The organism is Rhizobium sp. PP-F2F-G48 (genome assembly GCF_004342335.1).
GTDB lineage: Bacteria > Pseudomonadota > Alphaproteobacteria > Rhizobiales > Rhizobiaceae > Ferranicluibacter.
Genome location: NZ_SLVH01000011.1, coordinates 57,157 through 114,004, shown reverse-complemented (window position 1 = coordinate 114,004; position 56,848 = coordinate 57,157). Strand labels below are relative to the sequence as shown.

Genomic DNA, 56,848 nt, shown 5'->3' with positions numbered 1-56,848 from the left:
CCTCCCGCTCGATGACCAGTGCCTCTTCGATCAGCTCGGCGACCACGAAGGTCACCGCGGCAGCGCTGAGGCCCGTGAGCGAGGCCAGTTCCGCCCGGGAGACGGGACCTTGCTGGCGCAGGAGACGGAGGATCAGTCTCCGGTTGATGGCTCGAGATGTCGTGGGGCCGCCGCGCATGTCTTCCCTTTAATTAATTTCGTAAATTAAGTCTTGTCTGACATGGGAAGATAGGCTAGCTTTTCCGCATTGGCAATCGAGGGAGCAGGCTGCAACGACGCGTCGTCGGCCTCGGGGCGGTTGCCGATCTCGAACAAAAGAGACCCGATCGTGATCGCGACCAGCGATCGCGCGGATGGACCTGTCGTGGGAGGAGCCACTATGCGTTTGACCGATATTCAGCCTGATTTTGCACCATCGCGACGGACCTTCATGATCGGCGCGGGCGGCCTGATGGCGTCCGCGGCTATTCTTGGCCGTCCGGCGCTCGCACAATCCAAAGAACTGACGATCATTTCCAACATCGCCAACGCCCCGCAGCGCGAGGTGCTTCAGCGCCTTGCCAGCGAATTCGAAAAGGCGAGCGGGACCAAGGTCGTCATCAACAATATGGACCACGAGGCGCACAAGACCGCCATCCGCAGCTATCTCGTCGTCGGTGCGCCCGACATCTGCTTCTGGTTTTCCGGCAACCGCATGAAAGCCTTCGTCAAGCGGGATCTGTTCGACGACATCTCCGACCTCTTTGCGCGCGAAAAATATCAGGACGTCCTCGGCACCTCGACCAGTGCGGTGACGGTGGACGGCAAGCAATACGGCCTGCCGCTCGGCGGCCTGCTGTGGGGGCTGTTCTATCGCAAGGACGTGTTTGCCGAGAAGGGCTGGACGGCGCCTGCGACCTACGACGACCTGCTGTCGCTCGGTGACAAGGCGAAGTCCGCCGGCATGGTGCCGGTCAGCATGGGCACGAAGGAGATGTGGCCCGCCGCCGGCTGGTTCGATCACATGAACCTGCGCATCAACGGGCTTGAAAAGCACATGGCCCTGATGGACGGCACCATGGCCTATACCGACCCCGCCTTGACGCCCGTCTTCGACAAGTGGGAGGCGCTGATCAAGGCCGGCCTGTTCACGCCGAACCACACCTCTTCCGGCTGGGAGCAGGCCGCCGCCGCGCTGGCGCAGAAGAAGGCGGCGATGATGGATCTCGCAGGCTTCGTGAAATACGGCTTTCCGCCTGAGGAGCAGGGCCAGATCGCCTTCGCGCCCTTTCCGGAGATCACCCCCGGTCTTCCGCGCTATGAGGATTTCGCGCTGAATTCCGTCCACGTTCCGAAAAACGCCAAGAACAAGGAGGGCGCGCGGGCGTTCCTCGCCTACCTCTACCAGCCCGAAAACCTGGCGGCCTATCTTGCGCCGGAAGGCGCCGTGCCGCCCCGCAGCGATTGCCCGCCAAGTGCCGATCCGCTGGTGAACGCCGCCGTGGAAAGCCTGAAGTCGGTGAAGGGAACCGCCCAGTTCTACGATCGCGACACGGATCCGGACATGGCGCAGGAAGGCCTGAAGGGCTTTCAGGAGTTCATGGTGAAGCCGGAGCGGCGCGAGCAGATCCTGACGCGCCTCGAAGCGACGCGCAAGCGCGTCTTCAAAGCATAGGCGAACCGCGGCCGCCGCTCTCCCTGGCGCCGCCGCTCGGGCGAAGGGGTCTAACCTCTTCGCCCGATCCGTCTTCCGAGCTTGAAGACGCTCAGGCCCTTATCGCTCTCACACAGAAGCAGATCGACATGTCACGACTCTGGCGGCGCCATGGCAGCTGGCTGGCACCCACGCTCTTCATTCTTCCGGGGATCCTGCTGTTCGGGGTCGTCATCATCTTCGCGTCGCTCCAGACGATCTGGGTCTCGTTCCACGAGTGGGATGGCGTCGGCGCCATGGTCTGGGTCGGTCTCGACAACTACCGGCAGCTGATCGACGATCCGCAATTCTTCGTGTCGCTGAAGAACAATGTCATCTGGCTCGTGATGTTCATGGCCGCGCCGCCGCTGGGGCTTGCGCTGGCGCTGATGCTCAACCAGCCGATTGCCGGCATGCGGATCGTGAAGTCGCTGTTCTTCATCCCGCTCGTGCTCGCCTCGGTCACGGTCGGCGTCGTCTTCACCTGGGTCTACGATCCCACCTTCGGCCTGCTGGCGCTGATCTTCAACGCGTTCGGCGCGACCGCGCCGGCCCTGCTGTCGGACGAGACCTTCGTCACCGTGGCGGTGGTCATGGCCGCGCTCTGGCCGCAGGTCGCCTTCTGCCTCGTGCTGTTTCTGGCCGGTCTCAACAATCTCAACGAGGAGCTGATCGGGGCAGGGCGGGTGGATGGGGCGCGCGGCTTTGCCATGCTCTGGAACGTCATCCTGCCGCAGCTGCGGGAGGTGAGCTTCATCGCGCTCGCCGTCACCGTCATCGGGGCGCTGCGCTCGTTCGACATGGTCGCGGTCATGACGTCCGGCGGCCCGTTCGGTTCCTCCACCGTGCTCGCCTACCAGATGTACGAGCAGTCGATCTTCTCCTACCGCTTCGGCTATGGCGCGGCGATCGCAACCGTCCTGTTCGTGATCATGGCCGGTTTCATCGTCTGGTATCTCCGCACGCTCCTCAAGGTGGAAGAAGGAAACGCCTGATGTATCCTCGCCCCATTCCGCCCACAGCCCCCCTGCGTCGCGGCGTCTATATCGGCCTCGTCTCGCTCGTTCTTCTCCTCTGGCTGCTGCCGCTCTTCACCGTCATGGTGACGTCGCTGCGCTCCTTCGAGGAGGTCATGGCCGGCAATTACTGGGGCTGGCCGAAGAGCTTCAACCTCATCGAGAACTACACGGCCGTCTTCACCCAGACTGCCATGGCCCGCTATTTCGTCAACAGCCTCGTGATCACGCTGCCCTCCGTCGTGGGCGTGCTCGTGCTGTCCACGCTCACCGGCTACGTGCTGTCGCGCCACCGGTTCCCTGGCGCGAACCTCGTCTTCGCGCTTTTCGTCGGCGGCAATTTCCTTCCGGCGCAGATCATGATGATCCCGGTGCGCGATCTCATGGTGGCGCTCGGCCTCTACGATACCTATGCCGCGCTGATCGTCTTCCATGTGGCCTTCCAGACGGGGTTTGCGACATTGTTCATGCGCAACTTCATCGCCGCGCTGCCGGACGAGCTTTTCCAGGCGGCCCGTTCCGAAGGGGCCTCGCCCGGCCAGACGCTTGTCCACGTCGTGCTTCCCCTGGTGCGCCCGGCGCTTGCTGCGCTTGCGATCCTCACCTTCACCTTCGTCTGGAACGATTATTTCTGGGCGATCGTGCTGACCCAGAGCGATGCCGTGAAGCCGGTCACGGCGGGCCTGAGCAACCTGCGGGGCGAATATGTCTCGGCCTGGAACCTCGTCTCCGCCGCGACCGTCATCGTCGCCGTGCCCCCGGTCCTCATGTTTTTCCTCATGCAACGCCACTTCATCGCCGGACTGACCGTCGGCGCGGTGAAGGGGTGAGCAGACACCGCAAAGGATGGCTCCGCGATGGCGAGCGTTGAACTCCAGAACATCGAAAAACATTATGCCGGCTATCATGCCTTGCGCGATATCAACCTGACGATCGAGGACGGCGAGTTCGCCGTCATGGTCGGCCCCTCCGGCTGCGGAAAATCGACGCTGCTGAAGACGATCGCCGGACTGGAGAGTATCTCCTCCGGGCGCCTGCTCATCAAGAACCGCGACGTCACGAAGGAGGAGCCCGGCGACCGGGGCATTGCCATGGTCTTCCAGTCCTACGCGCTCTATCCGCATATGACGGTGGCCGAGAACATGGGCTTCGGGCTGCGCATGGCCAAGCGTCCGAAAGCGGAGATCGAGACCGCCGTCGCGCGCGCGGCGGCCATCCTGCGCTTGGAGGAGCAGCTCGACAAGCGGCCGCGACAGCTCTCCGGCGGCCAGCGCCAGCGCGTGGCGATCGGCCGCGCCATCACACGCTCGCCCGACGTGTTCCTGTTCGACGAGCCGCTCTCCAATCTCGATGCGGCGCTGCGCACGCAGATGCGCGTCGAACTCTCGACGCTGCATGCCCGGCTCGGTTCCACGATGATCTATGTGACGCACGACCAGGTCGAGGCGATGACCATGGCGAGCCGCATCGTGGTGTTGAACAAGGGTCGGATCGAGCAGGTCGGCGCGCCGCTGGAACTCTACAACAATCCGGTCAACCTGTTCGTCGCCGGCTTCCTCGGCGCGCCGCGGATGAACTTCGTGGACGGGACCGTTCGGACGGCCGACGGTCGCGGGGCCGTCGTCGAATGCGAGGGCGGCATGTCGATCCCCTTCGGCCAGCTCGAGGGCCGGGTCCAGGTCGGCGAGCATGTCACGGTCGGCATCCGGCCCGAGAAGTTGACGCTCGAGGACATCCGGTCGAGCGTGACGTTTCCCGCGGAGGTTCGGCTTGTCGAGCATCTCGGCCGCGAGACCATCCTGTACGCCGACGCGGGAAGCCTGACCACCAGCAATTCGGACAGCGGCACCGGCGCCTTCACCGTCCAGATCGGCGATGTCACGCCGTTCCGGCCCGGGGCCCCGGTGGTGATCGGCTTCGAGCCGCGCGACACCTACCTCTTTGGCGCCGACGGACGAACGGTCTCCGCACCGAAGCCCGTCGCCCGCCTCTGATACGTCTATTTCCTGCATCGACGAGGACAGATCCCATGAAGCGCACTCCCCCGGCCCCCCTCTCGGTCTGGCGCCCGCTCAATCTCGACCAGTTCCTGCTGGGCGTTCCCCATTATCCCGAGCACATCGAGGAGGCGCTCTGGCAGAGCGATGCCGAGCGCATGGCGGCGGCCGGTTTCAACGTCGTCCGACTGGGCGAATTCGCCTGGCACCTGTTCGAGCCCAGCGAGGGCGTGTTCGACTTTGCTCTGTTCGACCGCGCGATCGACGTCCTGGGCGCGGCCGGGATCAAGACGATCTTCTGCACCCCGACCGCCACGCCGCCTCGCTGGCTGACGGCGCGATATCCGGACGTGCTGCGCGTCGACGAGCGCGACAGGGTCGCGACCCATGGGTCCCGCCAGCACGCGGACACCAACAGCGCGGTCTACCGTGTCCATAGCCGGCGCATTACCCGGGCGCTGGCCGATCATTACCGCGACAACCCGCACATCATCGGCTGGCAGACCGACAACGAGCTGAACACGACGGTCTCGACCTCCTACTCGCAGGAGACGCAGGTGGCGTTCCGCGCCTATCTGGAACGCCGCTACGACAGCATCGACGCCCTGAACGTCGCCTGGGGCGGGAATTTCTGGGCAACGGCCTATGACGGCTTCGACCAGATCACCGCGCCCCACGCCGCCAATCCCGGATTCCCGAGCCCCGGCCATGTCCAGGACTACCACCGGTTTCTGGCCGACGCGACCGCCGCGTTCCAGCACGATCAGGTCGAGATCCTGCGCGCGGTCAATCCGGACTGGTTCGTCTTTCACAATCTCGGCCGGCTGGAGGATATCGACTTCCGCGGCCCGTTCGGCGAGGATCTCGACTTCATCGGCTTCGATATCTACCCGATGCTCTACGACGAGATGCGCCGCACCGGCGGCCACGCGGCAACGCAGGCCCTGCATCTCGATGTCTGCCGCGCCTATAGCGGCAACTTCATCGTGCCGGAACAGGCGTCTGGCTTCGGCAGCCAGCCCGGCTTCTCCACCATGACCCCGGAGCCGGGGGAAATGCGGCGGATGGCGCTGAGTTCCGTGGCGCGCGGCGCCGACGGCCTTCTGTTCTTCCGCTGGAGGCCGGCGCATTTCGGCGCCGAAATCTACTGGATGGGCATCATCGACCATGACGACGTTCCCCGCCGGCGCTATCGCGAGGCGATGCAATTTGCCGGCGATATCGCCCGCATCAGGCAGGATCTGCTGGGCACGACCGTGCGCATGGATATCGCCATCGCCGGTGCCGATTTCGACAATCAGGAGGCTTACAAGACCTATCCCATGGGCCTGCCGAGCCCGCTCGAGGACGGAACCCGGCTGCACCGCTATTGCTACGAGACCGGCATCGCCTGCGGGTTCATTCACCCGGCCGACGATCTCTCGCGCGTCAAGCTGCTCTACATCCCACATTGGGTGATGTGGAAGAGCGAATGGGACGCGAATGTCGAAGCCTTCGTGCGCAATGGCGGCACGCTGGTGGTCGGCGCGATGACCGGAACGCGGGACGAGAACAATCATATTCCACGCACCCTTGCGCCGGGACCTGGCCTCTCGGCCCTCTGCGGCGTGCGCGTGGAGGAATTCGGACGTGTGGCGGAACCCGGCGCCGACGGTCTCTTCGGCATGCCGGGCCCGGAATTCGGGCTCCACGTTCCGGCCCGGCGTCTGCCTGCAAGCTCGGCCCGGCGCGGCTATCGTCTGACCATCGGCAATGCGGAATATGACGCGGCGCATCTCTACGAGGTCTTCGAAACGGATCCGGACGTCGAAACGATCGGCCAGTGGAGCAACCGGTTTCTCGGCGGCCGCACGGCCATCTCCCGGCGCCGGGTGGGGAAGGGCCAAGCGATCTATGTCGGCACCTACCTGACGGATGCGCTCGTTCAGGCCTTGGTCGGTCAGCTCTCGGCGGATGTCGGTATCGCGCCGCTCGTGCCGAACCTGCCGGCAAACGTCGAGGCCACCCTGCGCGAGGGCGACGGCCGCACGCTCCTGTTCCTTCTGAACACGGAGGCGGCGTCGACCGAACTGACGGACCTTCCGGCCGGCACCGACCTTCTGACCGGCGAAGCCATTTCCGGGCATCTATCGCTCGGACCTTACGGATGCGCCGTCGTTCGGCTCCCCGATTGAGGCGCAAGCGCTCCGCGTCACGGGCCTGGACATCCTGAAGCCCGAGGCCCGGCGTTCAGGATCTGCACGGCTTCGACTGGCCCCGACAATCAAGGCTTGCACGGCGACAGCCTGTGCCGATTGTCTCGCGCCGATCAGCGCAGGAGCCCGTCGCGTCCGAACGCGTCCCAGTCCTCCAGCGCCGCCGAGGGCTCATCCGGTCCCGGCGTCGAACGTGGCGCGGCAGTCTCGGCCTTTCTCAGGGAACGCGTCAGTTTTGCCTTGTAGGCGGCGCGGCGCCGGTTCTCGGCCGTGGCCGCCTTGTCCTCGTCTCGCCATTCGTCGACGACACCGCTGTTCAGAAGCTCTTCGACGATTTTCGCATCGAAGACATGGAAGGTGATCTTCTTCGCGCGGCCCGCCAGCCGGACCGTGCGCGTGCCCGCGCTCGGAAGCCGGCCATCTGCCAGCCAGCGATGTCGCTCGCCCGGCTTGATCGTCAGGATATCTTCGATCTCGCGCGGGATCACCGGCAGGCTCTCGATCGCCTTCATGGCGGAGGAGACGATGGCGGCTGCGGCATGGAATTCGGTCTTGGCCTTTGCCGGCATCGCAAGCACCAGCTCGCCGCCGTCGAGAACGAGCAGCTTCTTCGAGGACGCGGGCAGGCGGGCCCGCAGTTCGAGGAGAAGACCCTTTGCGCGCACCGACGAGCCGAGCGTGGCGGCGGACGGCAAGGCCCAGGTCCTCAGGAGTTCGACATCATCTTTCTCGCGCTTCGACATCCCGGTGACATGGGTCGCGGATCCGCTCAAGTCAACGCGGCCATTGCGCGCGCACATCCCGGCCGTGCCCGTCGGGGGGCTTATCGCGATCTTCCGTATCTGCGCGTTGCGCGTCAGATCCTCCGTCTCACACAGGGGTTTATCGCAACCGCGACACGCTTTGGCGCGACATGCTTCAGCCGCTGCTGACCTTTAATGCCATTGCCGCCGTCCGCGCCAGGGCATCGGCCAGTTCGTTGCCGACGATATCATCATGTCCGCGACACCATGCGATTTCAATGCGGGGATTGGCTGTGAGTTGACGGTCGAGCGCCTGCCACAACGCCACATCCTGTATGAGGCGCTTCCGCTTCTTCGGGTTCGCCTCCAGACGGCGCCAGCCATTGTTTCGCCAGATCGCCCGGGCGGCATGACAGGCCGTCACCGTCTGGCGCGAGTCCGTCCAGATCGTGGCAGAAGCGCCGGCCCAGTTTGTCCCGATCCAGAGCGCCGCTTCCAGAACAGCCCGAAGCTCGAACGTGTTGTTCGACAGCCCGCGCGCAAACCCCTGCGCCCGATGGATCTCGCGGTCGTTCTGGAACGCCACGAAGGCCCAGCCACCTGTCGCGGTCTTCGGCCGAAAGGAACCGTCTGCATAGATGTCGATCACGTCCCTCTCTCTCTCTCTCTCTCTCTCAAAGATGCCGTCGTCAGGATCGATGACGCCATCATCGGCGATCTGAACAGCCCTAATTGAGCATGCCCCTGACGAGGCCGCGCAGCCATGCGTTGAAGGTCGAGTGGTGGACCCTCTCGTGCCAGAAGAGATAGATGGCCATGACGCCGAACTCTTCCGGCGCATCGACGACGGCGATGTGAGAGCGCGCGGCGAACTGGTCCGCGAAGGGCTTGGTGGTGGTGAAGACGAGATCACTGCCGGCCAGCACCATGGGCACCAGCGCATATTCCGACAGGCTGGCGCGGATGCGCCGGGAGAGACCGAGCTCGGCAAGGCGTCCGTCGATCGGGCTGACGGCGGCGCCGGAGGGCGGGTTGGGCGACAGGTGCTCGAGATCGAGATAGTCCGCCATGGCGATGCGGGAGGCGCCGGCGAGGGGATGGCCGGGGTCGAGCATGCAGACGGTCTGGCATTCCGTCAGCGTCTCGCCGCGCAGATGGGGAGAGTTCGGCTGGCGGTGGGCCAGAACGATATCGACTTCGCCCGCGTCCAGAAGCTGCTGGAGGGCGGCGATGCTGGGCATGGGCAGCATTTCCAGCACCATGCGGGGCGCGTGCCGGCGCAGATGCTGCACGAGGCGCGGCACGAGGAACGGCGTGAAGCTCGTCGCCGCGACGATCCGCACCACCCGTTCCGAGGTCTCCGGCTCGAAATCGGCTTCACGACCGACCAGGTGATCGATATCGTCGAGGACCCGGTCGATCAGGGCGACCATGTCTTGCGCGCGCGGGGTTGGGGCAAGGCCCGTGCCGCTGCGCACGAGGAGGGGATCGCCCGTCAGCGAGCGGAAGCGGCGCAGCGTCAGGCTGACGGCCGGCTGGCTGAGGCCATGGATCGCGGCCGTCCGCGAGACGCTGACTTCCGACAGAAGGGTCTTGAGCACGCGCAACTGGCGAATGTCGAGCTCGCCGCGCCGCCGCTCGCCGCCCTCCAGGCCGTCCGTGATCGCCGGTTCGATACTGCCTGCCATCTGCGTTCTTCCCGCCCTTCCGCCGATCGCCGTCTCGCCGAGGCACGCTAGAGCGCCGCGAATGTCGACATCGCCGCGGCGACCTTCGCCTTGAAGGCATCGAGTTCGGCCACCCCGTTGCCGTTCATATTGTAAAGTGCGAGATAGCGTACAGGTTTTTTCGGGCGGAAGATCGCCCAGAGAACGCGGCGTGCGACCTTGCGTGGCGGGTCGCCGACCAGCATGGCCCGGAAGCGCGGGCCGCCATAGGTGGTGATGACCGCGACCGACTGGACATTGTGCAGAATGCGGACGAGCTTGCCCTTGTCGCCTCTCGCCAGGGTGAAGGCGACGCCCGGCACGAAGACCCGGTCGAAGAACCCCTTGAGAATGGCCGGCAGCCCGAAATTCCAGACGGGATGGACGAGCACGATCGCATCGGCGGCGCGGACGCGCGCGACATAGGGCGCGATGGCCGGGGTGATGTTGATCGCCTCGTCGTGATAGTTCAGCCGCTCCTCGCGCGACAGGACCGCATCGAATCCCTCGTCATAGAGCGAGAGCAGGTCGATCTCGTGCCCCTGCTCCTCCAGCGCCTTTCGGGCGACGTCGCGCAATTGCGCACTGTAGCTGGTCTCGACCGGGTGGGCGTGGATGAGAAGGATGCGCGCCATGGCTCACGCCGCGTCCATGCTTTGCAGGCCGGCAAACACCCAGCCGCGACGGGCGCTGAAATCATAGTCCGGGTTTTCCCAGGCAACCATCTTGCCGGGGTTGAGCAGCCCCTTCGGATCGGCCTCGCCCTTGAAGGCCAACTGGCCCGCATCGGTACGCTTCATGCCGCCCTCTTCCAGCGTGTAGCGGTGCGGATTGAAGACGAGGCAGCCGTTGGTCTCGTGGATGGCGATGATCTCCTCCAGCCGCTCCTCGGTGGTGAAACGCACGATCGGCAGGCCGGAAAAGACGATGCGGCCGTCGAAGCGGATCATCTCCAGATGCAGCGGCATCTCGTCGCCGAGCATCTCGTGGATGCGCCGGACATGGTCGAAGTCGGGATATTGCGTCTGCAGATAGGTGATCGAGGGATCGACCTTCAGGCCACGCATGGTCGTGTGGTTCCAGCAGAGCTCGTAGACGGGCGGAAACTGGCGCTTGTCCTCCGGCGCGACGGTGTCCGAGCGGAACATCAGATCGCCCTTGTGATGGGTGGCGAGAAGCGCCAGCGCGTCCATCGCGTGCGGCGCTGCGATGACGACGACGAGCGAGGTGTCGCGCGCGAAGAAGCGGCGGTAATGCGGGAAATAGTCATGCGCGACGGGCGATGCGACGACGGCGATCTCCTTGGTGAGGATGCCATCCTGGCAGGCCAGCGCCTCGGCGAAACGGGTCGCCGCCATCACGTCGGGGAAGCCGACGAGGCTGTCGATCCAGTCATAGGCGGCGGTCAGCGGCAGGGTCACGTCGGTGATGATGCCGTTGGTGCCATAGGCATGGGCGACCTTCAGGATGTCGGCACCCTCGATCTTGAGCACCCGCGGCGTCTCCTCGCAGGTGACGACGGTGAGGCCGAGAATGTTACCGAGCGCCCGCAGCCCGCCCCAGCGGATAGAGCCGACGCCGCCGGAACCGCCGGCGACGAAACCGCCGACGGTGGCCGTGCGGTAGGTCGAGGGGAAGAACCGGATCTCGCTGCCATGCGCCACCCGGGTCTGCTGGTCGATCTTCTCGAGGATGACGCCGGTCTCGGCGCGCACATGCACCGGGCTGGTCTCGATGATCCGGTTCATGTCCGCAAGGTTGAGCACGACGCCGCCCGACAGCGGCATGGCCTGCCCGTAATTGCCGGTGCCGGCCCCGCGCGGGGTGATGGCGATGTCGTGACGATAGGCGGCGGCGAGAACCTCCACCACCTCCTCTTCCGATTTCGGCGTGACGATCAGGTCCGCCGTGACATGGTCGAGCTGGCGTTTCAGCACCGGCGAGTACCAGTAGAAATCGCGGCTCTTCTTCTGGACGAGCTTCGGATTGTCCTCGACCGCAATGGAGCCGATGGCGTTGCGGAAAGCGTCGAGCGTCATGATGTCACTCCGAGAATGGGGTCGAGGTCGCGATAGTCGGGAAGCCTTGCGGAAATCACCGCGCCGGCGCGGATCACCGTGCGGTCTGCCTGCGGGCGGGAGAAGAGCTCGCCGGGCGTGCGGGCGCGCACGACCACGAGATCGGCCGGGGCGCTGGTAGCAAGCGTGCCGCCATAGGCAAAGCCGCCGGTCCGTGCCGGCACGGCGGCAATCGCGGAAAACCAGTCGGCGAGCCTGTCGGCGGGGTGATCCAGATGGCCGATGCGCACGCTTTCGCGCAGCACTTCCAGCATGTCGAGATCGCCATAGGCATAGAAGGGGTCGCGCGTATTGTCGGACGCTAGCGACACCGCGACGCCGGCCGCCTTCAGTTCGCGCAGCAGCGTGACGCCCCGCCAGCGCGGCGTGCGCCCTGGCAGGCGGTCCTGGAGATAGAGGTTGCACATGGGCAGTGACACGACCGCGATGCCGGCCTCCGCCACCCGCGCGATGGTCGCCTTCGCGTCCTCGCCCGCAAGCACCGCGAGCGAGCAGCAATGGCCGGCGAGCACACGGCCGGAAAAGCCGGTCTCAATCACCCTGTCGGCGAGCACCGAGAGGCTGCGCGAGGCGCTGTCGCCGCTTTCGTCGATGTGCAGGTCGAGATCGAGACCATGGCGGCCGGCGGCATCGATAAGATTGGCGATCGCCTCACCCGCATTGTCGAACACCGAGATCGCCCCGCCGAGCGACCCGCCATGCGCCTTCGCCGTCTGGGCGAGCGCCTCGACCAGCGCCGTGTCCAGCAGATGGTCGGGGCCGCAGAGGGCGGTTGCCTGAAGCTCGATCCGTCCGGCCCATCTCTCCCGCATTCGGGCAAAGACCGGCCAGGAGATCCCGTGCTGCGGCGGTGCGGAATCCAGATGCGTGCGGATCGCCGCCGTCCCGTGGGCGTAAGCGCAGCGCAGGGCGAACTCCATCCGCGCCTCGACATCGGCGGCCGTCCAGTTGGCGACACGATCGGCGGACACCGCCGTCAGCGCGCCCATGAAGCTGCCGTCCGGATTGGGCTGGCGCGGCGTGATGTGGCCCTTGTCGAGATGGGTGTGCAGATCCACGAAGGCCGGAAGCACGATGCCGTCGTCGGCCTCGAGCACGGTCTCGCCCGGCTCGGGCGCAAGCGTGCCCGCCGGCGCGATCGCCGCGATGCGCGCCTCCGACAGCCGCAGATCGACGGGGGAGAAACCGTCCGGCCCGGCGATGCGGCCGCGGCGGACGAGGAGGGCGGGACTGTCGGGGTTCAGGGACGTCATGAGGCTCAATTCTCCCGCGCCAGAGCGCTTTCGTGCCAGCGCCGCAGCGCCAGCCAAGCCAGGATCGAGGTCAGTGCGAAGATGGCGACGCCGGTCGCCGACAGCAGCACCAGGGCAGCAAAAAGGCGGGGAATGTTCAAGCGGTACTGCGCCTCCAGCAGCCGGAAGGCGAGGCCCGAGCCTGCGCCGGCCGAGCCCGCCGCGAATTCCGCAACGACGGCGGCGATCAGCGACAGTCCGCCGCCGATCTTCAGCCCCGTCATGAAATAGGGCAAGGCCGCCGGCAGTTTCAGCAGGCGCAGCTGCTGCCAGCGGGTCGCGCCATACAGGTCGTAGAGATTGAGCAGATTGTGATCGACGCTCTTCAGCCCCTGCACCATGTTCGACAAAATCGGGAAGAACGCGACGAGGAAGGCGCAGATCATGATCGCCACCTGCGTCGAGGAGACATAGACGAGGATCAGCGGCGCGATGGCGACGATCGGCGTGACCTGCAGGATCACGGCGTAAGGGTAGAGCGCCAGCTCTACCCAGCGCGACTGGACGAGGAGGACGGCGAGAAGCGTGCCGCCGATCAGTGCGAGGATGAGCGCGGAGAAGGTGATGCGCAGCGTGACGAGCAGCGCCGGATAGAGCGTGCCCCAGTCCTTCACCAGCGTGCGCGCGATCAGGCTCGGGGCCGGCAGGATATAGGGCGGCACGGCGTTGACGCGGACATAGACCTCCCAGGCGAGCAGCGTCAGCCCGAGCATGATGGCGGGAACGGCCAGCCGGAGAAGACGGTCGCGGCTGCGCGCGGTCTTTGCCAGCCCGGCCGGCACGGCTGCGGAAACGCCGGTCATCTCAGGCTCCCTCACCGGCGGGCGGCGCATGCATCGCGCCGGCCAGCGCCTGCGAGACCGTGCGGCAGAGATCGCCATAGGTCTCGGACAGGCGGAACGCCTCGTCCCTCTCCCGTCCCTCCGGTCGCGGCAGGACCATGTCGGAGACGACGCGGCCGGGCCGCGCGCCCATGACGGCGATGCGGCTTGAGAGATAGGCGGCCTCGAAGACGGAATGGGTGACGAACACCACGGTCAGATCCTTCTCGTTCCAGAGACGCAGCACGTCGTCGTTCAGCTTCTGGCGGGTGATCTCGTCGAGCGCGCCGAAGGGCTCGTCCATCAGCAGCAGCTTCGGATCGGTCACTAGCGCGCGGGCGATCGACACCCGCATGCGCATCCCGCCGGACAATTCGCGTGGATAGGCCTTGGCGAAATCCTTGAGGCCGACGGTTTCGAGCGCCGCCATCACCCGGTCGCGCACCTCGCCTTTCGAACCGCCCTTCAGCCGCAGCGGCAGATAGGCATTGTCAAACACCGGCTTCCACGGCATCAGCGTCGGCTCCTGGAAGACGAAGCCGACATCGGCATCCGGCCGGCCGTCGCGTTCGATCCGCGAGGCGGGCCAGTCAACCGTGCCCTGCGACGGCCTTCCGAGACCCGCGATGATCCGCAGCGCCGTCGACTTGCCGCAGCCGGAGGGGCCGAGCAGGCTGACAAACTCGCCCATGCGGATGTCCATCGTCATTCGCGAGAGGGCGAGCGTGCCGTTGGAGAAGCGCTTCGTCACGTCCCTGAGCGACACGACGCTGCGGGAGGAGGAGGCCCCGGCCACTGGACCCGTCATTGCCGGGGCAGCCTTATCCGGTGTTGTGTCGTCCGGTGTTGCTGGGGTGAGTGCCCGCCGCATCGGATCAGGACTTCTTCAGGTCCATTCCGACCTTTTTGCAGGTGAACTGCAACGTATAGGACTTCTTGAAATCGAGGTCCTTCTTGACGACGTCGATGGCGGCCATTTTATCGTAGAAGTCCTTGTAATGCGCATCCGTCATGCAGCCGATGCCGCCCGCCTTGGCGTCTCCGGATTCCAGCACGTCGAATTCCTTCATCTTGGCGAGCGAGAAGGCGAGCTGCTCGTCGCTCATGTCGGGATTGTCGGTCTTGATCAGCGCGTTGGCCGCCTTGTTGTCGGCATAGAGATAGTTGTACCAGCCGATCGCCGTCGCATCGACGAAGCGTTGCACAAGATCCGGGTTTTTCTCGACCAGCGCTGTCTGCGTCTCGATCGTCGTGGAATAGGGGTCGTAGCCGGCATCGGCGAGCAGGAAGACTTTTGGCTTGAAGCCGGCCTGGCGCTCGATCTCGAAGGGCTCCGACGTGATGTAGCCCTGCTGGGCGGAGGTCTTGTCGGCGAGGAACGGGCCGGGATTGAACTGGTAGGGCTTGAACTGCTCGTCGGAAAAGCCCTTGAAATTGGCCTTCATCCACGAGAAGTAGGTCGTATAGCCTTCCTTGCCCATGAAGATCGTCTTGGCCTTGGCCAGATCGGAAAACGTATCGATTCCCGCATCGGGATGGGCGATAATGCCCTGCGGATCCTTCTGGAAAATGGCCGCGACCGTGACGAGCGGGATGCCCTCGGCCACCGCATCGAACGAGCCGAGCGTTCCGCCCATGTAGAAATCGATCTGGCCGGCGATCAGCAGGTTGCGGTTGGCAGCCTGCGGGCCACCCTGGCGGATGCTGACGTCGAGCCCGTATTTTGCATAGGTGCCGTCAGCGATGGCCTGGTAGTAGCCGCCGTGCTCGGCCTGGGCGAGCCAGTTGGTGCCGAAGGTGACCTTGTCCGCCGCCAGGGCCGGCGCGGCCGAGAGGGCGAGGGAAAGAAGGAATGCAGAGACGGAGACGTTCGGCATGGCGACAGGGTCCTTCGGGGGCCAGGGAGCGGCGGGAATAAGTTGAGCTGATGAAATCTGTGGTATTCGGCCTTCTAATGTGTAGAGTATCAGCGGAATACGATGATACTAAAAGAGGCATGCACAATTGCAAGGCATTTTTTCGGAAATCTCGGCGGCTCCCTCTTGCGGCATCTCCGCCAGCCACCCGGTGGCGGTCCCGGATATCGCACCCCCCTTCGCCGCCTATAGTCATGGCGTCGAGGTGATGGCCGGCGCCCGGCTGGTGTTCGCCTCCGGGCAGCTCGGTCTTGCGCCCGACGGGACAGTGCCCTCCGGTTGCGAGGCGCAGGCGGACATCTGCTTTGCCAATGTGAAAGCCATCCTCGCCTGCGCCGGCATGACGCTTGCGCATGTCGTCAGGATCAACGCCTATGTGTCGGCCCGCGAGCACATGGCGGCCTATATGCGCGTGCGCGACCGGCTGTTTGCCGACCATCCGCCTGCCTCCACCCTGATGATCGTCGGCGGCTTCACGCGGGAGGAATTCCTGGTGGAGATCGAGGTGGTGGCCGCAGCGCCGCCCTGCGACACCACCCGCACGACGGCAGAGGAAGCAGCGGCATGAGCACAGCGCGCAAGGTCTGGTGGGGCGATTTCGCGACCACGGATTTCACCGGCATCGACCCGATGGAGACGATCGCGCTGCTGCCGATCGCAGCCACCGAACAGCACGGTCCGCATCTCGGCTGCGGCACGGACGCGACGATTGCGCGCGGCATGCTGAAGACGCTGATCCCGCTGCTGCCCGGGGATCTCGATGTGCGCATCCTGCCGATCCAGTCCGTCGGCAAATCGAACGAGCACCTGCATGCGCCGGGCACGCTGACCATTCCGGCAACCGTGCTGATCGAGCATTGGCTGGCGCTCGGACAGTCGGTCGCCTGCGCCGGCATCCGCAAGCTCGTCATCGTCAATGCGCATGGCGGCAACGAGGAGGTCATGGGCATCGTCGCCCGCGAACTGCGCGTGACCGCCGGCATGCTGGTCGCGAAAACCTCGTGGTCGCGTTTCGGCAAGCCGGACGGCCTGTTTTCGGATGTCGAGAACCGCTTCGGCATCCATGGCGGCGATGCCGAGACCTCGCTGATCCTCCATTTCCGCCCGCAGGCGATCGACATGGAGAAGGCCGAGAATTTCGCCTCCGTCGTCGAAAGGGACGAGGAGACGTTTGCGCTGCTGCGCGCCACCGGCAATCATGCCTATGCCTGGATCGCCAGCGACCTCAACCCCCATGGCGCCGTCGGCGAAGCCGCGAAAGCCACGCGCGACAAGGGACAGGCTTTGGCCGACCATCAGGCCCGAGGCCTGGTGACGCTGCTGCAGGACATGCGCAAAGCGCCCTTGCCGGTCTAGGCTGCAGCTGAGGTTGCAACCGGCCATTTTTTAGCCGGCGAACGACCATTGTCTCCGCGCCTGCAAAGGGTCGAGGACTTGCCGGACTGTCACGCTTTCGCACAATAGGCGCGCCATCCTCCATAGGCACTGATATCCGCAGCGTCGGCCCCGATCGCGACCTGCTCGCAGAGAAAGCCCTTGGCCGATGTGCCATCGGAAAGGGCAATGGTGCCGATGCCCAAAGGGGCCGGTATCGCGGCGACGAAGCTGCCGAAGGCTGCGGGCGTCAGCCGCCAGACCTCCACCTCGATCTCCGTGCCCTGTCTTTCAGCGACCCGCACGAGGCCCGGCTTCGGCGGCACCGTGCCGGCAAGCGCGTAGAGCCGGTAGGCTGCGGATGTCCGGGCGGTGCGGGAAAACTGCCCGTCGAGATCGACAAGCTGACGGTTGAGCGGCATGCCGGAGAGATGCGCGCCGACGACGACGAGGTCGATAAGACGGTCGTTGGACATGTTCGGTTCATAAGCGACGGGCGCAGGTTGCGGCCAGCCTGTGGCACCGAGCGTGAGGCCGCTTGCGGCGTGAAGTGTTTGCCCGAGCGTTGCGAGCAGACCGTCCTTACCGGCAGGGGCAAGCAGAGTGACGCTTGCCGGCAGGCCGTCCGGTCGAGTGGCCGTGGGCACGGCGATGCCGCACATATCGAGCAGATTGACGAAGTTCGTGTAGGTACCGAGCCGCGAATTCTCGCGGATCGGCTCGGCCTCGAGCTCGGCAACGGTATAGTGGCGCGGGGCGGTCGGCACGCAGAAGAGATCGACCGAGGCGATGACGGGCGCGAGCGTCTTCTTCAGCGCCTGAAGGGCATAGAGGCCGTTGAAGGCATCGGCTGCCGACAGCGTCTTCGCACCGCCATAGATCTTGCGGGTGACCGGGTGAAACGCGTCTTCGCGGCGGTCGAAGAAGTCCTTGACCGCGGCATAGCGTTCGGCGACCCAGGCGCCTTCGTAGAGGAGGTTCGCCACGTCGTAGAAGGGGCCGAACGGGATCTCGACCAGTCTGTGGCCGAGTCGTTCGAGGGTTTCGAGCGCCTGCCCGTAGGCCGCTTCCATCGCGGTGTCGCCGAAGAAGGCGCGGTCGGCGCTGGCGGGAATGCCGATCGTGAGGACGGGCGGGGCGATGCGGGAAGCCTCGGGCAAATCGCGGGAATAGGCGTCTGCCGGGTCGGGCCGGGCCGCGACGGAAAACACGCTCCAGGCATCCTCGACCGTCAGCGCGAAGATCGAGACGCAATCGAGCGTGCGGCAGGCGGGAATGACGCCGGTCGTCGAGAGCGCGCCGAGGCTCGGCTTGAGCCCGACGATGTTGTTGAGCCCGGCGGGAATGCGGCCCGAGCCCGCCGTGTCTGTGCCGAGCGCAAACGAGACGATGCCGTGCGCGGTGGCGACCGCCGAGCCCGAGGACGAGCCGCCGGGCACGAGCGCGGGATCGATGGCGTTTTTCGGGATCGGATAGGGCGAGCGGACGCCGACAAGGCCGGTCGCGAACTGGTCGAGATTGGTCTTGCCGATGACCAGCGCACCGGCTTCTCTCAACAGGTGCACGACCTCCGCGTCGGTTTCGGGCACGTAGGCATAATCCGGGCAGGCGGCCGTGGTCGGCAGGCCCGCGACGTCGATATTGTCCTTCACCGCGAAGGGGATGCCGAAGAGTGGTTTTTCGGGATCGTAGGCGCCGAGACGTTGCGCCTCCGCCAGCACGCCCTGCCGGTCGGCCAGGTGCAGGAAGATGCCGGGATCGTTCACTGCGGCGATGCGGGCGAAGACCTGCTCCACGATCTCGGCAACGCTGCCGCCCTTGCGATAGAAGTCGGCGAGCGAAGCGATGTCGAAAGCCGGGCGTTCGCGTGTCGATCGACCGGTCATGTCCTGTCCTCCTCGAGGATCGTCACGGGCCGGTCCCACTGGATCAGCACCACGCATCCCGCTGTGCTCCAGACGGAATGCTCGGTTCCCATCGCATTCACGATATAGCGGCCTTCGCCATAATCGCCCGTCTCGTCCGACTGCACGCCTTCGAGAACGAGGATGGTTTCGAGCCCTTCATGCCTGTGGCGCGGCACCGAGGCGCCGGACTCGTATTTCAGCAGCGCCACGCCCGGCTGGTCGCCATCGAAACGTTTGATCCAGTGGATCGTCACGCCTTGCCGGAAGGCCTCGTAGGCAAGATCCTTCCAGCCGCCCGAGGGCGAGAAATCGCGTGTGGTTTCAGGCATGGGGCAGTCCTTTCAGAATGTCGTCGAGATGCGCCGTCCAGCCGACGATGGCGCCCTGGGCGCGGATCATGGCGAGGGTCGCGGCCTTGAAGTCGGGGAAGTAGCTTTCGGTCGCCTCCTCGCAGAGCAGGCATTCATAGCCGCGATCGTTGGCCTCGCGCATGGTCGTCTGCACGCAGACCTCCGTGGTGACGCCGGCAAAAACGAGCTGGGTGATGCCCTTCTGTTTCAGGATCTCGCCGAGCGGGGTCGCGTAGAAAGCGCCTTTGCCGGGCTTCTCGATCACGATCTCGCCGTCGATGGGCGCGAGATCGGGCAGGATGGCCGTGCCGGGTTCTCCGACGATCAGCACGCGGCCCATCGGCCCCTCGTCGCCGATCCGCAGCGCCGGGCTGCCGCGGTCGCGCTTGGCGGGTGGCAGGTCGGAAAGGTCGGGCCGGTGGCACTCCATCGTGTGGATCACCGGCAGGCCGGCGGTGCGAAAGCCCTCGATCAGGCGTTTCACGTCCGGCACGATCCGGCCGATGCGGGAAACGTCGTTGCCAAGGCTCGCGCCGAAGCCGCCGGGCTCTGCGAAATCGCGCTGCATGTCGATGACGACAAGCGCCATCTCGCCAAAGCGTGCCGGGAAGGCGAAGGGTTCTGCCGTGATCTCCGCCATCAGTGATGCCCCGCCATATGTGCCCCGATGACGCCGATATCGGCGCTGCGCGCCGCCGTCTCGTAGACGAGCCTGCCTTCCGAGATGACGACGATGCGGTCGGAGAGTTCGAGAAGCTCGTCCAGATCTTCCGACAACAGCAGCACCGCCGTGCCGGAATTGCGCGCCTTCATGATGCGGGCGCGAATTTCGGCGACCGCCGAGAAATCGAGCCCGAAACAGGGGTTGGAGACGATCAGCAGATCGACATCGCCCGTGAGTTCCCGGGCGAGCACGGCACGCTGCACATTGCCGCCCGAAAGGGCGGCGATGGGCGACGAGGCGGACGCCGTCTTCACCTTGAAGTCGGAGATGAGCGTTGTCGCCCGCGCCTTCATGCCGGCCTTTGAAAGCCAGATCGCCTGCCCGCCATCGGGCTTGAGGTCGAAGGTGCGGAAGGAGAGGTTCTCGCTCACCGTCATGCGCGGCGCGCAGGCATTCTGCAGCGGCTCCTCCGGGATGAAGCGGACGTTGTTTTTGCGCGTTTCCGCACGGGTCGCGCCGTAGGCCGCACCGTTGACCTCGATGGTGCCGGTCGAGGTTGGGCGTTGGCCGGCCAGAAGCTCGGTCACCTCCTTCTGCCCGTTGCCGGAAATGCCGGCGATGCCGACGATCTCGCCCGCGCGCACCGCAAGGTCGTCAATCTCGATGGTCTTCAGCCCGGAACGATCCGGCGCCTTCACGCGGGAGAGACGCAGCACCGTGTCCGCCGTGTCAGCAACCGGTGCACGGCTGTCGAGTTCGGCAAGCTTCACATCGCCGATCATCAGGGCCGCCATGTCGGCGGTGGAAAGATCGCCGATCGCGCCCGCACCGACCAGCTTGCCGCGGCGCAGGATGGAGACGGCGTCGGCGAACTTGGTGATTTCGTGGAACTTGTGGGAGATCATCAGGACGGTCAGCCCGCCGCTGTCCGTCAGCCCCCGCACGAGCCCCAGCATCTCGTCGGCCTCCGCCGGCGTCAGGACGGACGTGGGTTCGTCGAGGATCAGGAAGGAGCGACCCAGGTAGAGTTGCTTGACGATTTCGAGCTTCTGCTTCTCACCGGCGGCAAGCTCGCGCACCGGCCGGTCGAGCGGGATCCGGAACGGCATGCGTTCCATGAAGCGCGCGAGGTCTTTGCGCTCTTGTCCCCAGTTGATCACCGCCGGCACGTCCGCGCGGCTGATGACGAGGTTTTCGGCCCCGGTCAGCGAGGGGACGAGGGTGAAATGCTGGTAGACCATGCCGAGGCCGACGGTGGCGGCATCGCGCGGCGAGGCGACGGAGACCTCGCGACCATCGACCACCAGCGAACCCGAAGTCGCGTGGTAGAAGCCCATGATGCATTTGACCAGCGTCGATTTGCCGGCGCCGTTTTCGCCGAGCAGCGCATGGAAGGAGCCGGCAGGCACGCGGATCGACACGTCGTCCAGCGCCGTGAAGCTGCCGAAGCGCATGGTCATGCCGATGGTCTCGATGCCGACGGCCGTTCCCGAGGGCGGAACCGGGGTATCGCGAATGACAGGCATGTCAGCTCTCCTTTTGTCCGATGGTCTCGCGTTCCACGATGATGGCGACGGGCCCGCCGCCCGGCGGCCCCTGATGCTCCGCACCGCCCGAGACATAAAGGTCTGTCATGCCGAAGACGCCGGCGAGCACGCCGCCGACGAAAGCGCGGGCGTGACGGGTGCCGGCGATGTCGGAATCGTCCAGCATCGTGTGACGTCGCCCGCCGACCATGCCGGAGGGGTCGGGCTCCGCCTTGGCGAGAACGGCCGTGAGCCGCGCCGCGTCGGGCAGGCGCGCCCGTGCGGCTTTCACCGGGGCCGCGTCGATGGCGTTCGCCATCACGGCGTGGTCGATGGCGAACGGACCGCGCCAGGACTTGCTCATGCCGAGCACGACGATCTCGTGATCGGTCAGCTCGACGCCGGCCGAGGTCGAGGCGCAGCGGGAAAAGAGGTCGAGGCGGGCGCCGATGGCGGCGTCGGCGATCTCGCTCGCGTCGATCTCACCCAGCGCCACGGCGACGCCGAGGGCGGAGGCGCCGCGCGACAGCCCCATGGATTTCAGTGTGTCCCGGGTCGCCACCGTCTCGCCCGCAGCATCGGCCTCACCGATGCGCGCAAGCGTCAGAAGCGGGCATTTGATCTGGACGAAATGGACGTCCGCGGGGTCGTCGATACCGGCATCCGCCATGGCGGCCGTCACGCCTTGCGCGACGAGACGCACCTGCTCCCGGCGGCCGAGATGATGGAAGGGAAGGTGGGGCGTGCGCGATGCGCCGATGGCGAGCGCCGTCCCCGTCGTCCCCTCCAAGGCGTCGGCCACGGCTTCCCGGGCGAAAACCGTCCAGTGCGGCGACAGCGCGCCCTCCGTTCCGCCGGACATGACGAGGCAGGGCGCCTCGACACCCTGCCGCGCAAACAACGCCTCGAAGCTCGCCGTGGCGTAGCCGCGGGTGAAATCGTTGACGCAGCCATTGCCCTCTGTCTTGCCGAGGATGGCGACGACCGTCTCCGGCTTCAGCCCGGCGGCGAACAGCGCCTCCACGCCGGACACGTCGGCCGGACCGCTGGCCGGCACCCGCCAGACGGAGGCTTGCAGCACCTCGGGTTTCGAAGGGGCCATCAGGGCAGGGCCTCGATCAGGCTCGCGGAATTCGAGACCGCGCCGAAGACGCCGCCCTGCATCTTGACCATCTTGATGGCGGCGAGGTGGTTGCCGTAGTCGGTCGCGCCGCAGCAGTCTTCCAGCATGACGCATTCGAAGCCCCGATCATTGGCCTCCCGCATGGTGGTGGAGACGCAGACATCGGTGGTGATGCCGGTGAGGATCAGGTTTTCGATGCGTTTCTGGTTCAGGATTAGCTCCAGATCGGTGGCGCAGAACGAGCCCTTGCCGGGCTTGTCGATGATCGTCTCTCCGTCAATCGGATAGAGGTCCGGGATGATGTCCCAGCCGGGCTCGCCGCGCGTCAGAATCCGGCCGCAGGGACCGGGATCGCCGATGCCGGCACCGATGCGCTGCGAGCGCCAGCGCTTGTTGGCCGGCAGGTCGGCGAGATCCGGTCGATGGCCCTCGCGGGTGTGGATGATGTGGTAGCCCTTGGCCCGCATGGCCGCGAGCACCGCGCCGATCGGCGCGATCGGTGCCCGGACGAGCGCGAGATCGTAGCCCATGTGATCGACATAGCCGCCCTTGCCGCAGAAGTCGGTCTGCATGTCGATGATCACGAGCGCGGTATTGTCGGGCCGCAGCTTGCCGTTATAGGGCCAGGGATAGGGGTCGGCGGTGATGTAGCGTCCAGCGGCTTCGGTGATCGCATCCATGATCTTCTCTTCTATTCCGCAGCCAGCTTGGCGCTCTCGCCGTATTTCCGGGTGGGTTTTTCAAAGCCGCAGGGGGTGCCGTCGGTGACCTTCACGTCGTCCTCCCAGGGCAGTCGATAAGTCCCGGCGACGAGGTCGTGCATGTAGCTGTAGGGCGCATCGCCCGCCCCGCCGGCGACCGCGACATAGCCGCGATGGCCGAGCTGGTAGATGTTGTTTTCCACCCCCCAGCCGCGCCTCGCCTCGCGCACCAGATCCGGCCGGACCTCCGCCGTGATGATCTCGTTGACCCGCCCCGATGTGCCATGCGCGACGATCGTACCCTCGAAATTGCAGATCATGCCTTCGCCCATGCTGTCGAACGTGCCGTCCGAGCCGCACATGCAGACGCTGGCGGTGACCATGAGGTTGCAGAAGGCATTCGACTGGTTGGTGAAGCGCCAGGACTCGCGGATCGGCGCGGTATAGCCGGCCGTGCGGATCATGATCTCGGCGCCCTTGTAGGCGCATTCGCGCGCCATCTCCGGGAACATGCCGTCATGGCAGATGATGAGCGCGAGCTTGGCACCCTTCGGCCCGTCGATGACGGGAATGCCGAGATCGCCCGGCTCCCAAGGCTCGACGGGTACCCACGGGTGCATCTTGCGGTAATAGAGCTTCAGTTCGCCCTGATCGTCGATCACGATGCCGGAATTATACGGCATACCACCCGGATTCCGCTCCATGATCGAGAAGCATCCCCAGATCGCGTTCTCTTTGCAGGCCGTCTTGAAGGCCGCGACCTCGGGTCCGTCGAGATCGCACATGATCTCGGGGTTGATGTCCATGGAGAGGCCGTGCAGGGCATATTCCGGGAAGACCACGAGATCCATGCCGGGCTGGTTACGCCGGGCCTTGGCCACGAGATCGACGACCAGCTGCGTCTGGCGGGCTAAGTCCGCCTTCGTCACGGTCAGGGGCAGTTGCAGCTGCACGAGACCGATGCCGACGCCGTGTTGCGATATGTTGAGACCACCCAGACCGTTCATGGGCAAATTCCTCTATTTCGTCAGGGAGAGCTCGCCCGGTGCGCCGGACAGGGCGCGATGGGGCGAGGATGTGGCAATGAGGATGGCAAGCGTCAGAACGTAGGGCGCCGCATAGAAGAGATAGTAGCCTTGCGTCACGCCCACCGACTGAAGCGCCGGCCCGAGCGCGCCGGTGCCGCCGAAGAGGAGAGCAGCGAGGAAACAGTTGATCGGGTTCCAGCGGGCGAAAATGACGAGCGCGACCGCCATCAGGCCCTGGCCGGACGAGATGCCTTCGTTCCAGGAGCCGGGATAATAGAGCGAGAGATAGGCCCCGCCGACAGCGGCCAGTGCGCCGCCAAGCGCTGTGGCGAGAAGACGAACGCGGTCCGGAGCGATTCCCATCGCGCGGGCGGCATCGGTGGAGTCGCCGACGACGCGCAGGATAAGGCCCGGGCGCGTGTTGCGGAATGCCCAGGTGAGAAAGAGCGCCAGCAGGAAGCCGATGAAGAACAGCACGTTGATGTTCAGCGCCGCCTGCACCTGCGGGTAGGATGACCAGTCGCCGAGCGGAATGGACGGCAGCTTCGGCGCCGACGGCTGGATGAAGGGCTTGCCGAGGAAGAAGGCGAAGCCGAGCCCGAACTGCATCATGGCGATGCCGATGGCGATGTCGTTGACCCGGGGAAAGCGGCAGATGAAGCCGTGGATGAGCCCGAAGACCGAGCCCGCAGCCATGGCCGCGAGCACGCCGAGCCACGGCGATCCCGTCAGCACCGCCACGGCATAGGCCGTCATCGCGCCAAAGACGAGCGTGCCTTCGAGCCCGAGATTGATGCGGCCCGAACGCTCGGTGATGGCCTCGCCGAGCGAGACGAAGATGAAGGGCGTGGAGACCCGGATGGCGCCCGCGATGATGGCGAGGGGCACGCCCCAGAGGCCGATATCCGTCTGGCTCATGTCCGGTTTCCTTTCCGGATGTCCGGCCAGAGATCGGGATTGAAGACCTTGAAACGGCCGTAGAAGGTTTCGCAGAAGAGGATGACGATGAAGAGCGTGCCTTGCAGCGCGACCACCGTGGCATCGGGTAGCCCCATTCGCCGCTGGATCAGGCCGCCGGACGCCTCCAGTCCGCCGAGCAGGATGGCGATGGGAATGATGGCCAGCGGATTGTGCCGGGCGAGGAAGGCGACGAGGATGCCCGTATAGCCATAGCCGGCGGCGAGCGACGCATTGGCGCTGCCCTGCACGGCGGCGACCTCCAGCATGCCGGCGAGGCCAGCGAAACTGCCGGCGATGGCCGTGAAGCCGACGATGAGCCGGCCGACCGGCAGGCCCTGGATCTGCGCGGCCCGCACATTGCCGCCCGCCATGCGTGCGGCAAAGCCGAAGCGCGTTGCCTCGATCAGGACATAGGAGAGGATGCAGGCGACCACCGCGATGATCAGGCCCCAATGGACGTCCATCCCCGGAATAGCGCCGATCCTGTAGTCTGCCGGCAGGGGAAAGGTGGACGGCTTGTTGAGGCTGGCGGGATCGCGCAGCGGCCCTTCCACCAGCTGGTTCATCAGCGCAATGGCGATATAGGAGAGCAGCAGCGACGAGATCGTCTCGTTGACACCGCGATAATGGCGCAGGAACCCCACCGCGCCGATCCAGATGCCGCCGCCGAGCATCGCGGCGAGCGCCATGCCGACGAGCGCCGGATAGGGCGGGAGGATGCCGGTGAGCGGCGTGGCGATCGCCGCGGCCGCGACGCCGCCGAGCACCAGCGCGCCCTCGCCGCCGATGATGACGAGGCCGAGCCGCGCCGGCAAAGCCACGCAGAGCGCGGTGAGAAGCAGAGGGGCTGCCCGCGAAAGGCTATTCTGGAGCGAGAACCAGCTGCCGAAGCCGCCGGCATATATGATCTGGAACAGCGCGACCGGCGACTTGCCGATCGCAAGGATGAAGACCGAGAACAGGGCCAGACCGGCAAGGATGGCGCCAAGGCCGATGACCACGGGCTCTGCCCGCCGCGCCAGCCATTCGAGAGCCGGGCGGAAGGACGTGACCCCGCCGGGTTCCAGCGACAGGGCGGAATTATGGGCTTCGACTGTCATGACGCGTCTCCGTTGACGGGATGATCAGGCTTGACGGGGGTTCCGGCGTCAGACGATGTCAGGAGGTCGAACCGACGACGCCCTCGACCAGATAGGCCATGCTTTCCAGATCGATCGCGTCCTCGGCATAAGCCTTGTCGGCGGAGATCACGGCATTGCCCTTGTTGTCCTTCAGGGGGCCCTTGAATACCGAGAGCTTGCCGGTCATCGCCTCGGCGTGGGCCGCCTCGAAGGCCTTGCGGCCCTCCTCCGGCACACCGGGGCCGAGCGGGCTCATCTTGACGAAGCCGTCCTTCAGGCCGCCGCGCACGAAATTGCCGAGCTTTTCGCCGGCCTGCGCCTTCTTGATGAAATCGGCATAGACATTGCCCCAGGCCCATTCGGCGCCGGTCAGATATTTTTCGGGCGCAAGCGGGCTCTGGTTGGCGTGGTAGCCGCAGACGAAGGCGCCGCGGCCGGCGGCGGTCTCGACCACCACCTTCGGGCTGTCGACATGGCAGGTGATGACGTCGACGCCCTGATCGACCAGTGCATTGGTGGCCTCGGCCTCCTTGATGGCGAGCGACCACTCGCCGGTGAAGATGACCTGGCAGGTGATGGCGGGATCGACCGAGCGGGCGCCGAGCAGGAAGGCATTGACGTTCTGCAGCACCTGCGGGATCGGCTTGGCGCCCACGAAGCCGATCTTCTTGCTTTTGGAGGCGTGGCCGGCGGCGATGCCGTTCAGATACTGGCCCTGATGGATAAAGCCGAAATAGGATCCGGTATTGGCGGGGTGCTTGCTCTCCTGCCACAGGCCGCCGCAATGGCGGAACTGGGTGTCGGGATATTTTGCCGCCATCGCCAGCATGTGGGGATCGAAATATCCGAAGGAGGTCGGGAAGATGAGCGAAGCGCCGTCGAGGTTGATCATCGACTCCATCGTCTTCTGGACATCGACGGTCTCGGGCACGTTTTCCTCCTCAACGACCGTGATGCCCGGAATGGCCTTGATGACGGCGGCACCTTCGGCATGCGCCTGGTTGTAGCCGTAGTCGTCCTTTGGCCCGACATAGATGAATCCGACGGTGAGCGCTTCCTGCGCGAAAGCGGTCGACCCCGTAAGGCCCGGCACGGCCAACGTCGCAAGGCCCGCGGCGGAGGCCTGGAGAAACTGTCGGCGGTTCATGGAAAAGCGGTTGATCATCGTCATGTTCCCCGTGCGGCGGTGGGCCGGTGGCTGTTGGACATGAAAGTGTATGCAATGACCGTGCCACTTCATAACGCATTGGAAAGGCTAAGCGCCATGATGCGCCCAAGACAGGCATGATAAAAGTGCATGCAGTTTGAGATCAAAATGCCTATTTTTCCATCGCCACGTCGTTTGCGCTCTGACGGATGCATAAAACCTGCAGGCGCTGTCGAGGGATCATCGATTAAAGTACATCTTTTCAGTATCTTAAACAGATTATTGACATGCTCCGAGATGCCCGTCATCTGTATGCAGTGATGAGACTGACCTCGAGACGAACGTGACGAAAGCAAAACGGAAGACCGTCACCCGCACTGGAACGACCGTCGAGCAGATGGTGCGCGCGATCGCCGACATGATCGTGACCGGTATCCTGGTGCCCGGGGAGCGGCTCGACGAGCTATCGCTGGCGGCCCGCTTCGAGGTGTCCCGGACGCCGGTGCGCGAGGCCCTGCGCGAACTCGGCGCCATGGGCCTGGTCGGCCGGGAGCCGAACCGCAGCGCGATCGTCAAGACCGTCGAGGAAGCCCATCTTCACGCGATGTTCGAGGCGATGGCCGAACTCGAAGGCATCTGCGCCCGTCTTTCCGCAACGCGGATGGACGCAGACGAACGCCATGCGCTCGAACAGGAGCACCGGGCGTCGATGCAGCTCGTCACCGCCGGTGTCCCTGAGGACTATGCCGCCTACAACACGGAATTCCACAACCGGCTCTATCGCGGCGCCCATAACGATCACCTTTTGGAACTGGCGACGCAGACGCGCGCAAGGCTCGCCCCGTTCCGCCACGCTCAGTTCCGCCTGTCAGGCCGGCTTTCGAAATCCTACGAAGAACATCATCGGATCGTCACCGCCATCCTGCGCGCCGACGCCACCGCTGCCGGAAAGGCAGCCTATGATCACGTCTCGATCGTCAGCGATGCGAGCACCGTTTTCGCCGTCGCGCGCATCTGAGGTTCAGTGTCGGCACCCGAGGCGAAGGCCGATGAAGTGGCGGCGTCGGTCGGCACTCTGGCAGGACGCCTGGATGACGAGCCTTGCGCTTAGGGCTCTGACGCAGAACAGCGTGGTCGGTGGGAGTGCCATCATAGGCGCCATCGGCAGTGAGCTGGCCGGTTCCCTCCTTGGATCGCTCCCGGATCGCCTCATTCGTCTCCTGGCGGCGCACACTGCATGCGGCGGTATCAACGAAAAGGTTCGATCCTCAATCGATCGTCCTCAGACAACGATCAATCGCTCGCGCGGCATCGTCCAAGGCCGTTCTGTGGGACTTCGCCCCGGAAAGCGCATTGTGCACCTCCTCGCCGAGGATGCGTTCGATGGCCGTGTATTGCGGAATGTTTGGACGCTGCCACGTGTGGAGGAGGTTCTTCTTGGCGAGCTGATCGACGAACCGCACGATCGGTGAGCTGGCGGCGGCCTCGGGATCGGCGCTGACGGAAAATCGGGGTGCGATGGGGAAGCCATTTTTCACATGCGCCTTCATCGCCTCGCGTGACGCCATCCAGGCGATCGCGTCGGCGGCCAGTTCGACCCTTTCGTCCGGAAGGTTCGTCGGGATGCAGAACAGGAACCCGCCGATCGGCGAGGCGCGCGTGCCGCCGGGGCCGGAGGGCTGCGGCAGATATTCCACGCGCCGCTTGACCACGGACTGGACGTCATATTCGAACCGGGCCGTGCGCATGGTCCAGAAATAGCCAAGGCTCGCCTTGCCCTTCATGAAGACGTCGAGGGCGCGGTCCCAGGCCATGTCCAGAATGTTCGGCGGCGAAACCTCGATCAGGCGGCGCATGAATTCGAGAGCTGCAAGGCCGGCCTCCGACGAAATGGTACAGTGCAGTTTCTCGAGATCGACCCCCTCGAGCGTGAAGCCGGCCCGCGTCTTGCGGAGCGATATGGCCGGCTGGCCGCACGCGCCGAGGAAGAACATGAAGCTGGAAGCGATCGGCATGCCGCGCGCGCCGTCCCAGACGGCGCCATACATGCCGTGGGCGGGCGCGTGGAAATGCCGGCCGGCGGCGATCACGTCATCGAACGTGCGCGGGAAGTCGAGACCGGCCTCGGAAAACAGGTCTCTGCGGGCGGCAAGGATTTCCACGGTGCAATATCCCGGAACGCCGTAATCCATGCCGTCCCACTTGGCCGTGGACCAGATGGACGGGTGGAAGTCGAGAGGGTTGATGCCCGTCTTCTGGATCAATGCATCGATCGGCCGGATGACGTCCTTCTCGACGCACTCGCCGAGCCAGGGAATGTTGATGGCGATGACGTCGTAGTCCGAGACCGTATTCTTCCGGTTCTCGAGCACGCGGCGATAGAGATCCGGCAGGGCCAGGAGATCGAAGTTCTTGCGCGAGGCCAGATTGTTGCGAAAATCGGCCCACATATTGCGCATGGCGGAGAAGTAATTGTCGTCGTTGAGGAGAAACCGAAGCTCGATCTGGGATTCCGCCCGTTTCTGCACGAGCCGCATCGGCGGGATGATGTGCGAGCCGAGAGGCGTTCCACCGAAATAATAGTCGTCCTCCTGCTCGCCGCTGCGCAGGCCGAGGGTCTGGGCAAGCAGGGATTTCGTCTTCCCGGCATAGGCCTGGAAGGATTTGAGCAGAGGCTCGCTCGGCTGCAAGGCAAAGCTCTTGCCGGTCTGGCCTTTCGCCACTTTGACGATATAGCCGCTGTCGATCAGGCGATTGATGAGCCGCATCGAGGTCGCATAGGGAAGACCGGATTCCTGTCCGAGCGTCGAGATGGAGACGGTCTGGCTGTGGATGTGCGACTTGATGAGAAAGGTGACGATCCTCCAGACGGGATCTTCGTCGAAGCCGCCGATCACGTCCTGGAAAGGCCGCCGGGTTCGTTCCAGGAACTCGATCACCCGAAGCATCTCATATTCGTTCACGTCGGCCTCCCGCCCGTCGTGTCAAACCATCTTGACGATCGTCACACTTGTGCGTTCGCTGCCGAAAACGTGCAAGGGATATGTGGACGATCGCGAAGCGGTCATTCCGCTGGGGGACGGGACAGGCCGGCAAGCCGCTCGGCCTGTTCGAACAGGACGAAGAAGTCCTTTTCCGCCAGGCCGTCCGTATAGGCGGCCTCGTATTGCTGACGGATCATGGACGCCAGATACATCGGCACATGGTCGGATCGGGCGGCGCCGAGGATCAGATCGAAGTCCTTCATCATCTGCGAGACGGAAAACGCCGGATCGAAGTTGCGATCGACCAGCAGGTCGCGCTTGTAGGCGATCAGCGGCGAGGCGACCGCGCTTTCGCAGATGACGGACAGCATCGTCTCGACGCTCAGATTGCCTTTCAGACCCAGCGTCAGGGCTTCCCCCAGAATGGCCGAGGTCGCGCCGACGAGCGCGTTGAGAACCAGCTTGAGGTAGCGCGCCTCTTCCGCCGGCCCGACATAGAAGCAGCGGGAGGCGAAGCATTGGAACATCGGCTCGATGCGCCGGAATGTCGGCTCGGGACCGGAGGCGAGCACGGATAGCGTGCCGGACGACGCGCTGGCCGTGCTTCCGGAAACCGGAGCGCGCAGATAGGCGACGCCGAGCGCCGTCATGGCCGCGTCGACCTCCGCCGAGATCGCGGGAGAGACCGTGCTCATCTCGATGAGCGTCTGCCCGGCGGTCATCACGCTCGCGAGACCTCCGGGGGAAAAGACCAGATCCCGCAGGACGGCGTCGTTGGGGATCGTCAGGACGATCACGTCGGAGGCCGCCGAGAGATCCTCGAGAGAATGCGCGACATTCGCACCCTCGGCCACGATCGTCGCCCGGTTTTCGGGCAAGGGCTCATACACATGCAGGGGAAAACCGGCCTCAAGGACACGGCGGCTCATAGGGGCGCCCATCTTGCCGATTCCAGCCCAGCCGACCGAGAATTTGTCGCTCATTCTGTCCTCCCGTCTTTCCGGATGGCCGTCCAAAGCGAGCTTGTCGGCCATATGCTGTGAGAGCCGCGCTGCTCCACCAGAAGCGGTTCTCACAGCATAGGGCCGACCGGACGTCGGCGTTCATCCCACCGCCTCACTATGGACGGCTGAAAAGAGAATGCTCGGCCTAAAATATCCATTTCGGACAATAATGGGTTTGTGGCGCGGGACGATTATCAACTAGCCTTCGAAAGCGTTCGCAGGACGTTGCATTGGAGGAATGCGACATCCCGGCATCGCGCTACTGCCGACGGGCATCGTCCTGTCGCAGACGCGCGTCTTGCCGTCGAGTGCGACGACGGAGGAGCATCGATGGACCTGTCAGCAAGGCGGCCTTCGCGCCGAGACGTCGTCTCGCGCAGCGGAAGCCCTCGCCGCGCAAACATCGCGCAGCTTCAACGACCGGGTGAATGAGGGAGGCCGGCGACGGCGATCGTCAGGGCGATGATCGCTCAAGCGCATGTCGGGACCGAAAAGGAGGAGTCATGACGGAATCGGTACAGGGAAAGGTCGTCATCGTGACGGGTTCCGGGCGCGGCATCGGAGCAGGCATTGCCCGCGACCTCGCAGCCAAGGGCGCGAAACTGGTGATCGCCGACGTGAACGGCGACGCCGCGAAGGCTGTGGCGTCGGCCATCTCCGCCGAGGGTGGCGCGGCACATGCGGCAGCCGCCGATGTTTCCGATCGGGCCAGCGTCAAGGCGCTGATTGACGAGACGGTCTCGCGTTTCGGCCGGCTCGACGTCATGTTCAACAATGCCGGCATCAGCCAGACATGCCCCTTCCTCGACGTCACCGAGGACGACTTCAACCGCATCATGAAGATCAACGGCCTCGGCGTGCTGATCGGCACGCAGGAGGCGGCCCGGCAGATGATCGCGCAGGGCGGTGGCGGCAAGATCATCAACACGGCCTCGATCGCGGGAAAACAGGGATATCCGCTGTTTGCACATTACTGCGCCTCCAAGTTCGCGGTCGTTGCGATCACGCAGGCGGCGGCCCGCGCATTGGCCGACCACAGGATTACCGTCAACTGCTTCGGCCCGGGGGTCGTGGCAACGGAGCTCTGGCAGCAGCTCGATCGCGAATTCATGGAGCACGGCCTGACCTCCAGACCCGAGCAGGCCATCAACGAATTCTCGCAGTCCATTCTGCTCGGCCGGGTTTCCGTGCCCAAGGATATCACCGGCGTCACCACGTTTCTGGCCTCGCCGGCGTCCGACTACATCACCGGCCAGACCGTGATGGTCGATGGCGGCATGGTTCTCATCTGAGGCCATGACAGACACCATACTGGAGGAATGACCATGAAGGCGGTTCGATACTATACAAAGAAGGACATCCGCGTCGAAGACGTCCCGGCCCCGTCAGGACCGCTCGGCGACGACATGGTCCTGATCGAGCCGCTGGTCTGCGGCATCTGCGGGACGGATATTCACGAATACATCGCGGGACCGATCGTGACGCCGAGCGCGCCGCATGTCTATTCCGGCGCGACGCTGCCGCAGATCCTCGGACACGAGCTTTCGGCGCGCGTCGTCGAGGTCGGCCGGAACATCACGCATGTCTCGCCCGGATCCCGCGTCTCCATCCAGCCGCTGATCTCCCCGCGCGACGACTACTACGGTCGGCGCGGCCTGTTCCACCTGAGCGAGAAGATGGCCTGTTTCGGCCTTTCCTGGGAATGGGGCGGCATGGCGGAACGGGCAGTCGTCAACGGCTACAACGTCTTCCCCGTTCCCGACAGCGTCAGCGACGTTCAGGCGGCGATGATCGAACCGGCCGCCGTGGCGGTCTACGGCGTGGACCGGGGCGGCGTCGAGGCGGGGAGCACGGTTCTCGTCTCCGGCGTCGGCCCGATCGGCGCGCTCGTTCTGCTCGCCACGCGCGCGGCCGGTGCGACGACGATCTTCGTCTCCGAACCCAATGCCAACCGACGGGCGCTTGCCCAGAAGCTGGTCCCGGAAGCCATCGTCTTCGATCCGCGCGAGACGGACGCCGTCGCGCTGTTTCGCGCGCATACCGAGGAAGGCGTGGGCGTCGATGTCGCGCTGGAATGCGTGGGGGCCGAAGCCTCGCTCAATCTCTGCGCCCAGGCGGTCAAGCGGCAGGGCACCGTCGTGCAGGTCGGGCTTCATGTCCGCCCCGCGGCGATCGACGCGATGCTCTGGGCGCTCAAGGACATCACGGTCGAGGCCGTCTGGTGCTACCCGGTGACGATCTGGCCGCGGATCGCGCAGATGATCGGCGCCGGCATCTTCCCGGTCGAGCAGATCGTCACCGCGCAGATCTCCCCCGACGACGTCGTCGAGAAGGGGTTCGAGGCGCTGATCGATCCGAACGCGTCGCACATGAAGATTCTCGTGAACATGAAGGGCTGAGCGATGAAGCATCCCATGGATCTGACCGGCCGGAAAATTCTCGTCACGGGTGCCGCGGGCGGCATCGGCGGGGCCACGTCCCGGCATTTGGCAGCGCTGGGTGCCACCGTCATCGCGGCCGATCGCGACGCTGCCGTCGAGGCGACACGGGACGCGATCGTCGCGGCCGGGGGTCAAGCCGACCTCGTGACGTTCGACGTGGCGGACCTCTCCTCCGTGGCGGCGGCGGCGAAGGCGGTCGAGGAAAAGCACGGCGCGCTCGATGGCATCTTCGCCAATGCCGGCATGTCCTACGAGCGGACGGCCATCGACCATAGCGAAGCGGACTGGCGCACCGTGATGGGCGTCAACCTGGATGGCGTCTTCTGGACCGTCAAATCGTTCGGCCGATCGATGATCGAAGCGGGCAGGGGTGCCATCGTCATGACGGCCTCGATCGCAGGCGTGAAGGCCGTCCGGCCGGAGCTCCACGTCGGATACGACGTTTCGAAAGCCGGCGTCGCCCATATGTGCCGGGTTCTGGCCGCCGAATGGGCCAAGACCGGCGTTCGCGTCAATGCGGTCGGTCCCGGCTACACCGATACCATCATGCTGGCCGAAGTCGGCCGCACCCAGCCCGCCGTCATGAAGCAATGGCTCGACGACACGCCGATCGGCCGTCTCATCCGTCCGGAAGAGATCGCGTCCGGGGTCGCCTTTCTCCTGTCGGACGCATCGAGCGGCATTACCGGCCAGCTGCTGATGGTCGATGGCGGCTATTCGATTTCCTGAACAACACGGAGGTATTCCCATGCACTTCATCGTTCACTGCCTTGACCATCCCGACGCCGTCGAAAAGCGTCTCGCCAACTATGATGCCCACAAGGCCTATCTCGGCGCGGGGAAGACGAAGACCGTCATTTCCGGGCCGCTTCTGGCCGACGACAACGAAACCATGATCGGGTCGCTCTTCCTTTTCGAAGCCGACACGCGGGAGGAGATCGTTGACTTCAACAAGGCCGACCCCTTCACATCCGCCGGCGTCTGGAAGTCCGTCAACATCCATCCCTTCAGCAAGCGGGTGGACAACCGATGACCGCGGTCGAGACGCAGCCGGTGCGGGCGGCGATCGTCGGGCTCGGCTGGTGGGGCAAGAAAATGGCGACGCTGGTCAATGCCGGCGGTGCGGAGATGCACTTCGTGCGCGGGATCGATCCCGATCCGGCGGCCTCCGCTTTCGCCGACGACCTGGGACTTCGCGTCTCGTCCGATCTGGCGGATGCGCTGAAAGATCCCCTGATCGAGGCCGTCATCTTGGCGACGCCGCATTCGCTGCATCAGAGCCAGATCGCCCAGGCGGTCGCAGCCGGCAAACATGTGTTCTGCGAAAAACCGCTGGCGATGACGCGACGGGATGCCGAGGCGTCCGTCGCCCTTTGCCGCGAGGCGGGGCTGGTGCTCGGCATGGGCCACGAACGGCGCTTCGAGCCGCCGGTCGCCGAGATCCTGGAGGCCGCGGAAAGCGGCAGACTGGGCCGGCTGCTGCAGATCGAGTCGAACTTCAGCCACGATAAATTTCTCACGCTCGACCCGTCCAACTGGCGGCTGAATGCCGAACAGGCGCCGGCAGGCGGGATGACCGCGACGGGCATCCATCTCACCGACCTCTCCGTCAAGCTGATGGGTCCGGCGCGGGATGTGCGCGTCATCTGCGAGAACCTGGCGTCGGGCATTCCCCAGGGCGATACGATGAGCGCCCATATCCGCTTTGCCAATGGCGGCTCGTCCTATGTGTCGGCGACCCTGGCGACGCCCTTCGTCTCGCGCTTTGCCGTGTTCGGCACGCTCGGCTGGATCGAGGTGCGCGACAAGGCCCATGTGGAATCGCCGGACGGCTGGATCGTCACCGAGGGCTGGAAAGGCAAGCCGATCACGGTGCGCGAGGTCGCACCGGCCGAGCCCGTCCGCGACAACCTGCGCGCCTTTGCCCGTGCCGTGCGCGGCACAGAGGCCTACCCCATCACCGGGGAGGACATGATCAACAACATCGCGCTTCTCGAAGCGATCATCCGGTCCGCGCGCTCCGGCGTCGTCGAGACCCTCTGACAGGGAGAGCAGCATGAAGGCCTTGGTTTTCGAAGCGCCCGACAGGCCCGTCATCATCGATGCGGCGATGCCGGACATATCCCCCAACGAAGTGCTGGTGCGGACCCGCGCGGTCGGCATCTGCCATTCCGACTACGAGCTTCTCGCCGGGCGATACATCATTCCGATCTCCTATCCGGTTACGCCGGGACATGAATGGAGCGGCGAGATCGTCGAAGTCGGGCGCAACGTCACGGGATTCAAGGTCGGGGATCGCGTCGTCGGCGAATGCGTGGTGCGCACGCCGGAGCGGCTCCATCATTTCGGCTTTTCGCTGAGCGGTGCCGATCGCGAGTACTTCAACGTCAATCCGGAATGGCTGCATAAGCTGCCGGACGCCGTGGACGACAAGAAAGCGGCTCTCATCGAGCCTTTCACCTGCGGCTTCTATGCCGTCCTGCGATCCGGCGGCACGAATGCGAGCGAAACGGTGGTTGTCTCGGGCGGTGGAACGATCGGTCTGGTCTCGGCGGCCGCCGCCATCGGCATGGGCGCGCGCGTCATCGTGGTCGATCCGCTTGCTGCCCGTCGCGATGTGGCGCTCAGGCTGGGTGCGGATGCGGCGATCGACCCGTCCGATGGCGGCGCGGGCGAGCGCATTCGCGAGATGACCGGCGGTCACGGGGCCGACCTCGTCGTCGAGGCGTCCGGGCACGACGCCTCGCTGGCAGCCGCCTTCGACTATGCGAAGGAGGACGGTCGCATGTCGATGGTCGGCATCAACATCGGCCGGCAGGTTCCCGTCGTCATCGGGCAGATCCAGATGAAGAACCTGACCGTCAAGGGCTGCATCGGCTCCCCCGGCGTCTGGCCCGCCGCGATCCGTTTCCTGGAGAAAACCGGCATCGATCTCTCGCCGATCCAGACCCATGACTATGCGCTCACCGACGCCGTCGAGGCCTTCGGCTTCGGCAAGGACGCGACGAAGAGCATCAAGATCACTCTGTTGAACGGTTGACCCCATGGAACATCACGCCCTCATCGTCGGTGCCACCGGCATTGCCGGAAGCAATCTCGCCGAGCACCTCTTGCGCCGGGGGGACTGGACCGTCTCGGGGCTTTCGCGGTCCGAGAGCCCGCTTTCGGGCGTCCGCACCCTGAAATGCGACCTGACGGATGCCCAATCCGTCAGCCGCGCCCTCGACGGCGTGCATCCGAGCCATGTCTTCATCACCGCCTGGTCGCGGCAGGACACCGAGGAGGAGAACTGCAAGGTCAATGGCGGCATCGTGCGCAACGTGCTCGACGCGCTTCGCGGACGCGGCGTTCGCCATGTCGCGCTCGTCACCGGGACCAAGCACTATCTCGGTCCCTTCGAGTCCTATGCGAAGGTCGCACCGGAAACGCCCTTCCGCGAAGAACAGGCGCGTCTTCCGAACCAGAATTTCTACTATGTGCAGGAGGACGAGATCTTCAGCGCCGCTTCGCGGGAAGGCTTCACCTGGTCGGTGCATCGCCCTCACACCCTGATCGGCTATGCGGTGGGCAACGCGATGAACATGGCCGCGACGCTCGGGGTCTACGCGTCGATCTGCAAGGAAACCGGGATGCCGTTCAGCTTCCCCGGCTCTCCGGAACAGTGGCAGGCCGCTACCGACGTCACCGATGCCCGCATTCTCGCCCGGCAACTGGCCTGGGCCGCCACCACCCCGGACGCGGCGGATCTCGCTTACAACATCGTCAACGGCGACATTTTTCGCTGGAAATGGCTGTGGCCCCGCATCGCGGCCTATTTCGACATCGCGGCCGCACCCTATTCCGGTGCGCCCGAACCGCTGGAGGTCAGGATGGCGGATGCAGGCCCGATCTGGGACCGCATCGTCGCCCAACACGATCTGAAGAAAAACCCGCTCTCGCGGGTCGCCTCCTTCTGGCACACCGATGCCGACCTCGGGCGGCAGGTCGAGACGTTCAACGACATGGCGCGCAGCCGGAAGCTCGGCTTCCTCGACTATCAGGACACGACCCTGTCCTTCACGGACGCTTTCGACCGGCTTCGCGCCGATCGCATCATTCCGTAAGCGAAGGAGAGACGCCATGACCGACAGCGACACGCAACCGCCGGCGATCGGCTATTTCACCGAGGAAAACTCGGTCGCGACCGTCAATGCCCGCATGGGGAGAGATGTCGAGCCGCGGTTGGCGACCGTCATGGCGAGCCTCGTGAAGCACCTGCATGCGTTCGCGCGCGATGTCGAGCTGACCTCGGCCGAATGGGAACATGCCATCGGTTTCCTCACCAGAACCGGACAGATCTGCAGCGGCGAGCGACAGGAGTTCATTCTGCTGTCGGACACGCTCGGGCTGTCGATGCTGGTCGATGCGATCAACAATCGCCGGCCCGAGGGCGCGACCGAGAACACCGTCTTCGGCCCCTTCCACGTCGAGGGCGCGCCCGTGCGGGAGATGGGTGAGCGGATCTGTCTCGATGGAAAGGGCGAGAGCTGCCTTTTCATCGGGCGGGTCGTCGATCTCGATGGCCATCCGGTCGAAGGCGCCCGCATCGACGTGTGGTCCGACAATGCGGAGGGCTATTACGATGTGCAGCAACCCGAAACGCAGCCGAAATGGAACAATCGCGGCGTCTTCGTCACGGGGCCGGATGGTGCCTACAGCTTCGTCGGGATCAAGCCGGTCTCATACCCCATTCCGGATGACGGGCCGGTCGGCCGGATGCTGGCCCATCTCGGGCGGCATCCCTACCGCCCGGCGCATATGCACTACATGATCCGCGCCGAGGGCTTCCAGAAACTGGTCACGCACACCTTCGTCGGCGGCGATGCCTATCTGACCTCCGATGCGGTCTTCGGCGTGAAGAAGACGCTCGTCGCGCCTTTTGTCCGCGTGGAGGACGGCGAGACGCTCTGGCGGTCCGATTTCGATTTCCGGCTCGTGCCCCTGACCAACAGAAACGGGAGATAGCGGTGCAAGACTTCATCTATACGGGACATCCCGGCCGGGTCATTTTCGGCAGCGGTACGGTCGCGCGTCTGGGAGACGAGGCCGAACGCCTCGGGGTCAAGCGTCTCCTTGTGCTCTCGACACCGGAGCAGGCCGGGCAGGCGGAGGAGATCGCCCGCCACCTCGGCGCGCGCGTCGCCGGCGTCTATGCGAAAGCGACCATGCACACGCCCGTCGAGATCACGACCGACGCGATGCGTACCGTGGAAACCCTCGGCGCGGACGCGGTCGTTTCGATCGGCGGCGGCTCGACGACCGGTCTCGGCAAGGCCATCGCCTTTCGCACAGACCTGCCGCAGATCGTCGTTCCCACCACCTATGCCGGGTCCGAGGCGACCCCGATCCTGGGCGAGACGGAGAATGGCCGGAAAGTCACGACATCCAATGCCCGCATTCTTCCCGAGGTCATCGTCTACGATATCGACCTGACGCTGACGCTGCCTGTGCCGATGTCGGTGACCAGCGGGCTCAACGCCATCGCCCATGCCGTCGAAGCGCTCTATGCGCGCGAGGCGAACCCCGTCATCTCGCTTCTGGCCGAACAGGGCATCGCCGCCTTCGCGCGATCCCTTCCCGCCATTGCCGCAAAGCCGGACGACCGCGCGGCCCGCGCCGATGCGCTCTATGGCGCCTGGCTGTGCGGTGTCTGCCTCGGTTCCGTGGGCATGGCCCTGCATCACAAGCTCTGCCACACGCTGGGCGGCATGTTCAACCTTCCGCATGCGCCGATGCACACCGCGGTGCTGCCGCATGCGGTCGCCTATAATCACTCGGCCGCGCCCGACGCGATGGCGCGGGTGGCAAAGGCACTGGGCACCGAGGATGCGGCCACCGGCCTCTTCGATCTCGCCTCCGGGCTCGGCGCCACGATGGACCTGACATCCCTCGGCATGCCGAAGACGGGCATCGACGCGGCCGTCGAACAGGCTCTCTCGAACGCCTACTGGAACCCGAAACCGCTCACCCGTGACGGGCTTCGCCAATTGCTCGCGCACGCCGCCGACGGCCGCAGGCCGCACTCCGACTAGCGGCCGAAGCGACCCTTGCGGGTCCGTCTATCCTCCTCAGGGTCCGAACATCCAGAATGGATAAAAATGACCTTTAAATACGACTTTATATTTTTATAGTCGAATGAGGATGGCGCCTGGTGGAGAGGCGTTTACGGGAGGATAAATTCATGGCAAGCCACAACAGTGGCGGCTTAAGCCGTCGTTCTATGCTTAAAAACACAATGATTATGGCGGGATCAGCGCTTTTTGCGCCTGCTTTACTGCGAAAAACGGCGAGGGCGTCTGACGAGACGATCACCATTCTCAATACGTTTCCGACAATGGCAAACGAATACTGGCAGGGCTGGGATGCCGGCTGCAAGCTGGCCAGCGAGCAGCTCGGCTTGAAATACATGTCCCAGACGTTCGAGGACTCGATCGAGAAGCAGATTTCCCAGATCGAACAGGCGCCGTCGCTCGGCGTCAACGCCGTCGTCACCTTCGCGCAGAATGCCGAGGTCATCAAGGCGCTCGCAGCGACGGCCAGCCAGGTCGGGATCAAGTTGGCCAACGCCCACTCGACGGCTGCCTGGCTCCACGCCGATGATGCCGCCTATGGCGATGCCTACCTTCTCTACAGCCAGCCGGACAATATCCGCGGCATCGCGGCGATGGCGCAGGCGCTGTTCGACAAGATCGGCAACAAGGGCAAGGTTCTCTACGTCGGCGGGCTGCCCGGCAATTTCTCCGCGGATAGCCGCATGGCCGGCGTCCAGCTCGCCCTCGGCAACAATCCGGACATCGTGCTCGTGGCGAACGAGCCCGGCGGCGAGAACCGTGTCGCGGCCAGACCCGTCGTCGAGAACCTGCTGACCGCGCATCCCGATGTCGCGGCGATCATCTCCTACAATGACGACACGGCGATCGCCGTTCTCGACGTCCTTCGCGAACGCGGACTGACGGGCTCGATCGTGACGGCCGGCAACGATGCCACGCGCGAAATGCTGAACCGGATGCGGGAGGATGACAGCGCCCTCGGCACCGTGTCGATCAACGCTCCGTTCATGACCGGCTATTCCGTCGTGACGCTCTACGACGCTCTCGAAGGCATCACCTACGACCCCCTGGAAAAGATGCGCTACTTCGACTCGCTCTTCCTGGACTCGCCCGAGGCTGCCGAGACATATCTCGCCGCCATGGACCCAAGCGGCCGGATCGATTTCGACTTCAAGGGCATGTCGCGGCACGTCAACGGCGACAACTGGAAGGTCCAGTGGGGAATGGAAGTGATCGATCCCTCGAACTTCTGGGGCAAGATCGAGTCCATGACATCGCTCAAGCCGGCGAACTGGGCACTGCCGGAGAAGGTCGCAGCGTCGATCCAGGCCGGCAATGTCGGGAAGCTCAATGCGATGTACAAAGCACACTCCGCTCCAGGTCCCTTGAGCGCGGTGACCGGTCTCACCCGCGCGAAGAAGACGGTTCTCGGGTTCTCCTGAGCCGATGACCGGGTCGCCCGCACGCGTGGCCCGGTCGTTTTCCCCCGGACGGAAGCGAGCCATCATGCATCTCGAATTGCGCAATGTGACCAAGACCTATCCGGGCGTCGCCGCCCTCAGCGACGTGTCGTTTTCCATCCGCCATGGCGAGACCCTGGGTCTCGTGGGCGAGAACGGCGCCGGCAAGAGCACGCTTCTGGATATTCTCTGTGGTCTGCAACAGCCGAACGCCGGGTCATTGTCCCTGCACGGCCGGAAGGTCGTCTTCGACACGCCGCGTCAGGCAACGGTGGCGGGCGTGTCCCGGGTGCACCAGGAACAGTCGCTCATTCTCGTCTATCCGGTGTACCAGAACCTGTTCCTCGGCCTCGAAGAGCATTTCACCCGCTTCGGGATCGTGCAGTTTGGAAAGATGCAGGCCGAGGCCACGCGGATTCTCGCCGATCTCGGCGTCGGTCTGGATGCGGCGGCGATCACGGGGGATCTGAATTTCGGCACGCGCCAGCTGATCGAGATCGCCCGCGTCGTCGCCCAGTCGGAAATCCTGAAGATCGATCATCCGCTGGTCCTTCTGGATGAGCCGACCGCCTCCCTGTCGGGGTCCGAGCTCGATCTCTTCTACCGCATCGTCGCACGGCTCAAATCGACCTATCGTGCGTCCATCGTGTTCATTTCCCATCGTCTGGAAGAGGTGCTGAGGCTCAGCGACCGGGTGCTCGTGCTGAAGGACGGCCGCGTGGTCGACGACGATGTGCAGCAGCCGACCGAGGCCAAGCTGCATGGACTGATGGTGGGCCGTGCCCGCCTGACGGATTTCTATGCGACCGACCGGCAGCGCACCACATTCGGTGCGGCTGTGCTGACCCTCTCGCACTTTTCGTCGGATCAGTTCGAGGATGTCTCGCTGACCATCCACGAGGGCGAGATCGTGGGGATCGGCGGTCTCGTGCAATCGGGCAAGACCGAGCTGGGCCGGGCCATCCTCGGTGTCGAGCGTGCCCGAGGTGCCGTGACGATCTCCGGCGAGAACGTCATCGGCGCCTCGCCGTCGAACCGCATCCAGCGGGGCGTAGGGTACGTTCCGCTCCATCGTCATCTCGACGGTGTCATGCTCGGACGGTCGATCCGGGACAACATCGTCCTTCCCTCCCTGGACGATTTCACCCGGAGCGGCGTGGTGGCCTACGCCAAGGCCGACGCCTTCGTCGCCGAGCGGATGACGGAACTGCGCGTCAAGGCGCCCAGTGCGAACACGCTGGTCGGGGCGCTGAGCGGCGGCAACCAGCAGAAGGTCGTTCTCGCGAAATGGCTCGCCCGCAATCCGCGCCTTCTGGTCATCGACAATCCGACGCGCGGCGTCGATGCCGGCGCCAAGGAGGAGATCTATCGGCTGCTTCGCGATGTCGCCGACCGGGGCTGCGCGATCCTGCTGATTTCCGACGACCTCGTCGAACTCATCGAAATGTCCAACACCATCCATTTCCTCTCGAGCGGCCGCATATCGACTCCGGTCCCGGCGCCGGCGGATCACAAACCCAAGGAGCAGGACGTCATCGCGATGATGTTCTGAACAACCGGCCGAAACGCGAGACGTGAGGACTTTTCATGTACGACATCCATAAACTGGGCAAGCTGACCCCGTTCCTCGCCGCGCTGGCGCTCATCGTGTTCTTTTCGCTGATGCAGCCGGCGTTCCTGACCTGGCCCAATCTCTGGAACATCATCCGCCAGTCGTCCGTGCTTTTGGTCGCCTCGATGGGCGTGACCTTCGTGATCCTGATCGGATCCATCGATCTCTCGGTCGGCGCCGTCATGACGTTGGCAGCCGTCTGCGCGATTTCTCTGGTGCCGGTCGTCGGAGAAGCCGGCATCGTGGCGGGGCTGCTGGTCGGGGCCCTGTGTGGTGCCTTCAACGGCTTTCTCAACGCCGTGCTCAAGCTTCCGAGCTTTCTGGTCACGCTTGGCGCGCTGTTCATCTTCCAAAGTCTCGCCTTGATCGTTTCGGGCGGCAGACCGTTGCCCTGGACGACGCCGGTGTCGAGCGCGCTCGCGGGTGGCGTGGTTTTCGGGACCTTTCCCAAGATCGGCCTTTGGGCGATCGGGATTCTGGTGCTCTGCGCCTTCGTGGCCAAGTACACGCGGTTCGGCCAGTATATCTACGCCATGGGCGACAACGAGCGCACGACGAGAATGTCCGGCATATCCACGGTCAAGCTGAAGCTTATGGTCTTCACGGTCGCAGGCCTGATTTCCGGACTGGCCGGTATCCTCTTAGGCATTCGGACATTTTCCGCAGCGCCGGGAATGGGAGATCCCTTTCTCCTCGATACGATCGCCGCCGTGGTTCTGGGAGGGACATCCCTGACGGGCGGCGTCGGCGGACCGCTTCGAACGGTACTGGGGGTTCTGGTGATCGTCATTCTCGCGAACGGCATGACCTTGCTGCAGGTCGACTCGTTCTACCAGATCGGCATCCGCGGCGCGGTGGTCATTCTGGCAGTCCTCGTCACGACCAAACGCGGACGTCTGGACCAGATCGTCAAGTAATGGCGACGGCATCATCGAAGAAAGGCGCGTCATGAGCAGGATCACGGCCGTGTGGGAGGCAACATTGATCTGTCTTTCCCTTTCCGGCTCGTCGCACATCATAGACGACGGCCAGACGAGACAATACGGGCGGCCGATATCGCTGCCGATACGCCGCGATGATCAGAAATCCTCCCGAGACCCGGATGCGGCGATCTCTTGATGAGGCCGCATCCGGCCACTCGATCACAATCAACCCGGAGATAGTCCAATGATCAAGCATATCGTCATGTGGGACGTGCGCGGCGAAACGGCTGAGGAAAAGCTGTCGACCGCAGCCGTCGTGAAGGCGAAGTTCGAAGCCCTTGCCGGCATCATACCCGGGCTGAGAACGCTCGAGATCGGCATCGATATCAGCCGGATATCCTACGCCTGCGATGTCGTCCTCTACTCCGAGTTCGACAGCATCGACGCCCTGAATTCCTATGCGGATCACCCTGAGCATCAGCGTGTGAAGGCGGAACTGGAAGGCCTGCGCATCGCGCGCCATCAGGTGGACTATCGCGTCGGGCCGACGCAAACGCCGACGGACCCGTAACCGCGGCGGGACCGTCCGCCAAACGCGACACATCCGGACGCTGGATCGTGAACAGCATCGTTCAGAAGGAGACCGATCATGACTTGGAACAGGGACGCCAGACCACGGATCGCCTTTCTGGGAACCGGCGCGCAAGGCGCATCGATCGGCGCGGATTTCGCGCTCGCAGGGCTCGACGTGACGTTCATCGAGCAATGGCCGGACCATGTCGCCGCCATTCGCGAGAAGGGCATCACGGTCAACCTGCCGACACGAACGATCAACGCAAAAGTCCCGGCCCTTCATCTCTGTCAGGTCGCCGAGGTCAAGGAGCCTTTCGATCTCGTGTTTCTGGTCGTGAAGGCTTACGACACCAAATGGGCCTGCCAGCTGATCGAGCCGGTTCTGGCCAAGGACGGCCTGATCGTCGGTCTGCAGAACGGCATGACGCATGAGGATATCGCGGACATCGTCGGGCGCGAGCGGACCATCGGCGCGGTGATCGAGATTGCCTCCAATATGTGGGAGCCCGGGATCACCCATCGCCAGAACGATCACGAGACATCGTGGTTCGCCCTGGGTGCGCTCGACCCGGAGACCCAGCCGCGCGTGGAGGCCGTGGCAGAGCTTTTGCGCAACGCCGGGACCGTCGAAGTCTTCGACGATATCCGCTCGGCCAAGTGGATGAAGCTCGTGGTCAACGCCGCCAAACTGATCCCGTCGGCGATCGTCGATATGGCGCTCGGCGATGCAGCCCGCGCACCGGGCATGCTGGAAGTGATGCGCGCCGCCGGTTATGAGGCCATCCACGCAGCGCTTGCCGACGGTGCGACGATCGTCCCGATCATCGGCATGCCGCCGGTGACCACCAATCACCCGGAGCGCTATGTCGACCAGATCTTCGAGAAGGTTCTCACGGTCTTTTCGCAGGCCGATACGTTGACGACATCTCTGCAGGATTGGCGCAAGGGCCGGCGCGCGGAGATCCGGGAGGTCAACGGCTGGGTCGTCGACATTCTCAAGGCGCATGGCCGGCCCGCGCCGGTCAACCAGCGCGTCATGGAGATGGCCTTCGACATCGAGAGCGGCCGGCTGAACGCAGGACCGGACAATGCGAAACGCCTGATCGAAGCAAGCCAGACGGCCCTCGGCGCCCCGTAACCGCGTTTCCGGCATCGATTTTCTGAGCGCGTTGATCCGGGTTTGAGACCGACCGGCGGCGGGCAGGAGAGGGTGGATCGGGACCGTCTCCGGCAGTTATCCAAACCGGATATTTTCATTCTTTCCACGCGAGCGGAAATGCCTGAAACTGTAAGCAGGCGGTTTAGGAGGAACCGCTTTCTTCTCGATACAGCACTCGCGCCAGTAACGTTCTGCGAAAACCACCCGATTGTGGTCGAACGCGGTGCCGGCCGACTGTGCGTTTCTGGAAGAAGGCACCGTCTTATTGAACGGTCTGAAGAACAAAGCGTTGGAGGCGGCAGACGATGGATCTCGACGCGACGATCGCCGGCCGTTCATCTTGCACCGCGCGTGATGACGTCAGGGTTTGCCCGGCCGGATGAGGTCTTCGAAAGCCTCGTCACGGGCCGACGGACGGGTCCCGGTGGGATGCCGCCGTCGTCCGCCAGAGCCGTCACACAACAGGAGGAGGAACGACATGGTGACCACGGAAAGCCCCGCATCATGACGGCGCGCACGATCTCGCCGACGACGCCGGGTCGCGATGGCATGTTTTCCATGCCCTTGGCGCGCAGTTTCGTCACCGTCGTCTTCTCGACGCTGCTGCTTCTGGTTCTCTGCCTGATCCTGGCGCCATCGAGCGTGTCCTGGGGCGCCTTGTCCGGCAGCATCCCGTTTGCCGCCATCATCGCCATCGTCGGTCTCGGGCAGTTGCTGGTCGTCCAGCATGGCGGGTTCGATCTGTCCCTGCCGGGCGCCGTGTCCCTTGCCGTCGTCGTGTCGACCCATTATCCGCAGCAGGATGACGGTCTCCTCTATCAGGCGGTTCTGCTGGCCTTTGCCTTCGCGCTTGTCGCGGGCTTCCTGAACGGTCTTCTCGTCAGCGTCTTCCGGTTGAACGCGATCATCGCGACGATCGGCGTCAATGCGCTGCTTTACGGCGCCGTCTTCGCCACATCGGGTGGCGTCCCCTCGATCACCACGAACCTTCTGGCCGAGATCGCCGGAGGCGAGACGCTGGGCCTGCCGAATGCGCTGCTCTTCACGATCGTCGCCACCGCCCTCGTGTCGTTCGTTCTGAAGAAGACGGTCGCCGGCCGGCGTTTCGAGGCGATCGGCGCCAGCCCGCCGGCCGGCCGGGCTGCGGGTCTCAATGTGCGGGTCCATCAGATGATGGCCTATGTCTACGCCCAGCTGCTCTATTGCCTCGCCGGCATCCTTATTGCCGGCATCACGCGCGAGCCGACGGCCTTTCAGGGTGACAGTCTGTTGTTGCCCTCGGTCGCGGTCGTCGTTCTCGGCGGGACGTCGCTGCTGGGCGGGCGCGGCTACCCGATATCGACGGTCATCGCCGCCTTTTTCCTCAACCAATTGAGCCAGTTCGCACTCTCAGTCGGAGTGCCCTATTCGGCTCAGACCATCATCCAGGCGCTGGCACTGGGTTTTGGCATCGGTGTTTACTCGCTCCGCTGGACGGTAAACGTAAGAAAAACGACTGGAACGAAAACTGTGGAGGAGAGAACATGACGTATTCGACGTTTGCCAAAATGCTGACCGTTTCGGTCGGGGCTGTGATCGCTGGGATGGGAAGCGTCGGGCTTGCCAAGGCCGCGCCGCCCGCCTGGTGCGGACCCAAGAAGGCAACCCTGGCTCTGCTGGATGGCTATGGCGGCAACAGCTGGCGGCAGGTGACGACGGCATCGGGCAAGCAGGTCGTCGACCTTTGCCCCAGCATCACAAAATATGAATATGCCGACGGGCAGGGCGATACGCAAAAGGCGATCTCCGACATCAAGGGCATGGCCGCCAAGGGTATCGACGCGCTCGTCGTCTTCGGCGATGCCGGGCCGGCCGTGCTGCCGGCGATCACCAGCGTCCACAAGGCCGGCAAGATCATCGTGCCCTATCGCGTCGCCGTGGGCGGCAAGGAAGAGAAGAACTACGCCAAGTTCATCGGTTCGTCCTTCGAAAACGACGGCGTGACCTGGGGCAAATGGATCAAGAGCGTTCTGCCCAAAGGCGGCAATGTCCTGTTTCTGAGCGGCCCTGCTGGAAACAGCCAGGGTCTGGACGAGCTGAAGGGCCTGAAGAGCGTGCTGGGCGCCGAGTATGTCTTCGTCAATCCGGAGCCCTTCGGCGTGACCAACTGGGATCCGGCCCTGACCCAGAAGGTCCTGACCGCCGAGATCGCCAAGAACCCGAAGATCGATGTGATCGTCTCCGATTTCGGTCCGTCGCTGGTCGGTGCATTGCCGGCCTTCACGAAGCAGGGCCGGTCCATCCCCGCGATCGCCACGTCCGACGGCAACTCGCTCGGCTGCTTCTGGCAGGAAAGTCAGGCCAGCAACCCGGATTTCAAGCTGTTCACGGTCGCAACGGGCAATGACAACGTGCGCCTCGCCGTCCAGTGGGCGGTCGCGCTCGCCACGGGCGGGGAGAAGCCGAAGGCGGAAATCTTCGAGGCTCCGGCCTTCGAAGACTCCGTCTCGGGCAAGCCGAACGCCGTCCAGTGCCGCAAGGATCTGCCCGGCGCGATCTACATGTCATCCGAGCTTTCTCCCGAAGACCAGGCCAAAGCTGTCGGCCGCTGAGCGGACGGCATCCTGAAAACGCCCGGAGGGATGTCACTCCGGGCCAGAAACGCGAGGCGGGTGACGGGACATGGCGGAAGCAAAGCTCAAGAACATCGAGGAACCGGCGGGCGAGGTCGTCATTCGTCTGGCCGGCATTTCCAAGTATTTTTCGGTCGTTCCTGCGCTCACCGATGTGAATGTGGAATTCTATGCCGGTGAGGTCCACGCCATTCTCGGGGAGAACGGGGCCGGCAAATCGACGCTGATGAACATCATTTCGGGCACGCTCCGGCCGACGGACGGCGAGATCAGCTTCCAGGGCGAGCCGATCAGCCAGATGACGCCGGACATGGCGAAGGCCCGCGGCATCGGGATCTGCTTCCAGCATCCCGCCATTCTCGAGGATCTCTCGATCCTCGAAAACCTGCGGGTCGCCCTGCCGTCCTCGCTTTTTTCGGGCCGCGACGCCCACGCCGTCGGCAGCGACATTCTCGCCACCATGGGGCTGAAGGTGCCGCTGCGCATGCGGGCGGACGGTCTGACGGTCGCGCAGAAACACCTCTTCGAGATCGCGAAGGCGCTCGCGCTGAAGCCGAAGGTGCTGATCCTCGACGAGCCCACGGCGTCGCTCGACCAGGAGTCGACCGATAGGCTGTTTCAGCGCATCCGGGAGATCGCGGCGGCGGGAACCGCGGTCATCTACATCACGCACCGGCTCGCCGAACTCCGCCAGATCGCCCAGCGTGTCACCGTCCTGCGGGACGGGCGCGTTCGCGGCGGCGCGATGGTGCGCGACGTCGGCGATACCGAGCTCGTCAATCTGATCGTCGGGCGCACGCTCAAGGCGGCGTTTCCGCCGAAGGCGCAAGGCGCCGCGCAGGAAACCGGATTGTCGGTTGCGGGCATCACCACCGGCGACCTCAAGAACATCAGTTTCGATGTCCGGCGCGGCGAGATCGTCGGCATCGCGGGCGTGGCGGGCAACGGCCAGCCCGAACTGATGCGGGTGCTGGCCGGACTGGTCCCGGCCGAAGGCACGGTCATGCTGCGCGGCCGGTCGCTCGATCAGCGCGAACTGCTCCGGGCCGCCGCCTTCATGCCGTCGGACCGGCATATCGAAGGCGTGGCCAGCGGCCTGACGGTTCGCGAGAACGCGACCTATTCCGCGCTCGAGAAATTCGCGGTCGGCGGCATCATGAGCCGGACGAGGGAGCGCGATCAGGTCAAATCCATCTTTGCCGAGCTGGCGGTGAAGACACCGGGGCTCGAAGCGCCGATCCTCGCTCTGTCCGGGGGCAACCAGCAGAAGGTCGTCATGTCGCGGGCTCTTCTGTCGGACCCCGGCCTCATCGTCGCCGACGAGCCGACCCAGGGCGTCGATGTCGGCGCCCGTTTCGAGATCTACCGTATCCTGCGGGAAGTGTCGGATGCCGGGACACCGGTCGTCGTCAACTCGTCCGATGCGGTCGAGCTGGAGGGACTGTGCGACAAGGTCATCGTCCTGTCGCGGGGGCACATCGTCGAGACCCTGGTCGGCAGCGAGGTGACGGAAGGCCGGATCGTCGCCGCCGCCGTCAACGCGACGACCCATGTCGGAGAAGCCCCGAAGACGGAGGCGTCCACGACGGGCGGTCTCCGGCATCTGCTCCAATCGGACAATGCGCCGGCCATCCCGCTCGCCATCGTGACGATCCTTCTCGGTCTCTACGTCTATGGCCAGAACGAGAATTTCTTCTCGGTCTACAACATCTACAATATCCTTCTCCTCGCCACGGCGCTGGGGTTCATCGCGATGGGCCAGACGGTCGCGCTGCTGATGGGCGGCATCGACCTGTCCGTCGGTCCGCTCGCCGGTTTCCTGGTGGTCGTCGCCTCCTTCTTCATCAACGATGATCAATCGACCGGGGTGCTGCTCGCAGGCTTCCTGCTGATGTTTGCCGGCGCGTTCATCACGGGCACCATCAACGGCCTCCTCATCCGCTTCGCGAACTTCACGCCGATCGCCGCGACCCTTGCCATGTACATCGCGATCCAGGGTTTCAGCTTTCTGCTGCGCGACAATCCGGATGGCTACATCAACACGACCGTGACGGACTGGATCAACTGGCAATGGGGGCCCTTCCCGGTGGCCTTCCTGGTGCTGGTGGCGTTCACGCTCGGCGGCGAGTCCCTGCTGCGCCGCAGCCGGATCGGCTGGCGCCTGAGGGCGGTCGGTTCGGACGAACACTCTTCCCGCCGCGCCGGGATCCGGGTCAACCGGACCTATGTCGCAGGCTATATCCTCTGCTCGCTGCTCACCGGGCTCGGCGCCATCATGCTGATGACGCAGATCGGCGTCGGAGATCCGCGTCAGGGCGTCAATTACACGCTGGCCAGCATCACGGCCGTCGTTCTCGGCGGCACCAGCCTGTCCGGCGGACGGGGGACATTCATCGGCACCTTGCTCGGCGCGATCCTTTTGACCGAAGTCCTGAACGCCGTGACCTTCCTCGGCCTGACGCAGACCTACCAGTATTTCTTCCAGGGCATTCTGGTGGTGGTCGCAGCGCTCGTCTATTCGGGCATCAGACGCCGCGCGACGTCGTGAACTCTCTGTTTGTGCGTAGACACGTCCCCAATTACCTTCCCGGGCCGAATGGCGAGGATGTCGCCGGAGCAGAGCAACTGCGCCAGCGCGCCGCAGCGAAACAGCATTAAAGCTAGACACTTCAACAAAGGATTGTGAAACATGCCCTTCATTTAATGTGAAATCGAGCAGGGTCTGACCGACGATCAGAAAACCGAAATCGTCAGCCGCATGATCGACGTGACGAACAAGGCGATCGGCTCATCCCGCGAGCACATCAACGTCGTCCTGCGGGAACACCCCGCCATCAACATCGGCGAAACCGGCCGTGCGAACCTGGCTTTGATCAGCAGCCAACAGCGTTAGATTACGTTCCTGGCCTTCGGTGAGCCTGGCTCACCGTCGCGCCACCGATAGCCGGAAATGACCCTGAACCAGCGACGACAACGGTGTTCGAAAGGTATTTCCATGACCGTTAAAGCCGTTTCTGCTGCGGTTTTTCAATGCCGAGGATCCGTCTACCAACTGTCATCTATCGCCTCGATGTCGGAATATTTTCCATGCTGATGCAGTATTTCTAATAAGCAAGTTCCGTTCGGACCCAACGGTCTCAACGTGCTGATGGCGTCGCCGACGGTGCAGCGATCATATCGCCAACCCGACTCCGCCGAGGACAACGGAGGATATCTGCGCGAGTCTCGCGTGGCCGAGGACGGCATAGCCGGGGCGCTGCAAGCCGGACGGGTTGGCCTTTCCATCTTTCAGTAGTGACGCACCATCCGAAGGCGGGGCAAAATGGCCGAGGGGTTGAAACGGCGGCGCAGATGGGCTTCTGATACGGTCATTCGGGTTCGACATCGGCCCAGACTGATCGTCACGGGAGAGAAAGCATGTTTACGCATATCATGATCGGCAGCAACGACCTCGAGCGGGCGCGAGGCTTTTACGACGCCACCTTTATGGCCTTGGGCGGGCCCCGCGGCGAGGTGGATGCACGGGGAAGGCTGATCTATGTTTACGAAGGTGGCCGGCTGATGATTACCAGGCCGATCGACGGCAAGCCGGCGACGGCCGCGAATGGCGGAACGATCGGCATCGCCGCACCGACATCCGCCCATGTCCAGGCCTGGCACGCGGCCGGGACCGCGCATGGCGGCACGGCGATCGAGAGCCCGCCGGCCGAACGGTCGAATGGTTCCTTCGTCGCCTACCTCCGCGATCCGGATGGAAACAAACTGAGCGCGCGAACTGCGGCGAGCCGGTGAGACCCGCAGATGCGCGAGGGGAGGGCAACCGCGGAGGGCCAACCCCTCAAGCGCGGTTCACCCGCCGATGATGCTGCGTCTGGGGGCTGAGGCTTGATGCCTGTTGCCGGCGGCCGTCTCTCGATCAAGGTCTGGCTTCCGAATGTCCTTCTTGAAAAGACTGTTTCGACGGAGCCGGGCGATATTCCCGGTCGCCCCCTGGCCGGACAGTCCGCCGCCGCGCGCGCTTTCGATGTTGGCGGATGGCACCAACCCGATCCACCGCCTGCTGGATGACTGGCGGTTGCCTCGGCACGAGACGCGCGCGCAGTTGACCGCCCGTCTCGGCCTGTCGCCGGGCGGCCTCTCTCATCGCGAGATGCTGGCCCTGCCGGAGGCGATCCGCCTTGCCGGGGCTTTGGAGCCCTGGACAGCCGATGGCTCCGACCGCATCCCGCCGCAGTTTCCGATCGGCCGTTTCTCGAGTGTCGTCTGGTTCGAGGACGATGCGCATGCGAATCTCAGGCGCATCGCCGGCGATCTCGCGACGAAACTGGGCCCCGCGCCGACCGGACAACACTGGAATACGCTGGTCGCCGCCTGGCGGGCGGGCACCGCGCGCATCTCGCTGATCGCCTGGCCGCCCGAGCTGCAGCCGTCGGATCTGGCGATCGACGCGGAAAAACGCGATCCGCGTCTGCGGACGGCCTGCCATGTCCATGTCGAGACCGGCTATTGCCTTCCATTGAGCAGCCAGGAGAGGGACTGGGTCGCGGGCTTCCGGCCGATCCGGATGGCAGGTTCCGTGGGAACAGAGCGCATGGCGAAAGCCGGGACGGCGGCGGCTCACGAGACCGAACTCGAATATGTCCGCGATCCCTCCGGGCTGGTGGCCGACCGGCAGGGCAGGATGGGCCTGTCGGCAGACGGGCGAGCGCTGATCGTGGTGTCGAACCAGCTCTACGTCATGCCGCGCGCCTCGATCCTTCGCTTGGATGTCACCCGCCTGACGCGCGCCAAGGGAGCTGGCGGCTCCTCGCTCAGGGCCATCTGCCGCACGCAGGCGCCGGGAACGGATGGTCTTTCCGTCCATGTCGCCCAGTCCTCAGATCCCGACGGGATGACGGCGCTGGCCGAGGATCTCGGCGCCGGATTGGGATGCCCCGTGTCCATCGGACCCTATGAACCGGACTGTTGAGCGTCCTGCGGCGGCGGCCGTTTCGCGGCTCACCGCAGATCGTAAACCGCCGTCCCCAGGAGGTGAATGGTTTGCACCGCGTCCGGGTCCTCGGTCGGCTGGCTGAGCATCAGTGCCAGCCGCTCGCTCCGGCGATGCCGGAAGATGACGGAATGGCTCGACCCCTCATCCTTCTCGCCGATCCGCGCCCAGGACGCGCCGAAGGCTTCGGTCGCCAGGGCGGCATCCGTTGCGGAGGCGAAGTCGCCGAAGCCAACGCCGACGATGTGGCACATCGGGATCTCGGTGGACACGGTCAGCGCAAAACCGGCGCGATCGCTGACGTCGATCCGGAAGGAGCGGTTGCCTTTGCGCAGGCGCGGTGGTGGTTTCAAATCGTCGGGAATGGAGGCCACTTCGGAGACCCGATCGCCAAGCCGCATCGCGGCCAAGAACGGCGCCGGCCCGTCCGCCCAGCTTTTCGGCTCGAGGATCCAGGTCTCGCAACCGCGAAGCACGCCGGCAAGGCCAGCCTCGATCGCCCCTCGCGTCGATCCGTCCTGCGCACGGACAGGCTGCGCCAGCAGGACGATCGCCAGGCCCAGGTGCAGGCCATATCTCATGTTTCCACCTTCTCCGGAGCGTTCCAGGTCATTCCCCGATATATAGCGCACGTCCTCGCGCCGTCACAAACAGGCGGTAACGAGGGGTTGGTCATCCCGCCGCCCCGTGACGGGGCGACACGGGGCGGCGCCGGTCAGGCCTGGCTCCGTCATGAGCCAGTGCCGTTATGCGCGAGGTGGGACATGCCGCAGAAAGAGAGAGGATGGTTGGGGCCTTCAGGTCCGCAGCCAGTCCGCAAGCGTCACTCTGCCCTTGGTGAACGCCCCGCCGGGGACCAGCGAACCTGTGACGACCGGGGCGCCGAAATAGTCGATGCCGGTTTCCGCGCGGGTCGGCCGGGGGTCGCCCCTGGCGTCGAGATAGGTCCTGGCGAAGGATTGGAACGCGGCACGTTCGGGTCCTGCGAGGTCGATCGTGCCGTTCTTCGGCGCGCCGAGCGCGACCTCGACAAGAGCTGAAGCGACGTCGGCCGCTGCGATCGGCTGGAAGTCGATGTCCGGAACCGTGACGGTGCCGTCTGCGGAATAGGCGTCGATCAGGGTCTCGATGAACTCGTGAAACTGCGTTGCACGCACGATGCTATAGGCCTGGCCCGACGCCGCGACGGCCTCTTCCTGCGCCAGCTTGCCGGCCATATACGGGTTGGCGGCAAGGCCGTCGGCGTTGACGATCGACAGAACCACGTGATGGCGCACCCCCGCGGCCCTTCCGGCCGTCGTCAGGTTGCGGCTCGATGTCGCGAAGAAATCGGTGATGACCGCCGTGTCGAACGACATCATGTTCGACACGTCGATCACGGCATCCGCGCCTGTCAGCGCCTCCACGAGTCCCTCTCCCGTATAGGCATTGACGCCGTTTCGGGAGCTTGCAATGACGGCCTCGTGGCCGCCGTCTTGCAGACGCTTCACTGCTTTCGAGCCGATCAGGCCCGTGCCGCCGATGACGACAACCTTCTTGGACATGCTCATTTTGCTGTCTCCTGTGACGAGGCGCGATTGCCCGCCTTGCGTTCGTGGCGTTCGAGGAAGGCGCATCCACGCGCGGCGATCCCGCCGTCGTCGGCAGCGCCGAGGTCGGTTACGAGGTCCGCGACGGACACCTTGGCAAGTTCCGCGCGATAGGCCTTCTCGGCCTTCAGCATCGCGGTGTTGATCTGGCAGGGCCTGGTGAAGTAACGCCCCGGCAGAGGGTTGGGCCCGCGCTGTCGGATCTCGGCGCAGCGGAAGGCGGGCGCCGGTCCTTCGACCGCGATAACGATATCGAGCAGGCTGATCTCCCCGGGCGCCTTCGCAAGGCGATAGCCGCCCTTCGGCCCCGGCGTCGTCGCCACGATCCCCGCACCGGAAAGCGCCTGCAAATGTTTCAAGAGATAGCTGGTGGACACGCCGTGAAGTTCGGCAAGTGCCGCTGCCGACAGCACGCCGTCGTCGGACAACCCTGCCAGGAATGCCGTGCAGTGAATGGCCTGCTCGACGCCTTCGCTCAGTTTCATGGTACATCTCCTAATCATGGATATAAAATATCCATGATTAGGATTGCGGTCAATCGTCGATCTGTGAACGGTGCGTTCGCCAGGATCCGGCCTGTCGCCGCACCGCTCCCATCCGGGAAGGTGGGAACGGCTCCGGGTTGAGGGACGGCGCTGCGTTGAAGCCGGCAGGCGCGTCGAGCGATCTGCAGGCTGTTCCGGCGGCTTCGGTCAACCGCCTACGAGGTCGCCATCTGCCACTTCGGCAGGGGGACGGCGTTCAGCAACGTCCGCGTATAGTCGTGGACGGGGGCCGCAAAGAGCGCGGTGGTTTCGTTCTCCTCGACGATACGGCCCTGTTTCATGACGAGGATGCGATCGGCGAAATGGCGCACGATCGGCAGGTCGTGCGTGATGAAGATGTAGGACAGGCCGAGCCGGTTGCGCAGGTCCGCCAGAAGGTCGATGACCTGCGCCTGGATCGACACATCGAGGGCCGATACCGCCTCGTCGCAAATGATCAGTTCCGGCTCGCTCGCCAGTGCGCGGGCGATAGCGATCCGCTGGCGCTGTCCGCCGGAAAACTGGTGGATGTAGCGGCCTTCATGCTCGGCCTTCAGGCCGACGAGGTCCAGAAGCTCCACGACGCGGTCTCTCCAGCGTGCGCGTGGCAGGATGTCGCCGTGGATCTGCCATGGTTCCGAGATGATCGAGCGGACGCTCATGTGCGGGTTCATCGAGCCGTACGGGTCCTGAAACACCATCTGCACCCGGCGACGAAAGGCCATCAGGTCCTTTCCCGTGAGATCGAAGATGTTCTGCCCGGCAAAGATCGCCTTGCCCGAGGTCGGTTCGTTCAGGCGCATCAGCATGCGCGCGACGCTCGACTTGCCGGAACCGCTCTCGCCGACGATGCCCAGCGTTTCGCCTTTGCAGAGGTGAAAGCCGACATCCTCCACCGCTTTGAACACGGATTTTCCGGTAAATGCGCCGGATGACAGGACGTAATCCTTGCCGAGTCCCTCGACCTTGAGCAGCACCGCATCGGCCCGTTCTCTGGAGCGCTTGTGGCCGGCATCGGCGGCTTCGCCATGCGGCAGCGCGGCGATCAGTTTCCGGGTATAGGCGTGTTGCGGCGTCTCGAACACGTCTCTGGCCGGTCCGGTTTCCACCACCTTGCCGCCATTCATGACGATGATCCGGTCCGCCATGGACGCGGCCACCTCGAGATCGTGGGTGATCATGATCAGCGCCATGCCGGTTTCTCGCTGCAGATCGCGCAGCAGGTCCAGGATCTGCGCCTGAACGCTGACATCGAGCGCCGTGGTCGGCTCGTCGGCAATCAGGATGTCGGGTTTGAGCGCGATGGCGATGGCGATCATGATGCGCTGGCGCTGGCCGCCGGAGAACTGGTGGGGATAATGATCGATCCGCTGCTCGGGCTCGGGAATGCCGACGCGGCGCATGAGGTCGAGGATCCGGGAGCGCAGGTCGCCGTCGCCGTCGCCATGGCTGCGATAGACCTCCTCGATCTGCCGGCCGACCGTGTAGACCGGGTTCAGCGAGGCGAGGGGGTCTTGGAAAATCATCGCGATGCGCCGGCCGTTGAGCGCC

At 64.7% G+C, this 56,848-nt stretch carries 54 protein-coding genes (2 of these 54 running past the window's edge); 28 read left to right on the top strand and 26 right to left on the bottom strand.

Going from position 1 to position 56,848, the window contains the following annotated elements; genetic code table 11:
* Positions 1 to 178 carry the 5' portion of an ROK family protein gene (locus C8J36_RS21090; protein ID WP_132537315.1) on the bottom strand. Its footprint begins 977 nt before the window's first position, so the window shows 178 of its 1,155 coding nt (coding positions 1-178); the start codon lies at positions 176 to 178; its stop codon lies beyond the left edge, outside the window.
* 201 nt (positions 179 to 379) lie between these two features.
* Here C8J36_RS21090 and C8J36_RS21085 point away from each other — a divergent pair, with 201 nt between their 5' ends.
* From C8J36_RS21085 to C8J36_RS21065, 5 genes are all read left to right on the top strand, one after another.
* On the top strand, positions 380 to 1,654 hold the full coding sequence (locus tag C8J36_RS21085) for an ABC transporter substrate-binding protein (RefSeq protein WP_132537314.1): 1,275 nt from the start codon (positions 380 to 382) through the stop codon (positions 1,652 to 1,654).
* 128 nt (positions 1,655 to 1,782) lie between these two features.
* Positions 1,783 to 2,667 (top strand): sugar ABC transporter permease, encoded by an 885-nt coding sequence (locus C8J36_RS21080; protein ID WP_132537313.1) that lies wholly within the window; start codon positions 1,783 to 1,785, stop codon positions 2,665 to 2,667.
* Positions 2,667 to 3,518: a carbohydrate ABC transporter permease gene (locus C8J36_RS21075; protein ID WP_062593918.1), complete on the top strand. Its 852-nt coding sequence runs from the start codon at positions 2,667 to 2,669 to the stop codon at positions 3,516 to 3,518. Before C8J36_RS21080 ends, C8J36_RS21075 begins: the two co-directional genes overlap by 1 nt.
* Before the next feature lie 27 nt (positions 3,519 to 3,545).
* Entirely contained in the window at positions 3,546 to 4,682 is a 1,137-nt protein-coding gene (locus C8J36_RS21070) for an ABC transporter ATP-binding protein (RefSeq protein WP_132537312.1), read from the top strand.
* Between the two features lie 35 nt (positions 4,683 to 4,717).
* Positions 4,718 to 6,859, top strand: coding sequence for a beta-galactosidase (locus C8J36_RS21065; protein ID WP_132537311.1), 2,142 nt, complete (start codon positions 4,718 to 4,720; stop codon positions 6,857 to 6,859).
* 134 nt (positions 6,860 to 6,993) lie between these two features.
* Here the strand turns inward: C8J36_RS21065 and C8J36_RS21060 are convergent, their stop codons facing one another.
* From C8J36_RS21060 to C8J36_RS21020, 9 genes are all read right to left on the bottom strand, one after another.
* Entirely contained in the window at positions 6,994 to 7,623 is a 630-nt protein-coding gene (locus C8J36_RS21060) for a hypothetical protein (protein WP_132537368.1), read from the bottom strand.
* Positions 7,624 to 7,798: 175 nt separating this feature from the next.
* Positions 7,799 to 8,272 carry an RNase H family protein gene (locus C8J36_RS21055; protein WP_245506676.1) on the bottom strand — a complete coding sequence of 158 codons (474 nt, stop codon included), beginning with the start codon at positions 8,270 to 8,272 and terminating at the stop codon, positions 7,799 to 7,801.
* Positions 8,273 to 8,351: 79 nt separating this feature from the next.
* On the bottom strand, positions 8,352 to 9,311 hold the full coding sequence (locus C8J36_RS21050; RefSeq protein ID WP_132537309.1) for a LysR family transcriptional regulator: 960 nt from the start codon (positions 9,309 to 9,311) through the stop codon (positions 8,352 to 8,354).
* Positions 9,312 to 9,358: 47 nt separating this feature from the next.
* Positions 9,359 to 9,964, bottom strand: a complete 606-nt coding sequence (locus C8J36_RS21045; RefSeq protein WP_062593905.1) for an NAD(P)H-dependent oxidoreductase — start codon at positions 9,962 to 9,964, stop codon at positions 9,359 to 9,361.
* Between the two features lie 3 nt (positions 9,965 to 9,967).
* The gene (locus C8J36_RS21040; RefSeq protein WP_132537308.1) at positions 9,968 to 11,368 is read right to left on the bottom strand and encodes an FAD-binding oxidoreductase; all 1,401 of its coding nucleotides are present in this window, start codon (positions 11,366 to 11,368) and stop codon (positions 9,968 to 9,970) included.
* Positions 11,365 to 12,660 (bottom strand): cytosine deaminase, encoded by a 1,296-nt coding sequence (locus tag C8J36_RS21035; protein WP_132537307.1) that lies wholly within the window; start codon positions 12,658 to 12,660, stop codon positions 11,365 to 11,367. The genes C8J36_RS21040 and C8J36_RS21035 overlap by 4 nt, the downstream gene beginning before the upstream one ends.
* Positions 12,661 to 12,665: 5 nt before the next feature.
* A complete protein-coding gene (locus tag C8J36_RS21030; protein WP_132537306.1) occupies positions 12,666 to 13,502 on the bottom strand; it encodes an ABC transporter permease in 837 nt (278 codons plus the stop codon).
* A 1-nt stretch (position 13,503) separates the two neighbouring features.
* Positions 13,504 to 14,328, bottom strand: a complete 825-nt coding sequence (locus tag C8J36_RS21025; RefSeq protein ID WP_132537305.1) for an ABC transporter ATP-binding protein — start codon at positions 14,326 to 14,328, stop codon at positions 13,504 to 13,506.
* A 67-nt stretch (positions 14,329 to 14,395) separates the two neighbouring features.
* Positions 14,396 to 15,397, bottom strand: a complete 1,002-nt coding sequence (locus C8J36_RS21020) for an ABC transporter substrate-binding protein (protein ID WP_132537304.1) — start codon at positions 15,395 to 15,397, stop codon at positions 14,396 to 14,398.
* Between the two features lie 172 nt (positions 15,398 to 15,569).
* Between C8J36_RS21020 and C8J36_RS21015 the strand changes: the two genes are divergently transcribed.
* Positions 15,570 to 16,004 carry a RidA family protein gene (locus C8J36_RS21015; protein WP_245506683.1) on the top strand — a complete coding sequence of 145 codons (435 nt, stop codon included), beginning with the start codon at positions 15,570 to 15,572 and terminating at the stop codon, positions 16,002 to 16,004.
* Complete coding sequence (locus tag C8J36_RS21010) at positions 16,001 to 16,792, top strand: creatininase family protein (protein WP_132537303.1); 792 nt, start codon at positions 16,001 to 16,003, stop codon at positions 16,790 to 16,792. The genes C8J36_RS21015 and C8J36_RS21010 overlap by 4 nt, the downstream gene beginning before the upstream one ends.
* An 89-nt stretch (positions 16,793 to 16,881) precedes the next feature.
* On the opposite strand, the gene atzF is transcribed toward C8J36_RS21010, so the two are convergent.
* Genes atzF through C8J36_RS20960 form a run of 10 tightly spaced genes read right to left on the bottom strand, consistent with a single transcriptional unit; the run spans position 16,882 to position 27,355 of the window.
* The gene (gene atzF, locus C8J36_RS21005; protein ID WP_132537302.1) at positions 16,882 to 18,696 is read right to left on the bottom strand and encodes an allophanate hydrolase; all 1,815 of its coding nucleotides are present in this window, start codon (positions 18,694 to 18,696) and stop codon (positions 16,882 to 16,884) included.
* On the bottom strand, positions 18,693 to 19,046 hold the full coding sequence (locus C8J36_RS21000) for a cupin domain-containing protein (protein WP_132537301.1): 354 nt from the start codon (positions 19,044 to 19,046) through the stop codon (positions 18,693 to 18,695). The genes atzF and C8J36_RS21000 overlap by 4 nt, the downstream gene beginning before the upstream one ends.
* A complete protein-coding gene (locus C8J36_RS20995) occupies positions 19,039 to 19,707 on the bottom strand; it encodes an isochorismatase family cysteine hydrolase (RefSeq protein ID WP_132537300.1) in 669 nt (222 codons plus the stop codon). Before C8J36_RS20995 ends, C8J36_RS21000 begins: the two co-directional genes overlap by 8 nt.
* Positions 19,707 to 21,257, bottom strand: a complete 1,551-nt coding sequence (locus tag C8J36_RS20990) for an ABC transporter ATP-binding protein (RefSeq protein WP_132537299.1) — start codon at positions 21,255 to 21,257, stop codon at positions 19,707 to 19,709. The genes C8J36_RS20995 and C8J36_RS20990 overlap by 1 nt, the downstream gene beginning before the upstream one ends.
* Before the next feature lies 1 nt (position 21,258).
* The gene (locus tag C8J36_RS20985; protein ID WP_132537298.1) at positions 21,259 to 22,359 is read right to left on the bottom strand and encodes a ring-opening amidohydrolase; all 1,101 of its coding nucleotides are present in this window, start codon (positions 22,357 to 22,359) and stop codon (positions 21,259 to 21,261) included.
* Complete coding sequence (locus tag C8J36_RS20980) at positions 22,359 to 23,060, bottom strand: isochorismatase family cysteine hydrolase (RefSeq protein WP_132537297.1); 702 nt, start codon at positions 23,058 to 23,060, stop codon at positions 22,359 to 22,361. The genes C8J36_RS20985 and C8J36_RS20980 overlap by 1 nt, the downstream gene beginning before the upstream one ends.
* Positions 23,061 to 23,071: 11 nt before the next feature.
* On the bottom strand, positions 23,072 to 24,088 hold the full coding sequence (locus C8J36_RS20975) for a formamidase (protein ID WP_132537296.1): 1,017 nt from the start codon (positions 24,086 to 24,088) through the stop codon (positions 23,072 to 23,074).
* 12 nt (positions 24,089 to 24,100) lie between these two features.
* Positions 24,101 to 25,027 carry an ABC transporter permease gene (locus C8J36_RS20970; protein WP_132537295.1) on the bottom strand — a complete coding sequence of 309 codons (927 nt, stop codon included), beginning with the start codon at positions 25,025 to 25,027 and terminating at the stop codon, positions 24,101 to 24,103.
* Positions 25,024 to 26,169 carry an ABC transporter permease gene (locus tag C8J36_RS20965; RefSeq protein WP_132537294.1) on the bottom strand — a complete coding sequence of 382 codons (1,146 nt, stop codon included), beginning with the start codon at positions 26,167 to 26,169 and terminating at the stop codon, positions 25,024 to 25,026. The genes C8J36_RS20970 and C8J36_RS20965 overlap by 4 nt, the downstream gene beginning before the upstream one ends.
* 58 nt (positions 26,170 to 26,227) lie before the next feature.
* The gene (locus C8J36_RS20960; RefSeq protein WP_132537293.1) at positions 26,228 to 27,355 is read right to left on the bottom strand and encodes a BMP family ABC transporter substrate-binding protein; all 1,128 of its coding nucleotides are present in this window, start codon (positions 27,353 to 27,355) and stop codon (positions 26,228 to 26,230) included.
* Positions 27,356 to 27,680: 325 nt separating this feature from the next.
* Between C8J36_RS20960 and C8J36_RS20955 the strand changes: the two genes are divergently transcribed.
* Positions 27,681 to 28,355: a GntR family transcriptional regulator gene (locus C8J36_RS20955; protein ID WP_132537292.1), complete on the top strand. Its 675-nt coding sequence runs from the start codon at positions 27,681 to 27,683 to the stop codon at positions 28,353 to 28,355.
* Positions 28,356 to 28,605: 250 nt separating this feature from the next.
* Here C8J36_RS20955 and C8J36_RS20950 read toward each other — a convergent pair whose 3' ends face one another.
* Positions 28,606 to 30,300, bottom strand: coding sequence for an extracellular solute-binding protein (locus C8J36_RS20950; protein ID WP_132537291.1), 1,695 nt, complete (start codon positions 30,298 to 30,300; stop codon positions 28,606 to 28,608).
* Between the two features lie 101 nt (positions 30,301 to 30,401).
* Positions 30,402 to 31,304, bottom strand: coding sequence for an NAD(P)-dependent oxidoreductase (locus C8J36_RS20945; protein ID WP_165915132.1), 903 nt, complete (start codon positions 31,302 to 31,304; stop codon positions 30,402 to 30,404).
* A 524-nt stretch (positions 31,305 to 31,828) separates the two neighbouring features.
* Here C8J36_RS20945 and C8J36_RS20940 point away from each other — a divergent pair.
* The 20 genes from C8J36_RS20940 (at position 31,829) to C8J36_RS20845 (ending at position 53,163) form a co-directional block, all read left to right on the top strand.
* A complete protein-coding gene (locus C8J36_RS20940; protein WP_132537289.1) occupies positions 31,829 to 32,617 on the top strand; it encodes a glucose 1-dehydrogenase in 789 nt (262 codons plus the stop codon).
* Positions 32,618 to 32,650: 33 nt separating this feature from the next.
* Positions 32,651 to 33,724, top strand: coding sequence for a 2,3-butanediol dehydrogenase (locus tag C8J36_RS20935; RefSeq protein ID WP_132537288.1), 1,074 nt, complete (start codon positions 32,651 to 32,653; stop codon positions 33,722 to 33,724).
* Positions 33,725 to 33,739: 15 nt separating this feature from the next.
* Positions 33,740 to 34,495 carry an SDR family NAD(P)-dependent oxidoreductase gene (locus C8J36_RS20930; RefSeq protein WP_245506675.1) on the top strand — a complete coding sequence of 252 codons (756 nt, stop codon included), beginning with the start codon at positions 33,740 to 33,742 and terminating at the stop codon, positions 34,493 to 34,495.
* A 19-nt stretch (positions 34,496 to 34,514) separates the two neighbouring features.
* A complete protein-coding gene (locus tag C8J36_RS20925) occupies positions 34,515 to 34,799 on the top strand; it encodes a YciI family protein (protein WP_132537286.1) in 285 nt (94 codons plus the stop codon).
* Positions 34,796 to 35,809 (top strand): Gfo/Idh/MocA family oxidoreductase, encoded by a 1,014-nt coding sequence (locus C8J36_RS20920; protein WP_132537285.1) that lies wholly within the window; start codon positions 34,796 to 34,798, stop codon positions 35,807 to 35,809. Before C8J36_RS20925 ends, C8J36_RS20920 begins: the two co-directional genes overlap by 4 nt.
* Positions 35,810 to 35,822: 13 nt before the next feature.
* Positions 35,823 to 36,806: a zinc-binding dehydrogenase gene (locus tag C8J36_RS20915; RefSeq protein ID WP_132537284.1), complete on the top strand. Its 984-nt coding sequence runs from the start codon at positions 35,823 to 35,825 to the stop codon at positions 36,804 to 36,806.
* Positions 36,807 to 36,810: 4 nt separating this feature from the next.
* A complete protein-coding gene (locus C8J36_RS20910; RefSeq protein WP_132537283.1) occupies positions 36,811 to 37,869 on the top strand; it encodes an SDR family oxidoreductase in 1,059 nt (352 codons plus the stop codon).
* A gap of 16 nt (positions 37,870 to 37,885) precedes the next feature.
* Positions 37,886 to 38,770, top strand: coding sequence for a dioxygenase (locus C8J36_RS20905; RefSeq protein WP_132537282.1), 885 nt, complete (start codon positions 37,886 to 37,888; stop codon positions 38,768 to 38,770).
* A 2-nt stretch (positions 38,771 to 38,772) separates the two neighbouring features.
* Positions 38,773 to 39,837 (top strand): maleylacetate reductase, encoded by a 1,065-nt coding sequence (locus C8J36_RS20900; RefSeq protein ID WP_132537281.1) that lies wholly within the window; start codon positions 38,773 to 38,775, stop codon positions 39,835 to 39,837.
* 302 nt (positions 39,838 to 40,139) lie between these two features.
* Positions 40,140 to 41,297, top strand: coding sequence for a sugar ABC transporter substrate-binding protein (locus C8J36_RS20895; protein ID WP_165915131.1), 1,158 nt, complete (start codon positions 40,140 to 40,142; stop codon positions 41,295 to 41,297).
* A gap of 64 nt (positions 41,298 to 41,361) precedes the next feature.
* Positions 41,362 to 42,867 (top strand): sugar ABC transporter ATP-binding protein, encoded by a 1,506-nt coding sequence (locus tag C8J36_RS20890; RefSeq protein ID WP_165915130.1) that lies wholly within the window; start codon positions 41,362 to 41,364, stop codon positions 42,865 to 42,867.
* 35 nt (positions 42,868 to 42,902) lie between these two features.
* Positions 42,903 to 43,844, top strand: a complete 942-nt coding sequence (locus tag C8J36_RS20885; RefSeq protein ID WP_132537278.1) for an ABC transporter permease — start codon at positions 42,903 to 42,905, stop codon at positions 43,842 to 43,844.
* A 250-nt stretch (positions 43,845 to 44,094) separates the two neighbouring features.
* Complete coding sequence (locus C8J36_RS20880) at positions 44,095 to 44,421, top strand: Dabb family protein (protein WP_132537277.1); 327 nt, start codon at positions 44,095 to 44,097, stop codon at positions 44,419 to 44,421.
* Positions 44,422 to 44,499: 78 nt separating this feature from the next.
* Positions 44,500 to 45,561 (top strand): 2-dehydropantoate 2-reductase, encoded by a 1,062-nt coding sequence (locus C8J36_RS20875; RefSeq protein WP_132537276.1) that lies wholly within the window; start codon positions 44,500 to 44,502, stop codon positions 45,559 to 45,561.
* A 525-nt stretch (positions 45,562 to 46,086) separates the two neighbouring features.
* Positions 46,087 to 47,109, top strand: coding sequence for an ABC transporter permease (locus C8J36_RS20870; protein WP_207897579.1), 1,023 nt, complete (start codon positions 46,087 to 46,089; stop codon positions 47,107 to 47,109).
* Entirely contained in the window at positions 47,106 to 48,173 is a 1,068-nt protein-coding gene (locus tag C8J36_RS20865) for a substrate-binding domain-containing protein (RefSeq protein WP_132537275.1), read from the top strand. Before C8J36_RS20870 ends, C8J36_RS20865 begins: the two co-directional genes overlap by 4 nt.
* A gap of 70 nt (positions 48,174 to 48,243) precedes the next feature.
* Complete coding sequence (locus C8J36_RS20860; protein ID WP_132537274.1) at positions 48,244 to 50,742, top strand: ATP-binding cassette domain-containing protein; 2,499 nt, start codon at positions 48,244 to 48,246, stop codon at positions 50,740 to 50,742.
* Between the two features lie 162 nt (positions 50,743 to 50,904).
* Positions 50,905 to 51,087: a tautomerase family protein gene (locus tag C8J36_RS20855; protein ID WP_348631372.1), complete on the top strand. Its 183-nt coding sequence runs from the start codon at positions 50,905 to 50,907 to the stop codon at positions 51,085 to 51,087.
* Between the two features lie 524 nt (positions 51,088 to 51,611).
* Positions 51,612 to 51,986, top strand: coding sequence for a VOC family protein (locus C8J36_RS20850; RefSeq protein WP_132537272.1), 375 nt, complete (start codon positions 51,612 to 51,614; stop codon positions 51,984 to 51,986).
* A 151-nt stretch (positions 51,987 to 52,137) separates the two neighbouring features.
* A complete protein-coding gene (locus tag C8J36_RS20845; RefSeq protein WP_132537271.1) occupies positions 52,138 to 53,163 on the top strand; it encodes a hypothetical protein in 1,026 nt (341 codons plus the stop codon).
* 29 nt (positions 53,164 to 53,192) lie between these two features.
* Here the strand turns inward: C8J36_RS20845 and C8J36_RS20840 are convergent, their stop codons facing one another.
* From C8J36_RS20840 to C8J36_RS20825, 4 genes are all read right to left on the bottom strand, one after another.
* Positions 53,193 to 53,765 carry a hypothetical protein gene (locus C8J36_RS20840; RefSeq protein WP_132537270.1) on the bottom strand — a complete coding sequence of 191 codons (573 nt, stop codon included), beginning with the start codon at positions 53,763 to 53,765 and terminating at the stop codon, positions 53,193 to 53,195.
* Positions 53,766 to 53,981: 216 nt separating this feature from the next.
* Positions 53,982 to 54,734: an NAD(P)H-binding protein gene (locus C8J36_RS20835; protein WP_132537269.1), complete on the bottom strand. Its 753-nt coding sequence runs from the start codon at positions 54,732 to 54,734 to the stop codon at positions 53,982 to 53,984.
* Positions 54,731 to 55,258: an Rrf2 family transcriptional regulator gene (locus C8J36_RS20830; protein ID WP_132537268.1), complete on the bottom strand. Its 528-nt coding sequence runs from the start codon at positions 55,256 to 55,258 to the stop codon at positions 54,731 to 54,733. Before C8J36_RS20830 ends, C8J36_RS20835 begins: the two co-directional genes overlap by 4 nt.
* Before the next feature lie 215 nt (positions 55,259 to 55,473).
* Positions 55,474 to 56,848, bottom strand: partial view of an ABC transporter ATP-binding protein gene (locus C8J36_RS20825; RefSeq protein WP_132537365.1) — the 3' portion only. It continues 260 nt past the right edge of the window; the window shows 1,375 of its 1,635 coding nt (coding positions 261-1,635); its start codon lies beyond the right edge, outside the window; the stop codon is at positions 55,474 to 55,476.

What these genes read in the sequence shown, in the direction of transcription:
- C8J36_RS21060 (WP_132537368.1), bottom strand. Translation starts at nt 7,623, where the DNA reads ATGTCGAAGCGCGAGAAAGATGATGTCGAACTCCTGAGGACCTGGGCC.
- C8J36_RS21050 (WP_132537309.1), bottom strand. Translation starts at nt 9,311, where the DNA reads ATGGCAGGCAGTATCGAACCGGCGATCACGGACGGCCTGGAGGGCGGC.
- C8J36_RS21020 (WP_132537304.1), bottom strand. Translation starts at nt 15,397, where the DNA reads ATGCCGAACGTCTCCGTCTCTGCATTCCTTCTTTCCCTCGCCCTCTCG.
- C8J36_RS20870 (WP_207897579.1), top strand. Translation starts at nt 46,087, where the DNA reads ATGACGGCGCGCACGATCTCGCCGACGACGCCGGGTCGCGATGGCATG.
- C8J36_RS20885 (WP_132537278.1), top strand. Translation starts at nt 42,903, where the DNA reads ATGTACGACATCCATAAACTGGGCAAGCTGACCCCGTTCCTCGCCGCG.
- C8J36_RS21070 (WP_132537312.1), top strand. Translation starts at nt 3,546, where the DNA reads ATGGCGAGCGTTGAACTCCAGAACATCGAAAAACATTATGCCGGCTAT.
- C8J36_RS21080 (WP_132537313.1), top strand. Translation starts at nt 1,783, where the DNA reads ATGTCACGACTCTGGCGGCGCCATGGCAGCTGGCTGGCACCCACGCTC.
- C8J36_RS20830 (WP_132537268.1), bottom strand. Translation starts at nt 55,258, where the DNA reads ATGAAACTGAGCGAAGGCGTCGAGCAGGCCATTCACTGCACGGCATTC.
- C8J36_RS20970 (WP_132537295.1), bottom strand. Translation starts at nt 25,027, where the DNA reads ATGAGCCAGACGGATATCGGCCTCTGGGGCGTGCCCCTCGCCATCATC.
- atzF (WP_132537302.1), bottom strand. Translation starts at nt 18,696, where the DNA reads ATGACCGGTCGATCGACACGCGAACGCCCGGCTTTCGACATCGCTTCG.
- C8J36_RS21085 (WP_132537314.1), top strand. Translation starts at nt 380, where the DNA reads ATGCGTTTGACCGATATTCAGCCTGATTTTGCACCATCGCGACGGACC.
- C8J36_RS21025 (WP_132537305.1), bottom strand. Translation starts at nt 14,328, where the DNA reads ATGACGGGTCCAGTGGCCGGGGCCTCCTCCTCCCGCAGCGTCGTGTCG.
- C8J36_RS20890 (WP_165915130.1), top strand. Translation starts at nt 41,362, where the DNA reads ATGCATCTCGAATTGCGCAATGTGACCAAGACCTATCCGGGCGTCGCC.
- C8J36_RS21035 (WP_132537307.1), bottom strand. Translation starts at nt 12,660, where the DNA reads ATGACGTCCCTGAACCCCGACAGTCCCGCCCTCCTCGTCCGCCGCGGC.
- C8J36_RS21030 (WP_132537306.1), bottom strand. Translation starts at nt 13,502, where the DNA reads ATGACCGGCGTTTCCGCAGCCGTGCCGGCCGGGCTGGCAAAGACCGCG.
- C8J36_RS20945 (WP_165915132.1), bottom strand. Translation starts at nt 31,304, where the DNA reads ATGAGCGACAAATTCTCGGTCGGCTGGGCTGGAATCGGCAAGATGGGC.
- C8J36_RS21045 (WP_062593905.1), bottom strand. Translation starts at nt 9,964, where the DNA reads ATGGCGCGCATCCTTCTCATCCACGCCCACCCGGTCGAGACCAGCTAC.
- C8J36_RS20980 (WP_132537297.1), bottom strand. Translation starts at nt 23,060, where the DNA reads ATGGATGCGATCACCGAAGCCGCTGGACGCTACATCACCGCCGACCCC.
- C8J36_RS20865 (WP_132537275.1), top strand. Translation starts at nt 47,106, where the DNA reads ATGACGTATTCGACGTTTGCCAAAATGCTGACCGTTTCGGTCGGGGCT.
- C8J36_RS20840 (WP_132537270.1), bottom strand. Translation starts at nt 53,765, where the DNA reads ATGAGATATGGCCTGCACCTGGGCCTGGCGATCGTCCTGCTGGCGCAG.
- C8J36_RS21040 (WP_132537308.1), bottom strand. Translation starts at nt 11,368, where the DNA reads ATGACGCTCGACGCTTTCCGCAACGCCATCGGCTCCATTGCGGTCGAG.
- C8J36_RS20925 (WP_132537286.1), top strand. Translation starts at nt 34,515, where the DNA reads ATGCACTTCATCGTTCACTGCCTTGACCATCCCGACGCCGTCGAAAAG.
- C8J36_RS20975 (WP_132537296.1), bottom strand. Translation starts at nt 24,088, where the DNA reads ATGAACGGTCTGGGTGGTCTCAACATATCGCAACACGGCGTCGGCATC.
- C8J36_RS20910 (WP_132537283.1), top strand. Translation starts at nt 36,811, where the DNA reads ATGGAACATCACGCCCTCATCGTCGGTGCCACCGGCATTGCCGGAAGC.
- C8J36_RS20935 (WP_132537288.1), top strand. Translation starts at nt 32,651, where the DNA reads ATGAAGGCGGTTCGATACTATACAAAGAAGGACATCCGCGTCGAAGAC.
- C8J36_RS20985 (WP_132537298.1), bottom strand. Translation starts at nt 22,359, where the DNA reads ATGGCCCCTTCGAAACCCGAGGTGCTGCAAGCCTCCGTCTGGCGGGTG.
- C8J36_RS20920 (WP_132537285.1), top strand. Translation starts at nt 34,796, where the DNA reads ATGACCGCGGTCGAGACGCAGCCGGTGCGGGCGGCGATCGTCGGGCTC.
- C8J36_RS21010 (WP_132537303.1), top strand. Translation starts at nt 16,001, where the DNA reads ATGAGCACAGCGCGCAAGGTCTGGTGGGGCGATTTCGCGACCACGGAT.
- C8J36_RS20915 (WP_132537284.1), top strand. Translation starts at nt 35,823, where the DNA reads ATGAAGGCCTTGGTTTTCGAAGCGCCCGACAGGCCCGTCATCATCGAT.
- C8J36_RS20960 (WP_132537293.1), bottom strand. Translation starts at nt 27,355, where the DNA reads ATGATCAACCGCTTTTCCATGAACCGCCGACAGTTTCTCCAGGCCTCC.
- C8J36_RS20995 (WP_132537300.1), bottom strand. Translation starts at nt 19,707, where the DNA reads ATGGCGGAGATCACGGCAGAACCCTTCGCCTTCCCGGCACGCTTTGGC.
- C8J36_RS20940 (WP_132537289.1), top strand. Translation starts at nt 31,829, where the DNA reads ATGACGGAATCGGTACAGGGAAAGGTCGTCATCGTGACGGGTTCCGGG.
- C8J36_RS20990 (WP_132537299.1), bottom strand. Translation starts at nt 21,257, where the DNA reads ATGCCTGTCATTCGCGATACCCCGGTTCCGCCCTCGGGAACGGCCGTC.
- C8J36_RS21000 (WP_132537301.1), bottom strand. Translation starts at nt 19,046, where the DNA reads ATGCCTGAAACCACACGCGATTTCTCGCCCTCGGGCGGCTGGAAGGAT.
- C8J36_RS20860 (WP_132537274.1), top strand. Translation starts at nt 48,244, where the DNA reads ATGGCGGAAGCAAAGCTCAAGAACATCGAGGAACCGGCGGGCGAGGTC.
- C8J36_RS20965 (WP_132537294.1), bottom strand. Translation starts at nt 26,169, where the DNA reads ATGACAGTCGAAGCCCATAATTCCGCCCTGTCGCTGGAACCCGGCGGG.
- C8J36_RS20905 (WP_132537282.1), top strand. Translation starts at nt 37,886, where the DNA reads ATGACCGACAGCGACACGCAACCGCCGGCGATCGGCTATTTCACCGAG.
- C8J36_RS20895 (WP_165915131.1), top strand. Translation starts at nt 40,140, where the DNA reads ATGGCAAACGAATACTGGCAGGGCTGGGATGCCGGCTGCAAGCTGGCC.
- C8J36_RS21065 (WP_132537311.1), top strand. Translation starts at nt 4,718, where the DNA reads ATGAAGCGCACTCCCCCGGCCCCCCTCTCGGTCTGGCGCCCGCTCAAT.
- C8J36_RS20850 (WP_132537272.1), top strand. Translation starts at nt 51,612, where the DNA reads ATGTTTACGCATATCATGATCGGCAGCAACGACCTCGAGCGGGCGCGA.
- C8J36_RS20835 (WP_132537269.1), bottom strand. Translation starts at nt 54,734, where the DNA reads ATGAGCATGTCCAAGAAGGTTGTCGTCATCGGCGGCACGGGCCTGATC.
- C8J36_RS20930 (WP_245506675.1), top strand. Translation starts at nt 33,740, where the DNA reads ATGGATCTGACCGGCCGGAAAATTCTCGTCACGGGTGCCGCGGGCGGC.
- C8J36_RS20875 (WP_132537276.1), top strand. Translation starts at nt 44,500, where the DNA reads ATGACTTGGAACAGGGACGCCAGACCACGGATCGCCTTTCTGGGAACC.
- C8J36_RS21075 (WP_062593918.1), top strand. Translation starts at nt 2,667, where the DNA reads ATGTATCCTCGCCCCATTCCGCCCACAGCCCCCCTGCGTCGCGGCGTC.
- C8J36_RS20880 (WP_132537277.1), top strand. Translation starts at nt 44,095, where the DNA reads ATGATCAAGCATATCGTCATGTGGGACGTGCGCGGCGAAACGGCTGAG.